General features: G+C 28.1%; 67 protein-coding genes and 1 pseudogene (1 of these 68 running past the window's edge). 57 read left to right on the top strand and 11 right to left on the bottom strand.

The genetic code is table 11. The features are described 5' to 3' along the window. The 14 genes from KGF41_RS07605 to KGF41_RS07540 form a co-directional block, all read left to right on the top strand. Positions 1-367 carry the end of a MinD/ParA family protein gene (locus KGF41_RS07605; protein WP_227827758.1) on the top strand. The gene continues 512 nt to the left of window position 1, outside the view, so 367 of the gene's 879 nt are visible here — the last part of the coding sequence; its start codon lies off the left edge, out of view; the stop codon is at positions 365-367. 13 nt (positions 368-380) lie between these two features. Next, a complete protein-coding gene (locus KGF41_RS07600) occupies positions 381-1,082 on the top strand; it encodes a sigma-70 family RNA polymerase sigma factor (RefSeq protein WP_227827757.1) in 702 nt (233 codons plus the stop codon). A gap of 12 nt (positions 1,083-1,094) precedes the next feature. Continuing rightward, entirely contained in the window at positions 1,095-1,520 is a 426-nt protein-coding gene (locus KGF41_RS07595) for a DUF6115 domain-containing protein (RefSeq protein ID WP_227827756.1), read from the top strand. A 2-nt stretch (positions 1,521-1,522) separates the two neighbouring features. After that, positions 1,523-1,690, top strand: a complete 168-nt coding sequence (locus KGF41_RS07590; protein ID WP_227842630.1) for a flagellar protein — start codon at positions 1,523-1,525, stop codon at positions 1,688-1,690. Positions 1,691-1,730: 40 nt separating this feature from the next. Next, positions 1,731-2,504: a flagellar hook-basal body complex protein gene (locus KGF41_RS21125; protein WP_227856537.1), complete on the top strand. Its 774-nt coding sequence runs from the start codon at positions 1,731-1,733 to the stop codon at positions 2,502-2,504. Between the two features lie 20 nt (positions 2,505-2,524). After that, a complete protein-coding gene (locus tag KGF41_RS07580; protein WP_227827753.1) occupies positions 2,525-3,286 on the top strand; it encodes a flagellar hook-basal body complex protein in 762 nt (253 codons plus the stop codon). Positions 3,287-3,308: 22 nt separating this feature from the next. Beyond that, complete coding sequence (locus KGF41_RS07575; protein ID WP_227842629.1) at positions 3,309-4,190, top strand: FliM/FliN family flagellar motor switch protein; 882 nt, start codon at positions 3,309-3,311, stop codon at positions 4,188-4,190. A 2-nt stretch (positions 4,191-4,192) separates the two neighbouring features. Next, entirely contained in the window at positions 4,193-4,567 is a 375-nt protein-coding gene (locus tag KGF41_RS07570) for a FliM/FliN family flagellar motor switch protein (protein ID WP_227827751.1), read from the top strand. A gap of 31 nt (positions 4,568-4,598) precedes the next feature. Next, a complete protein-coding gene (locus KGF41_RS21120; RefSeq protein ID WP_227827750.1) occupies positions 4,599-5,969 on the top strand; it encodes a tetratricopeptide repeat protein in 1,371 nt (456 codons plus the stop codon). A gap of 112 nt (positions 5,970-6,081) precedes the next feature. Further along, positions 6,082-8,022 (top strand): molecular chaperone HtpG, encoded by a 1,941-nt coding sequence (htpG, locus tag KGF41_RS07560; RefSeq protein WP_227827749.1) that lies wholly within the window; start codon positions 6,082-6,084, stop codon positions 8,020-8,022. A 307-nt stretch (positions 8,023-8,329) separates the two neighbouring features. Further along, positions 8,330-9,460 carry an iron-containing alcohol dehydrogenase gene (locus tag KGF41_RS07555; protein ID WP_227827748.1) on the top strand — a complete coding sequence of 377 codons (1,131 nt, stop codon included), beginning with the start codon at positions 8,330-8,332 and terminating at the stop codon, positions 9,458-9,460. Between the two features lie 198 nt (positions 9,461-9,658). Further along, a complete protein-coding gene (splB, locus tag KGF41_RS07550) occupies positions 9,659-10,681 on the top strand; it encodes a spore photoproduct lyase (protein ID WP_227827747.1) in 1,023 nt (340 codons plus the stop codon). 181 nt (positions 10,682-10,862) lie between these two features. Continuing rightward, entirely contained in the window at positions 10,863-11,771 is a 909-nt protein-coding gene (locus tag KGF41_RS07545) for an AraC family transcriptional regulator (protein WP_227827746.1), read from the top strand. A gap of 17 nt (positions 11,772-11,788) precedes the next feature. Next, the gene (locus tag KGF41_RS07540; protein WP_227827745.1) at positions 11,789-12,205 is read left to right on the top strand and encodes a DUF3788 domain-containing protein; all 417 of its coding nucleotides are present in this window, start codon (positions 11,789-11,791) and stop codon (positions 12,203-12,205) included. Between the two features lie 128 nt (positions 12,206-12,333). Here KGF41_RS07540 and KGF41_RS07535 read toward each other — a convergent pair whose 3' ends face one another. Beyond that, complete coding sequence (locus tag KGF41_RS07535) at positions 12,334-12,942, bottom strand: TetR/AcrR family transcriptional regulator (protein ID WP_227827744.1); 609 nt, start codon at positions 12,940-12,942, stop codon at positions 12,334-12,336. A 286-nt stretch (positions 12,943-13,228) separates the two neighbouring features. On the opposite strand from KGF41_RS07535, the gene KGF41_RS07530 reads away from it, so the two are divergent. After that, positions 13,229-14,197 carry an aldo/keto reductase gene (locus KGF41_RS07530; protein ID WP_227827743.1) on the top strand — a complete coding sequence of 323 codons (969 nt, stop codon included), beginning with the start codon at positions 13,229-13,231 and terminating at the stop codon, positions 14,195-14,197. Between the two features lie 96 nt (positions 14,198-14,293). On the opposite strand, the gene KGF41_RS07525 is transcribed toward KGF41_RS07530, so the two are convergent. Continuing rightward, positions 14,294-14,686: a winged helix-turn-helix transcriptional regulator gene (locus tag KGF41_RS07525; RefSeq protein ID WP_227827742.1), complete on the bottom strand. Its 393-nt coding sequence runs from the start codon at positions 14,684-14,686 to the stop codon at positions 14,294-14,296. A 141-nt stretch (positions 14,687-14,827) separates the two neighbouring features. On the opposite strand from KGF41_RS07525, the gene KGF41_RS07520 reads away from it, so the two are divergent. After that, a complete protein-coding gene (locus tag KGF41_RS07520) occupies positions 14,828-15,223 on the top strand; it encodes a pyridoxamine 5'-phosphate oxidase family protein (RefSeq protein WP_227842625.1) in 396 nt (131 codons plus the stop codon). A 413-nt stretch (positions 15,224-15,636) separates the two neighbouring features. Next, a complete protein-coding gene (locus KGF41_RS07515; RefSeq protein WP_227827740.1) occupies positions 15,637-15,843 on the top strand; it encodes a hypothetical protein in 207 nt (68 codons plus the stop codon). Positions 15,844-16,251: 408 nt separating this feature from the next. Here KGF41_RS07515 and KGF41_RS07510 read toward each other — a convergent pair whose 3' ends face one another. After that, positions 16,252-16,461 (bottom strand): helix-turn-helix transcriptional regulator, encoded by a 210-nt coding sequence (locus KGF41_RS07510; RefSeq protein ID WP_227827739.1) that lies wholly within the window; start codon positions 16,459-16,461, stop codon positions 16,252-16,254. A 4-nt stretch (positions 16,462-16,465) separates the two neighbouring features. Further along, positions 16,466-16,777, bottom strand: a complete 312-nt coding sequence (locus KGF41_RS07505; RefSeq protein ID WP_227827738.1) for a DUF6442 family protein — start codon at positions 16,775-16,777, stop codon at positions 16,466-16,468. A 213-nt stretch (positions 16,778-16,990) separates the two neighbouring features. On the opposite strand from KGF41_RS07505, the gene KGF41_RS07500 reads away from it, so the two are divergent. Beyond that, on the top strand, positions 16,991-17,110 hold the full coding sequence (locus KGF41_RS07500) for a helix-turn-helix transcriptional regulator (RefSeq protein WP_227827737.1): 120 nt from the start codon (positions 16,991-16,993) through the stop codon (positions 17,108-17,110). A gap of 21 nt (positions 17,111-17,131) precedes the next feature. Next, positions 17,132-17,350 (top strand): hypothetical protein, encoded by a 219-nt coding sequence (locus KGF41_RS07495; protein WP_227827736.1) that lies wholly within the window; start codon positions 17,132-17,134, stop codon positions 17,348-17,350. A gap of 524 nt (positions 17,351-17,874) precedes the next feature. Here the strand turns inward: KGF41_RS07495 and KGF41_RS07490 are convergent. Further along, positions 17,875-18,174 carry a hypothetical protein gene (locus KGF41_RS07490; RefSeq protein WP_227827735.1) on the bottom strand — a complete coding sequence of 100 codons (300 nt, stop codon included), beginning with the start codon at positions 18,172-18,174 and terminating at the stop codon, positions 17,875-17,877. Positions 18,175-18,249: 75 nt separating this feature from the next. Beyond that, on the bottom strand, positions 18,250-18,993 hold the full coding sequence (locus KGF41_RS07485) for a phosphatase (protein ID WP_227850270.1): 744 nt from the start codon (positions 18,991-18,993) through the stop codon (positions 18,250-18,252). 165 nt (positions 18,994-19,158) lie between these two features. On the opposite strand from KGF41_RS07485, the gene KGF41_RS07480 reads away from it, so the two are divergent. The 27 genes from KGF41_RS07480 (at position 19,159) to KGF41_RS07350 (ending at position 44,163) form a co-directional block, all read left to right on the top strand. Then, entirely contained in the window at positions 19,159-21,726 is a 2,568-nt protein-coding gene (locus tag KGF41_RS07480; protein ID WP_227850271.1) for a sigma-54-dependent transcriptional regulator, read from the top strand. Positions 21,727-21,908: 182 nt separating this feature from the next. Beyond that, entirely contained in the window at positions 21,909-22,361 is a 453-nt protein-coding gene (locus tag KGF41_RS07475; protein WP_227842623.1) for a PTS sugar transporter subunit IIA, read from the top strand. Between the two features lie 23 nt (positions 22,362-22,384). After that, positions 22,385-22,882, top strand: a complete 498-nt coding sequence (locus tag KGF41_RS07470) for a PTS sugar transporter subunit IIB (protein ID WP_227842622.1) — start codon at positions 22,385-22,387, stop codon at positions 22,880-22,882. Between the two features lie 2 nt (positions 22,883-22,884). After that, entirely contained in the window at positions 22,885-23,286 is a 402-nt protein-coding gene (locus tag KGF41_RS07465) for a PTS sugar transporter subunit IIA (protein ID WP_227827730.1), read from the top strand. A gap of 17 nt (positions 23,287-23,303) precedes the next feature. Then, on the top strand, positions 23,304-23,792 hold the full coding sequence (locus KGF41_RS07460) for a PTS system mannose/fructose/N-acetylgalactosamine-transporter subunit IIB (RefSeq protein WP_227827729.1): 489 nt from the start codon (positions 23,304-23,306) through the stop codon (positions 23,790-23,792). Between the two features lie 26 nt (positions 23,793-23,818). After that, positions 23,819-24,574 carry a PTS mannose/fructose/sorbose/N-acetylgalactosamine transporter subunit IIC gene (locus KGF41_RS07455; protein WP_227827728.1) on the top strand — a complete coding sequence of 252 codons (756 nt, stop codon included), beginning with the start codon at positions 23,819-23,821 and terminating at the stop codon, positions 24,572-24,574. Next, positions 24,574-25,437, top strand: a complete 864-nt coding sequence (locus KGF41_RS07450) for a PTS system mannose/fructose/sorbose family transporter subunit IID (RefSeq protein WP_227827727.1) — start codon at positions 24,574-24,576, stop codon at positions 25,435-25,437. The genes KGF41_RS07455 and KGF41_RS07450 overlap by 1 nt, the downstream gene beginning before the upstream one ends. 46 nt (positions 25,438-25,483) lie before the next feature. Next, positions 25,484-25,963: an L-2-amino-thiazoline-4-carboxylic acid hydrolase gene (locus KGF41_RS07445; protein WP_227827726.1), complete on the top strand. Its 480-nt coding sequence runs from the start codon at positions 25,484-25,486 to the stop codon at positions 25,961-25,963. A gap of 64 nt (positions 25,964-26,027) precedes the next feature. Next, a complete protein-coding gene (locus tag KGF41_RS07440; RefSeq protein ID WP_227856536.1) occupies positions 26,028-27,335 on the top strand; it encodes a M20 family metallopeptidase in 1,308 nt (435 codons plus the stop codon). A gap of 16 nt (positions 27,336-27,351) precedes the next feature. Then, positions 27,352-27,945, top strand: a complete 594-nt coding sequence (locus KGF41_RS07435) for an L-serine ammonia-lyase, iron-sulfur-dependent, subunit alpha (RefSeq protein ID WP_227842619.1) — start codon at positions 27,352-27,354, stop codon at positions 27,943-27,945. Positions 27,946-28,156: 211 nt separating this feature from the next. Continuing rightward, positions 28,157-28,303: a DUF2185 domain-containing protein gene (locus KGF41_RS07430; protein ID WP_304521394.1), complete on the top strand. Its 147-nt coding sequence runs from the start codon at positions 28,157-28,159 to the stop codon at positions 28,301-28,303. A gap of 143 nt (positions 28,304-28,446) precedes the next feature. After that, positions 28,447-28,650 carry a hypothetical protein gene (locus tag KGF41_RS07425; protein WP_227827722.1) on the top strand — a complete coding sequence of 68 codons (204 nt, stop codon included), beginning with the start codon at positions 28,447-28,449 and terminating at the stop codon, positions 28,648-28,650. Between the two features lie 240 nt (positions 28,651-28,890). After that, complete coding sequence (locus KGF41_RS07420; protein ID WP_227850274.1) at positions 28,891-29,985, top strand: helix-turn-helix domain-containing protein; 1,095 nt, start codon at positions 28,891-28,893, stop codon at positions 29,983-29,985. Positions 29,986-29,989: 4 nt separating this feature from the next. Continuing rightward, positions 29,990-30,190 carry a PLD nuclease N-terminal domain-containing protein gene (locus KGF41_RS07415; protein ID WP_227827720.1) on the top strand — a complete coding sequence of 67 codons (201 nt, stop codon included), beginning with the start codon at positions 29,990-29,992 and terminating at the stop codon, positions 30,188-30,190. Then, complete coding sequence (locus tag KGF41_RS07410) at positions 30,187-31,107, top strand: ABC transporter ATP-binding protein (RefSeq protein ID WP_413841449.1); 921 nt, start codon at positions 30,187-30,189, stop codon at positions 31,105-31,107. The genes KGF41_RS07415 and KGF41_RS07410 overlap by 4 nt, the downstream gene beginning before the upstream one ends. Then, positions 31,104-31,862, top strand: a complete 759-nt coding sequence (locus tag KGF41_RS07405) for an ABC transporter permease (RefSeq protein ID WP_227856535.1) — start codon at positions 31,104-31,106, stop codon at positions 31,860-31,862. Before KGF41_RS07410 ends, KGF41_RS07405 begins: the two co-directional genes overlap by 4 nt. A gap of 404 nt (positions 31,863-32,266) precedes the next feature. Further along, positions 32,267-33,340, top strand: coding sequence for a DUF362 domain-containing protein (locus KGF41_RS07400; protein WP_227827717.1), 1,074 nt, complete (start codon positions 32,267-32,269; stop codon positions 33,338-33,340). A gap of 68 nt (positions 33,341-33,408) precedes the next feature. Beyond that, the gene (locus KGF41_RS07395) at positions 33,409-33,672 is read left to right on the top strand and encodes a hypothetical protein (protein WP_227827716.1); all 264 of its coding nucleotides are present in this window, start codon (positions 33,409-33,411) and stop codon (positions 33,670-33,672) included. Positions 33,673-33,868: 196 nt separating this feature from the next. Next, entirely contained in the window at positions 33,869-34,846 is a 978-nt protein-coding gene (bioB, locus tag KGF41_RS07390) for a biotin synthase BioB (RefSeq protein ID WP_227850281.1), read from the top strand. Positions 34,847-35,065: 219 nt separating this feature from the next. After that, positions 35,066-36,088: a LacI family DNA-binding transcriptional regulator gene (locus tag KGF41_RS07385; protein WP_227827714.1), complete on the top strand. Its 1,023-nt coding sequence runs from the start codon at positions 35,066-35,068 to the stop codon at positions 36,086-36,088. Between the two features lie 41 nt (positions 36,089-36,129). Beyond that, the gene (rbsK, locus tag KGF41_RS07380; protein ID WP_227827713.1) at positions 36,130-37,023 is read left to right on the top strand and encodes a ribokinase; all 894 of its coding nucleotides are present in this window, start codon (positions 36,130-36,132) and stop codon (positions 37,021-37,023) included. 47 nt (positions 37,024-37,070) lie between these two features. Then, positions 37,071-38,027 carry a substrate-binding domain-containing protein gene (locus KGF41_RS07375; protein ID WP_227827712.1) on the top strand — a complete coding sequence of 319 codons (957 nt, stop codon included), beginning with the start codon at positions 37,071-37,073 and terminating at the stop codon, positions 38,025-38,027. 50 nt (positions 38,028-38,077) lie between these two features. Beyond that, the gene (locus tag KGF41_RS07370) at positions 38,078-39,589 is read left to right on the top strand and encodes a sugar ABC transporter ATP-binding protein (RefSeq protein ID WP_227840056.1); all 1,512 of its coding nucleotides are present in this window, start codon (positions 38,078-38,080) and stop codon (positions 39,587-39,589) included. After that, on the top strand, positions 39,573-40,571 hold the full coding sequence (locus KGF41_RS07365; RefSeq protein ID WP_227827710.1) for an ABC transporter permease: 999 nt from the start codon (positions 39,573-39,575) through the stop codon (positions 40,569-40,571). Before KGF41_RS07370 ends, KGF41_RS07365 begins: the two co-directional genes overlap by 17 nt. A gap of 18 nt (positions 40,572-40,589) precedes the next feature. After that, positions 40,590-41,852 carry a M20 family metallopeptidase gene (locus KGF41_RS07360; protein ID WP_227856534.1) on the top strand — a complete coding sequence of 421 codons (1,263 nt, stop codon included), beginning with the start codon at positions 40,590-40,592 and terminating at the stop codon, positions 41,850-41,852. 19 nt (positions 41,853-41,871) lie between these two features. Further along, the gene (locus KGF41_RS07355; protein ID WP_227827708.1) at positions 41,872-42,615 is read left to right on the top strand and encodes a glutamine amidotransferase; all 744 of its coding nucleotides are present in this window, start codon (positions 41,872-41,874) and stop codon (positions 42,613-42,615) included. A gap of 162 nt (positions 42,616-42,777) precedes the next feature. After that, positions 42,778-44,163 (top strand): M20 family metallopeptidase, encoded by a 1,386-nt coding sequence (locus KGF41_RS07350; RefSeq protein WP_227842614.1) that lies wholly within the window; start codon positions 42,778-42,780, stop codon positions 44,161-44,163. A 366-nt stretch (positions 44,164-44,529) separates the two neighbouring features. On the opposite strand, the gene KGF41_RS07345 is transcribed toward KGF41_RS07350, so the two are convergent. Further along, entirely contained in the window at positions 44,530-45,174 is a 645-nt protein-coding gene (locus KGF41_RS07345; protein WP_227827706.1) for a nitroreductase family protein, read from the bottom strand. Between the two features lie 264 nt (positions 45,175-45,438). Here KGF41_RS07345 and KGF41_RS07340 point away from each other — a divergent pair, with 264 nt between their 5' ends. The 3 genes from KGF41_RS07340 to KGF41_RS07330 all read left to right on the top strand — a co-directional run bounded on the left by KGF41_RS07340 (position 45,439) and on the right by KGF41_RS07330 (position 46,532). Further along, positions 45,439-46,053, top strand: coding sequence for a TetR/AcrR family transcriptional regulator C-terminal domain-containing protein (locus tag KGF41_RS07340; RefSeq protein ID WP_227856533.1), 615 nt, complete (start codon positions 45,439-45,441; stop codon positions 46,051-46,053). Positions 46,054-46,076: 23 nt separating this feature from the next. After that, positions 46,077-46,229, top strand: coding sequence for a helix-turn-helix domain-containing protein (locus tag KGF41_RS21115; protein ID WP_413841441.1), 153 nt, complete (start codon positions 46,077-46,079; stop codon positions 46,227-46,229). Positions 46,230-46,391: 162 nt separating this feature from the next. Then, positions 46,392-46,532 carry a hypothetical protein gene (locus KGF41_RS07330; protein WP_227842612.1) on the top strand — a complete coding sequence of 47 codons (141 nt, stop codon included), beginning with the start codon at positions 46,392-46,394 and terminating at the stop codon, positions 46,530-46,532. 323 nt (positions 46,533-46,855) lie between these two features. On the opposite strand, the gene KGF41_RS07325 is transcribed toward KGF41_RS07330, so the two are convergent. Next, positions 46,856-46,948 carry a helix-turn-helix domain-containing protein gene (locus KGF41_RS07325; RefSeq protein ID WP_227842692.1) on the bottom strand — a complete coding sequence of 31 codons (93 nt, stop codon included), beginning with the start codon at positions 46,946-46,948 and terminating at the stop codon, positions 46,856-46,858. Positions 46,949-47,075: 127 nt separating this feature from the next. On the opposite strand from KGF41_RS07325, the gene KGF41_RS21110 reads away from it, so the two are divergent. From KGF41_RS21110 to KGF41_RS07305, 4 genes are all read left to right on the top strand, one after another. After that, the gene (locus tag KGF41_RS21110; RefSeq protein WP_227842691.1) at positions 47,076-47,147 is read left to right on the top strand and encodes a helix-turn-helix domain-containing protein; all 72 of its coding nucleotides are present in this window, start codon (positions 47,076-47,078) and stop codon (positions 47,145-47,147) included. A 392-nt stretch (positions 47,148-47,539) separates the two neighbouring features. After that, on the top strand, positions 47,540-48,379 hold the full coding sequence (locus KGF41_RS07315) for a DUF5685 family protein (RefSeq protein ID WP_227842611.1): 840 nt from the start codon (positions 47,540-47,542) through the stop codon (positions 48,377-48,379). Continuing rightward, the gene (locus KGF41_RS07310; protein ID WP_227827700.1) at positions 48,369-48,809 is read left to right on the top strand and encodes a hypothetical protein; all 441 of its coding nucleotides are present in this window, start codon (positions 48,369-48,371) and stop codon (positions 48,807-48,809) included. The genes KGF41_RS07315 and KGF41_RS07310 overlap by 11 nt, the downstream gene beginning before the upstream one ends. A 10-nt stretch (positions 48,810-48,819) precedes the next feature. Then, positions 48,820-49,317, top strand: coding sequence for a hypothetical protein (locus KGF41_RS07305; protein WP_227854677.1), 498 nt, complete (start codon positions 48,820-48,822; stop codon positions 49,315-49,317). Positions 49,318-49,774: 457 nt separating this feature from the next. Here the strand turns inward: KGF41_RS07305 and KGF41_RS07300 are convergent, their stop codons facing one another. After that, entirely contained in the window at positions 49,775-50,503 is a 729-nt protein-coding gene (locus tag KGF41_RS07300) for an HAD family hydrolase (protein WP_227827698.1), read from the bottom strand. Positions 50,504-50,628: 125 nt separating this feature from the next. Between KGF41_RS07300 and KGF41_RS07295 the strand changes: the two genes are divergently transcribed. After that, positions 50,629-51,717 carry a hypothetical protein gene (locus tag KGF41_RS07295; RefSeq protein WP_227842610.1) on the top strand — a complete coding sequence of 363 codons (1,089 nt, stop codon included), beginning with the start codon at positions 50,629-50,631 and terminating at the stop codon, positions 51,715-51,717. Between the two features lie 323 nt (positions 51,718-52,040). Here the strand turns inward: KGF41_RS07295 and KGF41_RS07290 are convergent, their stop codons facing one another. Further along, a complete protein-coding gene (locus KGF41_RS07290; RefSeq protein ID WP_227842609.1) occupies positions 52,041-52,826 on the bottom strand; it encodes an EFR1 family ferrodoxin in 786 nt (261 codons plus the stop codon). 95 nt (positions 52,827-52,921) lie between these two features. Between KGF41_RS07290 and KGF41_RS21105 the strand changes: the two are divergent. After that, a pseudogene (locus KGF41_RS21105) lies at positions 52,922-52,999 on the top strand (DUF6485 family protein); the annotation flags it as partial. Positions 53,000-53,327: 328 nt separating this feature from the next. Here the strand turns inward: KGF41_RS21105 and KGF41_RS07280 are convergent. Continuing rightward, positions 53,328-54,176: a hypothetical protein gene (locus KGF41_RS07280; RefSeq protein WP_227856532.1), complete on the bottom strand. Its 849-nt coding sequence runs from the start codon at positions 54,174-54,176 to the stop codon at positions 53,328-53,330. Positions 54,177-54,378: 202 nt separating this feature from the next. Here KGF41_RS07280 and KGF41_RS07275 point away from each other — a divergent pair, with 202 nt between their 5' ends. Then, positions 54,379-54,744 carry an ArsR/SmtB family transcription factor gene (locus KGF41_RS07275; RefSeq protein WP_227827694.1) on the top strand — a complete coding sequence of 122 codons (366 nt, stop codon included), beginning with the start codon at positions 54,379-54,381 and terminating at the stop codon, positions 54,742-54,744. 22 nt (positions 54,745-54,766) lie between these two features. Next, entirely contained in the window at positions 54,767-57,157 is a 2,391-nt protein-coding gene (locus KGF41_RS07270) for a heavy metal translocating P-type ATPase (protein ID WP_227827693.1), read from the top strand. The last annotated feature ends 514 nt before the right edge of the window (positions 57,158-57,671 follow it).

Raw genomic sequence — 57,671 nt, 5'->3', positions numbered from 1 at the left:
GCCAACATCATTGACTGATGCATATAGCTTACTAAAGGCTATAAGTAATTTCGGTATAAAGAGAAGTGCAAACATAATAATCAACAGGGTAATAAATTTAGAAGAGGCAAAATCTACATACAACAGAATAAAGATGGTTGTAGACAAATTTTTAAATCTTAATTTAGAGCTATATGGATATATAATAGATGATAAAAAAGTAGGAATATCTGTAAAAAAGCAGATACCATTTATTCTGGAATATCCTACAAGTAGCGCTTCAAAGTGTATTATATCTATAGCAAAGAGAATGGTAAGTCAGTCAAGAGAAGATATTGATGAGAGTAAGGGTCTACTAAGAAAAATGTTTAGTATATTTAAAAGCTAAGGAGGCGTAGTTAATGAATAGAGAAGAATTAATAAAAGAGAATATGCCTCTTGTAAAGAGTATAGCAAGAAAATTTTTTATACCTGGGAAAGGCTTTGAATATCAAGATTTAGTAAATAGTGGAGTTATTGGATTGATTGATGCAATAAATAAATTTGATGTTGAAAAAGGAGCAAAATTTTCTAGTTACTCTTATATAAAAATAAAATCAGCTATATTAGATGAAATTAGAAATCAAAGTCCAATCTCTAAGCACAATTTAACTAAAGTAAATAAATATAATAGAGTAGTAGAAAAATTACAGGCTGAGTTATTAAGAGAGCCAACTTCATATGAAATTGCAAATGAATTAAATATTTCAGAAAAGGAACTTTATGATATTGAAAATAATATAGATATGCTAAATATTGTGTCATTAAACCATGTAATCTTTGAAGATACAAATGAAACTGTACAAGATACAATAAGTGACAGAGAGGAAGATATTCCAGCAAATGTAATAGAGGAAGAAGAAAAACTAGAAATTTTATCTCAAGCAATTTGTAATTTAAGGGAAAAGGAAAAATTGATACTTTCACTGTACTATTATGAAGATTTAAATCTAAAGGAAATAGGGAAAGTGCTGGGTGTTTCAGAATCAAGAGTTTCACAACTCCACAGAAAATCAATAAGAAACCTAAGAAACAAAATAAAAGAACTTAAATATTCTATATAGATGGTGATTGATGTGAGGATACAAATTATATTAATAGTAGTGTCTATTTTGATAATAGTAACTATAATTGCAAATTTACATAAGGAATCAAAAAATAAAGATAACAGATATTTTGACAAAATATTTGAACAGGAATATGAGGCAAATGATAGATTGATAGTTGCAGAAAAAAGAAGATTCTTTTTAGATAAAGTACTTGCTGAAATAAGAAGTAATAATCATATAAAAATTTATGAAAATTATAGCTTAATGAAAACCAATGAAGAAAAAAAAGAAGATATATTTATAGAATCAAAACAGGAAATAAAACAAGAAAATGAGCTATCTCTTAAAGTGAAACATCTTATAAATTCTGGTTATGATGATGTGGAAATATGCAAGATGCTAGATATTGGAAAGGGTGAACTGTCATTAATAAGGAGTTGTTACAAAATATAAGAATGTTATTATTTGATAAAAAAGTACTTTTAGGAATAGGGATTGGTATATTAATATCAACTTTATGTATAATGCTTTTTAGTAATAATGATATGAGTAAAGCAGAGATAGAAAAAAAGGCCAGAACACTAGGTATGAAATATGCAAGTGAGATGAAAGTTTTAGAATAAATAGTCTTGTTGAACAATTTACAAAAAAGGAGGTCATAATGTGATAAGAGGATTATATACAGCAGTTTCTGCTATGATAACAAATCAACAAAAGCAAAATGTTGTTGTCAATAACCTAGCCAACATGGATACTAATGGATATAAAAGTAAACAGCTTTTAACCAAAAGTTTTGATGAATTGAAATTAGAAGGTTACAATAACTATGCAAATGGAACTAAACAAAAGCAAGAGATAGGAAAAATAAGTCCAGGTGTTTCTATGGATGAAACTATTACAGATTTTAACCAAGGTCCTATAAAACAGACTGATAATAAAATGGATGTAGCTATTCAAGGTAAGGGGTTCTTTTTGGTTAGTGATGCAGCTGGGAATCAGTTTTATACTAGAAATGGGAATTTTAGGACAGATAATCAAGGAGACCTTATAACTAGTGAAGGATACTATGTTCTTGGAACAAATACTGTTACTGGTGCTGTGGGTCATATAAATGTAGGAAATAAAAAATTTGAAGTAGCAAAGGATAATACAATATTACTGGACGGAAATGCTATGTACAAATTTAATATGGTAGATTTTAATGACTATAATAAGCTAAAAAAAGAAGGCGATAACCTATATTCTGGAGAAGGAGCTATAAAAGCAAATAATGCATATACAATACAAAATGCTATAGAGTCATCTAATGTGGATATGGTATCTGAAATCAACAATATGATGACAATTTCAAGAGAATATGAAGCAAATCAAAAGATAATTCAAGCTATGGATTCTAAATTAGCAAAAATAGCAAGCGAGATTGGTTCAGTAAGATAAATAATAGGAGGTGAATTTTTATGTACACAATGTTTTATACTAGTAAAACAGCTTTATCAGCAAATCAAAGTAAACTAGATATAATATCTAATAACATAGCAAATAATGATTCCACAGGATATAAAAAGCTAAATATAGAATATTCTGATTTAGTAGATGAAGTATTAAATAGACCATCATATCCCACAAATGGTAAAGATATATCAACTGGAACTGGTTCTAAAGTCTCAGCTCCTATGAGAAATTATGAACAAGGAGCATTAGCTCCAACAAATAGTAAAAGCGACTTGGCAATAGATGGAGAAGGGTTTTTTAGAGTAATAAGAAATGATGGTACATATGCATATACAAGAAATGGTGGATTTAATGTAGATGCTTTAGGTAAGATTGTAGATGATAATGGAAATATATTAGACGTTCAATTTGATGCAGGTTATAACTACAATAATACAAATATAAATAATACAAACTTAACAGTTTCAAGAAATGGAGATTTATCTGTAGATAATAAGAAAATAGGAAAGATAAACTTATATGAACCTATAGGAACTCAAAATTTTATATCTGAAGGAGATAGCCTATTTGTTGCAACTGATGCAGGACAAGTCAAACAAGTTGGAAAAGTGGATATAGTTCAGGGCTACAGAGAAAGGTCAAATGTTTCTTTACAAGACGAATTTGTTGACTTGATAGCTACTCAAAGGGCATTTCAAATGAATTCAAAAGGCATAAAGACAGCAGATGAAATGTGGCAAATAGCTAATAATTTAAGAGCTAAATAATTATGTAAGGTGAGGAATATTCATGTATGATATGAAAGATTATGATTTCGGCAAACCTCAGAGTTATTCAAGAGAAAATTTAACTTGTTTAAATTTTTTATTAGCTGAATTCTGTAAAAAATATAAAAACTATATAGTTTATGAACTTAAGTGTAATTCTAGTATGGTGGTTGAGAATATAGACCAAGTAAATTATCAAACCTTTTTAGATAGGGTAACATCTTCATGTTTAGTAGTACAAAATTCGATGGAACCTATTATGAAAAACTTTTCTTTTAGAATAGATAGAAGTGTAGCTGATATGTGGATTGATATAACATCTGGAGGAAATGGAGTTATAATAGATACTAAAAGAGAACTTACAGAACTTGATAAGAAATTACTTTTACATCTTATGGAGGATTTAGTAAGAAATATGCATTTATTTGAAGGCTTTGAAAACATACAAGTATTAGATACACACACACATATTAATTTACCACAATTGTGTTCACCAACTGCACCTGTATGTGTTGTAGATTTAAAAGTGCTAAATGATAATGAGTATATTGGTACGGTTTCACTTTGTTTCCCATACAATGGTTTAGAGGCCATGTTGGAAAATATTTCTGTAGTAGAATTTTTAGATATGGATGCAGGAGATAATTCAGAAGAATTCACTAAGAAAATCTATGATAGTGTATCTAATATAGAATTATCAGTTATTGCAGAGATAGGTAAAGTATCAATTAATGTTGAGGATTTACTTAAACTAGAAGTTGGAGATGTAATAGTAACAAATAAAAAGATAAATGATTATATAGATGTATATGTAGAAAATTCAAAATCATACACAGCAACACCAGGATTTATATCAAGTAAAAAGGGTGTGAAAATAAATGATGCTGTCAAAAAAGAGGTGTAATTATGGATAATAGCAATCTTATTTCAGATGAAGAAGCAAAAATGTTATTGAATGATAAAAGTGAAAAAGAAATTGGTGGAGATGATGAATTAGCTTTAGAAATTTCTGAAACTAATAGAAATAATATAGAGAGAATACTTGACCTTAAGTTAGAGTTATCTGTAGTTATAGGAAGAACTAAGATGAGTTTGAGAGATATTTTAAATTTAAATAAAGGTTCTCTTATTGAACTTGATACTTTAGCAGACCAAGATGTAGAAATACTAATAGACAATAAAGTACTGGCTTATGGAAAAGTGGTAGTGGTAGACTTAAACTTTGGTGTAAAAGTAACAAGTATAGTAAGTGAAGAGGACATGGTAAAATCTCTTGTTTAGAAACAAAATCAATTAATACTTATGGCATGAGGTGGTATTTATTTTAAACTTAAATGATGTAAAGAAAGATATATTAAAACTCAATAAAAAAGACTCATGTGCTCTATATAATGAATCTATTGATAATATAAATAATAATTGTATATCAAGTGGATTAAAATTTTTAAAAGAAGCAAGAGATTTAAGCCCAAATGATGTAGATATTTTAAATCTTATAGGTCTTATAAACCTACTAAAATGTAATTTTGATGAGGCTGTAGAAAGTTTCTATAAGAGTTCCATTTGTGAAAAAACTGCTCTGTGTGAAAAGTATATAAATATGCTTACATCTGAGGAGTTTTTAATTTTCTTTGAAAAATATAATCAGCTTATAAGATTCATAAACAAAGGAATGTACAAAGAAGCTATACAAGGTTTTAAATTTATAACTGAACAATACAGCGATTTAATAGAGCCTTATGAGTTGCTTGCTTTGATTTATGATAAAGAAGAAGAGTACATAAAATTTGATGAATGTTTAGAAGTGTTAAAAAGGATTGATAAAGAAAATCATTTATTAAACCAAGAGAATAATATATTAGATACATATAATAAACAAATCAAAAGTAATGCAGATGTAGATATTGATGAGAGTGAATTTTTACATAGAAATATTAAACACTCTAAATTTGATGAAACTAAAGATGTAGTTAAGAAAGATAATAGAACTGAAAAACAGAAAAATTTAACTTCTAATAAGAAAAAAAGTATTAAAAAAAATAAATATCTACATTTAGCAATAATATTAGGTATATTATTAATAGGACAAAATATATATAGTTCTTATAAGATGAATAATTTAAAAAAGCAGATGTCTGAAAATACTAGTGTTAAAAATGAAGAAAAACTAAATTCTAGCTTAAATGATAAAGAAAATAAGGATAACACTTCTAATTCAAATAATAATGATAGAAGTGATGATAAAGAAGATGTAAACTCTGAAAAAAGTACTGTAGATAATGAAAATGATAAAAATACTGATTTATTTACAGAAGATGAATTGATGTCTAAAGCGAATAATTTAAAGAAGGAAAAGAAAACAAAGTCTTCTATACAGTTATATAAAAAGGTAGTAGATACTGGTGGAAATAAAGGGAACACATCAGAAGCAACTTATCAAGTAGCTACTCTTAGTGAAAAATTAAAAGACTATAATACTGCTGAAGAATATTATAAAATGTATGTAGAAAATTACTCAGAAGAAGATGCCTATTTTGATGAATCATATTATAATTTAGGTATGATGTATTATAATAAAGGTGATTTAAAAAATTCTAAATTGACATTAAAAAAACTAGTTAATAAGGTTCCTAATAGTATGTATAATAACTCAAAGGTAAAGGAAATTTTAAAAGAAGAATAAAAAATAAATAAGAAAAATAAACTATTTCATTTTAAAATAATTTATTTATAATATATTGACATACTATTTTAAAAAATTTAAAATAATAATTATAAAATGAGGAGGGATAAAAATGGAGTTTGAAAAAGGAAGTATTTCAATTCATACAGAAAATATTTTTCCTATAATTAAAAAATGGTTATATTCTGATAAGGACATATTTATAAGAGAGCTTATCAGTAATGCATGTGATGCAGTAAGTAAATACAAAAGACTTGTATCATTAGGAGAAATATCAGAAAATAATCCATCAGAGTATAAAATTACTGTATCTGTAAACAAGGGTGAGGGTACACTTAAATTTATTGATAATGGAATAGGTATGACTGAGGAAGAAATAAAAAAATACATAAACCAAGTTGCCTTTTCAGGTGCAGAAGATTTCTTTAATAAATATAAGGATAAAATGGAAGAGTCAAATGACATAATAGGTCATTTTGGGTTAGGGTTTTATTCTGCATTTATGGTGTCTAAAAAAGTACAAATAGATACACTTTCATATGTGGAAGGAGCAACTCCTGTAAGATGGATATCTGAAGGTGGTACAGAATATGAAATATCTGAATCAGATAGTAGACATGACAGAGGAACTACTATAACACTATTTATTGATGATGATAGTAAGGAATTTTTAGATGAATTTACTGTAAGAGGAGTAATAAACAAATACTGTTCTTTCCTACCAGTAGAGATATATTTAGAAGATGTTGAAAGATTAGAAAGAGAAGCTAAGGAAGCTGAAGAAAAAGCTAAAAAGCAAAAAGAAGATGGAAAAGAAGAAGAAGTTATAGATTCAAAGGTAATTGAACCCTTGAATGATACTAATCCTTTATGGCTTAAATCTCCAAAGGATTGTACTGATGATGAGTATAAAGAGTTTTATAGAAAAGTATTCAATGTATTTGATGAACCTTTATTTTGGATACATCTAAATGTTGATTATCCTTTCAATTTAAAGGGTATACTTTATTTCCCTAAATTAAAAAATGAATTTGAATTGACAGAAGGAAAAGTAAAATTATATAACAATCAGGTCTTTGTAGCTGACAACATAAAAGAAGTTATACCAGAGTTTTTACTTTTATTAAAAGGTGTAATAGACTGCCCAGATTTACCACTAAATGTATCAAGAAGCTTTTTACAAAATGATAGAGATGTAAGTAAAATTTCTAAACATATAATTAAAAAAGTAGCAGATAAGTTAAAATCTCTTTGTAAAAATCAAAGGGAAGAATATAACAAGTTCTGGGATGATATACAAATATTTATTAAATATGGTTGTTTAAAAGATGAGAGCTTCTATGAAAAGGTGAAAGAATGTATATTATTTAAAACTATTGATGACGAGTATATAACACTTCAAGATTACTTAGAAAAATGTAAAGAAAAACATGAAAATAAAGTATTCTATGTAAGTGATAAAGAGCAACAATCACAATATATTAAACTATTTAAGGAATATGACCTAAATGCTGTGGTATTAAATTCATCAATAGACACTCATTTTATTTCATTTATGGAATACAAAGAAAATGGTGTTAAATTTAACAGGATAGATGCAGACCTTTCTGATGTATTAAAAGACAAAAATGAAAATAAAGATAGTGAAGAAAATAAAGAAGAGATAGCCAAGATAGAAGGATTATTTAAAGAAGCTGTTGGAGAAAGAGTAAAAAATTATTCTGTAGAAGGATTAAAAAACGAAGAAACTCCAGCTATGATTTTAGTATCTGAACAATCTATTAGAATGGCAGAAATGCAGTCAAGATTTGCTGGAATGGATTTAGGAATGAGTTTTGAGGAAGAAAAGACTCTTGTAATAAATGAAAACAGCCTGATTATCAAAAAATTAGTTTCTCTTAAAGATGATGAAGAAAAGAAAGATAAAGTAGCACTTATATGTAATCAAATAGCTGATTTAGCTTTACTTTCTAATAAAGAATTAAATCCAGGAGAATTAGATTCATTTGTACAAAGAAGTAATAAACTTATGAATATGTTAATAGAACTATAGACTTAAAATATAGAAAAATAAAGTTTTAAAAATGTGTAAAATAGAACAATGAGAAGAGTTATCTTAAGATGATTGAAATTATCTTTAGGTAACTCTTTTTTGTTTTTATAATTTTTAGTTAAGTTTTAAACAGTTAACTGTACTTCAACAAGAAATATATTTGATTAAATAGAGTTAACTTGATATGAAAGAAGATAATACATATAATTAAGTAAAAGATTATTTTATAAATTATGTTTCAATACATAATTACACTTTTATTAAAAAATAAAGTTATTACTAAAGTAGAAAAATAGGAGGTTTTAGCATGAATTTTAATTATAATTTGCCAGTAAATATTTTATTTGGAAGAGGGAGAATTAATGATGTAGGTATAGAAGTATCCAAATATGGTAAAAAAGTATTAATTGTAACTGGGAAAAACAGTACAAAGAAAACAGGGTTACTTGATAAGACAATAGATTTGCTAAAAGGTGCTAAAGTAGAATATGAAGTTTTTGATAGAGTAGAGCAAAATCCTCTTATAACTACTATATATGCAGGAGTAGAAGCTATAAAAGAAACTGGTTGTGATTGTGTTTTAGGCCTTGGTGGTGGAAGTATAATGGATGCAGCTAAAAGTATAGCTTTTTCTTATAAAAATCCAGGAGATTTGAATGATTACATATTTGGAATTAAACAAGGTGAAGAGGCCCTACCTATAGTTTTAGTCCCAACAACATCAGGCACAGGTAGTGAAGGGAATTGTTTTGCAGTGCTTACAAATTCAGATACTAAAGATAAAAAATCTATAAAAAAGAATAGCATGTATGCAAAAGCCTCAATAATTGACCCAGAGCTTATGGTAACAATGCCAAAACATATAATTGCATCAGTTGGATTTGATGCACTTGCTCACAACATAGAAGCATATCTTTCGAATGGAAGAAATCCTCTTGCAGATGTACAAGCTATCTATGGGATTGAACTTATATCAGAAAGCTTAGTAAATGTATACAATAATTCTGATGATTTAGAAGCTTGGGAGAGAATAACACTTGCAAGTACTATTGGTGGGATGACAATTGGTACAGCTGGAACAACTCTTCAACATGGCATGGAGCACCCTGTAAGTGGTCTTAGAGATGTAATGCATGGAAAAGGACTTGCAGCTTTAACTCCAACTATTATAGAAAGTTCATGGGATAGTGATATTGAAAGGTTTGAAAATATATCAAAAATATTGGGCGGAACTTGTGCAGAAGACTGTTCAGATGCAATCAAAAATTTCCTTAAAAAGATAGATTTAGATATAAAACTAAGTGACCTAGGTATTGTAAAATCAGATATTGATTGGTTAACTGATAATTGTATGAAAATATCTGCTGCAAATATTAAGAGACATCCAAAGACTTTTAATAAGGAACAAATAAGAGAAATATACTATAAATCTTTATAGATTAAATTTTAGATAAAAATTGGTTGTGTTGGTTGTTATAAGTAAATAAACTTATAATTAGTTAATGCAAAAAAATAAATTTATCTCAAATGTTTATTTTACTTTCTGATAAATAAAGGAACTTAAAAAAGGGAAGATTAACTAAGTAATATTTTATAAAAATCTTCATTTTAAAAACTTTAAGTAGAGGTGAAATAAATGTTTAATCCTAAAAGAATAATATTTGAAAAAGGCACCCTAGATACAAATATTGGGAAAAACATATACGATAAATTTAAGGATAAAAAAGATGTAGAAATAATTAATATATCATCAAATAGGATTAAGGAACATATTCCAGGTGAAAATCTATATGAACAATATAGGAGTGGAAAACAAACTATGGTAGTTGGGATTAGAAAAAGTCTAAAGTTTCAAACATGTAAACCTTCTGCTAACTATCAATTGCCACTTGTCAGTGGATGTATGGGAAGATGTGAATATTGTTATCTAAATACACAGTTAGGTGATAAGCCATTTATAAGAGTGTTTGTAAATCTAGATGAAATACTTGAACAAACAAAGAAATATATTGAAGATAGAAAACCACAGGTAACTATATTTGAAGGAGCAGCTACATCAGACCCTGTTCCAGTAGAACCATATACTAATTCACTGAAAAAGACAATAGAGTTTTTTGGAAAAGAAGAAAAGGGAAGATTTAGATTTGTTACTAAATACAGTGATATAGATAGCTTGTTGGATGCTGAGCATAATAATCATACAGAGATAAGATTTAGTATAAATACACCTAGAATTATAGATGGGCATGAACATTATACGGCTTCTGCAAATAAAAGAATAGAATCAGCCGTAAAACTTGCAAAAGCTGGATATCAGATTGGATTTATAATAGCTCCTGTATTTTTATATGAAGGTTGGAAAGAGGAATATAGAAGTCTGATTAGAAGCATAAAAGAAGCTCTTCCAAAAGATTTTGATAGAAAAATTATATTTGAAGTTATATCACATAGATATACAACTAAAGCAAAGAATAGAATATTAGAAATTTATCCAGACACATTATTGCCAATGGAAAATGATAATAGAAAGTTTAAATATGGTCAATTTGGATATGGAAAATATGTATATACTAAAGAGCAATTAGATGATATGAAAGAGTTCTTTCATAAGGAAATCAATGAAGTATTTAAAAATAGCTTAATAAAATATATAATATAGCAAATCTTATCTAAAGATTTGCTATATTTTATTTTTATATATTCTATGTTTATAATAAAGTGATAGGATTTAGTACTGTCATATGAGAAAATAAAAAAGGCACTGTCTATCAAGACTATTTTTTTAAGTTTTGATAATATAAAAATATAGGATTAATAAAAATATCAGGAGGAGTTATGATATGCATGCATGGGAATCTATTCAAATTACATTAGATTTAATAGAAGCAAACTTATCAGAAGAAATATCAATCAATGAATTAGCAAATAAAGCAAATTTATCACCATTTTACTATCAAAGACTATTTAAAAGATTAGTAAATAAGACTGTAATGGAGTATATAAAACTTCGTCGTCTTGCAAAAGCTTCTGAATACTTAGCAGAACATAAGAATCGTATACTTGATGTAGCTTTAAATTTTGGATTTGATAGCCATGAAACATTTACACGTTCCTTTAAAAAAGCATATGGATTAACTCCAGAAAAATATAGAGAAAATCCAGTAAAACTCAATCAATTTGTTAAGCCAGAGTTAATTTTAAATTATGTCATGGTGGATGAAGGTGTACCATTGATTACAGATGGTATAGTAATTGAAGTAAATCGTAAAAAATTAAGTAAACCAAGAACTTTTGTTGGTCTTGAAGGAGAAATACCTATTTGCCAACTAATGGGTGGCGAAACAACAGGTATTGCAATAGCAAAGGAATTATGGATGAAATTTGGTAGCCAAAAACATAATATACCAAATCAAATTCCAGGTGGAAATGATTTTGGTGCTCTTTATATGGGTAATGCAAAAGAAGGAAATTGTATTTATATGGCAGGAGTAGAGGTAGAGCCAGGTACATCAGTAGAAGGATATAGTTCTTTTGAGTTACCTGCTAGAGAGTATTTAGTATGTGGGTTTGAAGCAGAAAATTTTGATGAGTTAGTTGACTCAGCTGTTTTTAAAGCTGACAAGTTTATGGAGAGATGGATGAAGAAACATAATCTAACAACAACTGATTTTGCAATTGAAATGTATTATCCATCTACATCTGAAGTAGCATATCTGGAACATTGGATTGTTCCAGTTCCTATTAAATAGGGGAAAGGGTGGTAAATATGGATTGGCAAGATACATTTTTCCAAGATAATAAACCAACACTTGAACAAATTAAAGAATTTATTAATAGCCCATTATGGGACAAGTTAAATAGTGTATTAAGTTCAACATATAATGTGGAACCAAAACTTGAGTATAGTAAATGTTCAATGCAAAGAGGTTGGAATGTAAAATACAAAAAAAGAGGAAAGTCATTATGTACTTTATATCCTCAAGAAGGTTCTTTCAAAGCTTTAGTCATTGTAAATGAAAGTAATAGAGTAGAAGTTGACTTATTTATTAATACTTGTTGTGATTATATAAAACAATTGTACAATGAGATAAAATTTTTTAATGGAAGTAAGTGGTTAATGATTCAAATAGATAGTATGTCGACATTAAATGACACACTTGAGCTTATTAAATTTAGAGTTTAATATATAAAACAGGGTGACTTATATACTCATCCTGTTTTTATATATTAACTTTTAATAGCTTGTATGAATTTGAGAAGCTTTTGTATTTCAATTTTTAATGATATTATATAACTTATGTTTATCAATTATTATTGAAATTGATTTGAGATAGAGTTTAAATATATACTTTTTCCTTTATCAGTAAGAAACATAAAAATAATGCTCCATAAACAGTTTAGAGTGTTTTTTATACTATCATGTTCATCAAGTTCTTTAGTGCCAACTGGTTTATATATAAGTATTGTTAAAATACATTCAATAATATTTTCTATCTGATTAGGAATTGTACATTCTTGAATTAAATTAGAATTTTGTAAATTAAGAAAACTTTCTTTCAAGAATTCTTTAAGTTCTTTTATGAAGTCAAGTTGAAATTTATATATTTTAGGGCTTATTTGAGATAGTTGGTCATAGTGCTTAAAATAATATGCATTTTCATTTTGAATACTCAATGAATTTAAAAATAGCTCATTTAAATCCTGTAATGACTCAGGGATATCTATTTTCTTATAATTTTTATGTTTGTATGCAACTACTTCCTCAATTAAATCTTCCTTTTTTTTAAAATAATATGTTAAGTTCCCAACACTCATTCCTAAAGCATCAGCAACATTTCTCATAGATACATTATTATAGCCATATTCATTAAATAAATCACGAGCTTTAATTAAAATATCCACTTTTGTTTGTTTTGCCATATTGAATCCTCCAATAAAAATTTATAATAACTTTTATTTGACATTTTAGTACATTAGTACTACAATGTCAAATATAGTACAAATGTACTAAAAAATATTTAAGTCATTCTAGGATAGATAAATTAAAGATTTTGGTTTTATATTATAAATCTAAAATCTATAAAGACTAAGATATTATTTACATAAAAGTTGATGAAGAGGAAAAAGTATTTTATATTATCCTATGTTTTGATTAATCTTGTATTACTTTAAAAGTACATTAAATTTAATATTGGGAGGTTATAAAATGAAATATAAAAATAATAATTTGGAACTTTATAAACTTGGACTAGGTTGTGGAGGAATGATAAAGCTTGATAATAAATCTGAAAATATAGCTACAATTCATGAAGCTTTAGATAGTGGTATAAATATGTTAAATACAGCTGACTTTTATGGTGCAGGGCAAAGTGAAATGATAATAGGTGAAGCTCTTAAAGGCAGAAAAAGAGATGATGCTTTTGTATCTGTAAAAACTGGAGCTCTTGTTGCACCTAATGGTCAAATGTATGGTCTTGATGTTAATCCTTTTAACATAAAAAGTCATGTAGCTCAAACTCTTAAGAGATTAAATTTAGATTACATAGACCTTTATCAACCAGCTAGAATAGATTTAGCTATACCTGTAGAGGAAACTATTGGAGCTATTTCTGACCTAGTAAAAGAAGGGTATATAAAGTATATAGGTATCACTCAAGTTGATGCTGAAACTTTAAGAAGAGCTAATAAAGTTCATCCGATAAGCCTTATAGAAGCTGAATATTCTCTTTTCAATAGAGAAATAGAAAAAAATATATTACCAACTGCTAGAGAATTAGAGATAGGGGTTGTTGCTTTTGGTGCTCTTGCTCATGGACTTTTAAGTGGAGTTTGGTCAAAAGCTAATGGTCAAAGATATAACTCTATGATACCTTTGTTTTTTGATGAAAATATAGACAAAAACCTTGGACTCGTAGAAAATCTAAGAGAAATAGCAAATGAAAAAAAAGCTACTATTCCACAAATAGCTCTTGCATGGGTATTATCAAAAGGAGATGATATCATAACTTTAGTTGGGGCATCAAGAAGAGTGACGCTAAGGGATTCCTTAAAAGCCAAAAATATTAAACTAAGTGATGAAGATATTAGAAGAATAGAAAATGCTATAAATGAGAATGAAATTTTAGGTGCAAGTTTTCCTAACATGAAATTTAAGAATGGTAAAGTAGTTAAATAAGTTCTCATAAGCCACCCTTTAAAAGAGTGGCTTTTTACATTCCATTAAATAATCTAATAAACAAACTATAGTATAAGTTATTCAACAAATATCAATTTAAGTTATTTTTCTGCATTCCCTACAGTTAAGTCCACATGTGTTTTTTTCCTGCATATTGATAGCACCCCAATTAGCAAATTGTCGCAAAATAGGTACGATACTTTTACCCTTATCCGTTAATGTATATTCAACTTTTGGAGGAATTTCATTGTATTGTTTGCGATGAACAATACCATCAGACTCTAAATCTTTTAATGATTGAGCTAGCATAGTATTTGTAATTCCATCTAGTTTTCTTTTTATACTACTATACCTAATTGGATTATCAACTGCTAACATACATATAATAGGTAATTTCCATTTTCCACCAACAATATCTAATGCATAACGTATTGGACAAGTTAATTCTTCATCATTTTCAGTTATATTATTTTTATTATCTAAACTCATTTTAATTCACTCCTCAATTCCAATAGTATCTTTTTTATACTTTATCAGAAAAAACTGCATACTTGTTTTTTTCTTATTTTATATTAAAATTATATCAAAGGATAATCCTTAATACAACTATTTAAAAGGGGTGTAATAATTATGAAAGCATTAGATTTTTTAAACAAAGCAGGAGTTTATTATTTAGCAACAACTGATGAAAGTAATCAAGCACATGTACGTCCTCTTGGATTCGTTATGGAGTACGATGGAAAACTGACATTTTGTACATCTAACCAAAAAAATATGTTTAAGCAACTTATTTTTAATCCAAAGGTTGAAATTTGCTGTATCGACCAAAAATTTAATACCTTACGTATTTTAGGTGAAGCAGTATTTGTTACATCAAAAGAAACACAAGCTAAAGCACTTGAAATAATGCCAAGCCTAAGTAAAATGTACTCTGTAGGAGATGGTAAATTTGAAATATTCTCTATTGATAATGCAAAAATTAGTTGCTGTTCAATGAGTGGTAAAAAAGTTGATATAGAACTTTAATTATAGCTGAATCAACATTTATGACGAAAGTTAAGAAAACGTTACTACTAAGATATTAGAAATTTAAACCTAAAGACAATAAAAAGATTTTTAAGCAGTAAATGTGTAAAAATTTTTAGTTATTAGATTTATATTCCAACAATTACATATTGTTTTGAATAATTTCATAACAAAAATAAGAATAATTAAAGTTTATTTTATTATGGAGTGTAATTCCTTTTAAAAATATTTTAACTGTAAATGATTGCAAGTAATTTTTATTTAATATGAAGAAAATATTATGATTATAAAAAATTACTACTTATTATTTATATATTTTTGTATATAAATAATAAGTAGCATGACTTTATAAATTAATAGTGATAGAATATAAATTAATAGATAAGATATAATTTTAAAAGGAGTGATATAAAGTGAGTAAATATAGTTCTTTGTGGGAATATGTTGAGAAAAATGGTACTTCACCATTTAAATTAACTTTTGAAGAAATAAAAAATATTGCTGGAATAGAGATAGATCATTCTTTTTTGAAATATAAAAAAGAATTAAATGAATATGGATATCAAGTTGGAAAAATTTCTTTAAAAGAGAAGACGGTTATTTTTAATAAAATTGATTAAGGTGTTAATAATTACATAGAATAAGATAGTTTGTATTGACTATCATATATAACTAAAAATAAAGTAAGTCTTATAATAAGACTTACTTTATTTTTAGTTGATGCTTTTTTAGTTTTATACCATAAGGTATAAAATTGTAACTATTAAAAAAGTTATAATTTCTATTACTATCGTTCTAAGTATGTTATATATTTCAATTTGGCTATTTATTTTGATTTTATATAATGCAAAAATCCTCTAAGGTTTTCACTTTTAACATTTAAATAATAAATATATAAACACTGGATGCAATATTAAGTGTAATTAAAGAATAGTTTGTTTTATTTATTGAAATCTTTTTATTTTAAGTTATATAAATAAAATATAGAGTTCTATACATTCTCTAATATTTTATGATTACATGAAGATTTACTCAAAGTAAAATAAATCTTCAAATTTTTTATCTAGAGCAATACATAAAATAAGTGCTAACTTTGCTGTTGGATTAAACTGACCTGTTTCTATTGAACTAATTGTATTTCTTGATACTCCAACCATTTCTGCCAGTTGGCTTTGGGATAATTTTTTCTCTGTTCTTGCTATTTTTAAGCGATTTTTTAATATCAATTCTTCATTCATATGCTTACCTCAATGATGATAAAATAAAATTAGTCAATGAGAAGATTGTCAGAATTAAGAAACCAAAAGCAAAAACTAAATTCTTTTTCTCATGTGTAAATTGGTATTTTGCTATATTTTCAGCAAATCCGAATGTCCAAAATAAAGCAGATACTGCATCACTTTTTTGTCCAATAAAGGCGTTAAATATTACAATAAAGCAGAATACACATATGAAAATTGAATATCCTACTTTTATACCCTTATTTTCAATATACTCTAATCCTTCATCTTTATTAGATTGACGACTTTTACTTAAAATTTCTTCTTTATTCATATAAGACACCTCCTATTTATATGACAAGTTTACTTGGTATTTTCATTATATCATACCAAGTTTACTTGTCAATAGATTTGACAATAAAACTTGGCATAAATTCACCAGATTTATCTCTTTAAAATATATTTCAAACTCCGCTTTATAGAACAGCTGAGTTTAATACTTTATAATTGAAATACAATTATTTTTAACTTGAAAGGAGTTTAATATATGAATTTAGGAGACAAGATTATAAAACTAAGAAAGAAATATAATTATTATCAAGAATTGTTGGCTGAAAGACTAAATGTATCTAGGCAAACTATTAGTAAATGGGAATTAGGAGTATAACCTAGTTAAAGATAAAAAACAATGTATGCATACCTGCTTGCTAAACCAATAATGAAATTAAACAAACAAGTAGAAGAACTTTATAAGAAGTACATATGGTTAAGAAATCAATATGATGAATTTCAGTATGAGCACCAACAGCAAAGTAATGTACTTGAATCTAAATTTAAAAATGTAAGATTCTCTAAAAAACTATCAAAGAATATTAATTATGAATTGCGCATTCTAATGTATCAATAGTGAGGTAAAATAGTAGTGGGACTAATAAATTATGATTTAATCTTATCTAATGAAGATATTGAAATATCAGATAGAGATATGGAAAAAGTTATTAAACAAATGAGTATATGAAATATAATATTAATCTTTTATTTGAGGGAAATGAATCATTTGATGCTATAAAAGATAATCCAAGATTTAAAGAACTTATAAAGAGAATAAAAGAATTCAAATTAATTTAGAGTAAAGTCTATACAATAGATTTGTAATAGTAAATAATTACTTGTGATATAGATGAAGAATTTTAATTTACACTATAAACATTCACTTAAGGTACTATACTAAAACATTGATAATATAGTACCTTTTTTGTAAATACATAAAAAGTAGACAAATACGTAAATTATAGTCTATTTGTAGTTAATATGAGATTGGCATTTTCAATAGGATAATATTCCAAGGTATATTTTTCTTCAGCGGGGAAGTACCTATTTTTCTATTTACATTTTATATCTTCTAAATTACCTATATATCTATCATTTTCTTTATAATATTTTATCTCCATTTTTTATAGGAACTAAAATTTCATTTAGTAAATAATCATATCTCCATTGGATATTGTAATAACAATCCCACTCTTCTTTAGAATTATTATACCTAATAAACTTAGGATGTATAAAATAATAAATGTGTAAGATGTAAGAAGGATAATTCAAATTTTGCAATTGTAATTTTAGTGAATTAGCAAGTGTACTTTTACCTGACCCTCCTAAACCGTCAATACCAATAATATATATTTTATTAGAAATATCCTCATTTATTAGTTTATTAAATAGCCTCTTCATTATAATATCCTCATTTCATATAATATAAATAGTATTAAGATTTTTATAAGAGTTAAAGCAAGCATGTATTATTACTCAAATATTTGTATAATCAACATCTAGTAATTTACCTTTTTGGTGAAAATGATTAATAAGTTTTTTAGGATAATTCATTATTAATTCATCTGGAAAATTAATTTCTTTTAAGATATTCTCAGAATACTCATAGTTACCTATATCAAAACAAATGTGAGCATCTGAAGTTAGTATGATTTTAGCACCATATTTTTTGCAAAGTGTAGCAATATACTTACAATTATCCGAGCTACCATTTCTTGACACGCCTTTGATAGAACAATTATTTATTTCTATTAAGATATTCTTTTCCATGGCTAATTTAATGATTAATTCATAGTCGATTGGGTAGTTTGGGTTTCCAAGGTGGCCTAATATTTCAATATTATCATGCTTATTTATTGCATTTATTAAGGCTTTAGTATTATTCTCTAATGTATTTGGTGAAAAAACGGCTTCGTGAAATGACAAGATAAGATAATCTAATCGAGGAATGACAAAAGGGTCTAGATCTATGTTTCCTTCAGTGTCTAGTATATTTGCTTCACATCCTCTTAAGATTATAATGTTATTTATGGTTCTTGGGATATTTTGAATGTTGTGAAAGTACCATTTGTGGGGAGAACCAGGCATCTTAGGACCATGTTCAGATGTACCTAGTATCTTAATTCCATTTTCTTTACAATAATTAATATTTTCTAACAAAGTGCTATAGCCATGACCACTGACTATAGAGTGGGTGTGTAAATCTGATAAAAAATTCATATAAATTCCTCCTCTATAAAAGATGAGGGTAACGTAATTTATATTATAAAACGAACAGGAAAGAAAATCAATAGTTACACAATTAGACAAAAATATTAAAATATTGTAGAATTAAGCTTAATAATAAATATTTAACAGTATTACTGCTTATATGGGAGGTTAACTATGATACAAAAGAAGCTATCAAGGAAAGAAAAAGTTTTAATTTGCTTGAAAAGGTTAACAGAAGAACACTTGAATCTTAATAACGGCATTAGATTTGGATTTGATGCAGAGTATATTGCTACTGAAGTAGGTATAAATAGAAGTAATGCTAGTAAGGAATTAAATCAATTAATAAAGGAAAGTATTATTATAAAGATAAAGGGAAAACCTGTTCAGTACTTATATAAAGAAAGTGTTGAGAGTATTTTAGGAAAGAAACTAAATAAAGGGATATTTGATAATATTAACTCTGTAAACGAATATAGTGAAAATGATGCTATCAAAGATGAGTATATTGTAGAGGGTATAAAAAAAGAGAACAATATTTTTAATTTAGTAGGATGTGATGGAAGTTTAAAGTCTCAAATAGAGCAAGCTAAAGCAGCAGTAATATATCCACCTAAGGGGTTGAGTACATTAATAATAGGACCTACAGGAGTTGGTAAATCTATATTTGCAGAATATATGTATAAGTATAGTTTAACTATAAAAGAAGATAGTGATAATGCACCATTTATCATATTTAACTGTGCTGATTATTCTGATAATCAGCAATTATTATTAGCACAGCTTTTTGGATATGTAAAAGGAGCATTTACTGGAGCTGATAAAGATAAGTATGGTATTGTACATGAAGCTAATAATGGAATATTGTTTTTAGATGAAGTTCATAGGTTATCTGCAGAGGGACAAGAAATGCTATTTCTACTTATGGATAAAGGTATATATAGAAGGTTAGGAGAGGCTAATAAGGTACATGAGTGTAGGATTATGATAATTGCAGCTACTACAGAAGATCCAGAGGTAGCAATGTTGGAAACGTTTTTAAGAAGAATACCTGTAACTATAAAGATTCCGTCTTTAGAGGAAAGAGGCTTTCAAGAGAGAATGAAGCTTATATGTTATTTTTTTAAAGAAGAAAGTATTAGGATTGGTGTTAAGTTAAAGGTTTCAAAAGAAGTTATTAAGGCATTTATTTTATATAAGTGTAAGGGAAATATAGGACAATTAAAAAGCGACATACAATTAATTTGTGCAAGAGCTTTTTTAGATTATATGACCTATAAAAGGGAATGTGTATATGTAAGACTCTCTCTTCTACCAAACAATATTAGAGAATCATTATATGGAAATAATAGAAAAGAGGAGTTTGTACAAAACTTCAGTTTTATTGGGAAAGAAGATATTATTTTTTTACCAGAAGGAAAGAATTTTGAAAGTGAAAATTTATTAATAGAAAATAAAAAATATGATTTAGATTTCTATGGAATGATAAAAGAAACTTGGAATAAACTTCAACAAGAAGGTATTAAAGAGTCACAAATTAGAAGCGTTATAGATGAAGATATACAGAAGTATTCCTATAATTTAATGAATACTTTTATATATAATAGTAGTAATCAAACAGCTTATAACAATATTGTTAATGATTCAATTGCAACTACTGTGAAGTATATTTTACAAAAGCATGATAAATGGAGCAAAAGAGAAGGATTAGATAAATTAATAAAAGCTATAGCCTTACATATTCAGAATTTAATTGAAAGAATAAAGATTGGGAACATAGTAAAGCATCCTAATAAAGATGAAATTATGAAGGAAAGAGCATATGAATATAACATAGCAAAAGAAATATTATCTAACATGTCATTAATGTATGGAGTTGAGTTTCCAGAAGATGAAGCAATTTTTTTAGCAACGTTTCTTTATTTATCTTATGTGGGATTAAATGAGGAGAGTATAGCAATATTAGTTATAATGCATGGTGAATCTACGGCATCTAGCATGGTGAATGTAGCTAATACTTTACTGGATTGTAACCATGCAGTGGCAATCAATATGGGATTAGAGGATAGAGTTCAGGATATTTTAGTCCAAGCTGTAGAAATAGCCAATGAAATTGACAAAGGAAAGGGAATTTTAATTCTAACTGATATGGGATCTATTTTAACATTTGCTAAAGTTATTCATGATGCTACTGGAAAAGAAGTAAAAGCAATAGATATGGTAAGTACACCTATTGTAATAGAAGCAACTAGAAAGGCCCTAACTCCGGAAATGACATTAGAGAAATTATATTTTAATATTATAGAATCTATAAAGAAACATTATGGAGATATGGAAATTACATATGCTGAAAAAGATAATGGTGGTAGATATTTTGATAGATTACTAATTGATAATATTAGTAAAACTTTGACTTTTTTAAATGGGGAAAAGGCTTATTTTATATTAAAAGAAGTAATTAATAGAATTAGCGAACATTATTCTTTAGTAATTCAAGATGAACTTTTAGTAAAGTTTATATTTCATTGTTCATGTATGATTGAAAGAGTAATAATAAAAGAGTCTTTAGTTTATAAATCATATGAAGAAAGAATTAGTAGAAGTAAAGCATTATATTTAGTTATAAAAGAAAGTTTTAAGCTTGTAGAAGAGACATTCGATATAATCATTTCAGATATGGAATATGCAAATATATTAGATATATTTGAATCACAGTATGATACAGATAAATTCAAAAGTTGATACAAAACTTAAATATAGCCAAAAGGCTATCTTTTTTTTACTTCTTTTTGATACAGATTTGATACAGGTTTGAAAAAGATTTTGATACATATTGAAAGAGTAAGCTTTTTTTATAAATTAAGTAAAAAGATTTGATTAAATCCTGTAAAATAGCCATTTGTTATTGATACACATAAGTTGGCATGGCAATTGCTTATATAAAAAGTGACAAGAAAAGTGAGGTGAGATTGGTGATTGGGATAATAGTTATGACTCATGGGAGTTTTAGTGAAGAAATTATAAAAAGCTGTGAACTTATTGCAGGACCAGCAGAAAGAACAGCAGCAATTAAACTAAATAGGAATGATAATATTGAAGACTTAAATAGAAATTTTGTAGAAAAGTTAAATGAATTAGATGAAGGTGACGGAGTTTTAGTATTAGCTGACCTATTAGGAGGTTCACCAAGTAATGTAGCAAGTTTAAACCTTAAAAAAGGTGGAAAGTTTCATGCACTTACTGGAGTAAATCTTCCAATGCTACTTGAAGCTTTAATTAATAGAGAGGGAAAAAGTTTAGAAGAGTTAGCAGAGACATGCATTGAAGCGGGGAAAACTGGTATAAACCATATTAATAAAGTTCTTAGCTCAATGTAATAGAAAAAGGAGTTCGATTAAAAATGTCTTTAGTAAAATATTGCAGATGTGATGATAGATTAATACATGGTCAAGTGATATATAAATGGGTTAAGCATCTAGGTGTTAAAAAAATAGTAGTAGTAGATGATGAAACAACCAATGATGTTATTGCCAAAGGTTTGATAAAAATGGCAGCACCAAAGAATATTGATTTATCAATATTAACTGTAAGTGAATCAAGGAGGTATTTTTATAATAACCAAGCTGATGATAACGTTTTTGTATTAATTAAAAACTTAGATACTGCAAATAGAATGAGAGAAGAAGGAATTGATATTAAAAAACTTATTATTGGAAGAATACCTACAGGGATAGGAAAAAAGAAAATATCTCAAAATGTATACATTAATAAAAAAGAGTTTCTTTTAATAGATGAATTTATTAAAAAAAATATTAATGTATCAATTCAAATGGTACCTGATGAGGAAGAAGTAGAATTAAATCAAAGTATTAATCGCTATAAAGGAGAGTTTGTTTAGCAATGAATAAATATAAGGTAATCATACTCTGCCATGGAACGTGGGGAAAGGTATTAGTAGAAGAAGCAAATAAAAATTTTGGATTGTCAAATCAATACGAAGTTTTATCACTAAGCTCTGAAAAAGATATTTCTGTATTCATGAAAGAGGTTGAAGAAGTAGTAGATAAAGAGGATGTGAAAATTATAATATCAGATCTGTATGGGGGATCTACGTCAAGTGTTGCAATAGCTGTTGCTATAAGAAGAGGGATAGATGCAATAAATGGACTTAGCTTACAGACAATTTTAATCGTAGATGAAGAATTAAGCAAAGAAGATAAAGTACATACATTACCAGAAAGAATCGTCAAAAAAAATAATAACCTTTGTGTGGATTTAATTAAAGAATTTAAAAAAATATAAATTATGAGGTGGATATAATGGCAAAAATAACATTAGTAAGAGTAGATCACAGATTAATTCATGGACAAGTTATAACAAAATGGGTGAAAATCGCTCAAGCTCAAAAAATAGTAATAGTTGATGACTTCTTAGGTCAAGATGAATTTATGGCTGATGTATATAGAATGGCAGCGCCATCAGGAGTAGAAGTAGCTATTTTAACAGCAGAAGATGCAGGACAAGCATTCCAAAACAATATTTTAGGAGATAAAAATATATTTATTCTATTTAAGAACGTTGATATGGCAAATAAGGCGTATAAGGCTGGACTTAAATATGAAAAGATTCAATTAGGAGGTATTCCAAATGAAGCAGGAAAGAAGATGGTATTTACAGCTGTTTCATTAGGAAATGAAGATGTAGAACAACTAAATGAACTTAATGAAGATGGGGTTGAAATAGTTCTACAAGTTATACCAGAGGAATCATCTATGACATATGAAAATGCCTTAAAGAAGTTTAAATAAAAATTATAAATTAGGAGGAATTATAAATGGAATCTGTTTTGATGTTGGCAATTGTAACAGGATTATGGTATTGGTTTGCAGCAGGTCTTGCAGGGTATACCCTTTTCTCAACACTAAAGTCCCCTTTATTTATAGGTTTTAGCCTTGGATTACTTTGGGGCGATGTAACAACTGGTATGATTGTTGGTGCAAGTATAGAAATGGTTTATCTAGGAATGGTAGCAGCAGGAGGAAATATTCCATCAGATAAATGTTTAGCTGCTCTTATTGCAATACCAGTAGCACTTCAAACTGGTGTTAATGCAGAAGTTGCAGTATCTATTGCGGTACCTTTAGGTGTCATAGGAGTATTAGTTAATAACTTAAGAAGAACTGGTAATGCTGTATTAGTTCATAAGGCAGATAAGTATGCCGAAGAAGGTAATACAAAAGGTATCTGGAGATGTGCAACACTTTATTCTTTAATATTTGGGTTTGTTTTAAGATTTCCAATAGTTTTTGTATGTAACTTTTTTGGAGCAGATTTAGTTCAATCATTATTAGATGTTATACCACAATGGTTAATGAATGGATTAACAGTAATGGGTGGTATATTACCTGCATTAGGTTTTGCAACAACAATATTTACTATAGGTAAAAATAAATTCTTACCAATGTTTATTATAGGATTTTTTATGGTTCAATATTTTGAAATATCAATTACTGCAGCTGCAATATTTGGTGTTTGTATAGCTCTTTTAGTTACATTTATGAAAGAAGATAAAAGGGTGGGTGAAGTATAATGCAAGAAATAAAAAATAAAGAAGCTAAAGATGAGCAAGGTACAACTGAAGTTAATAAGATAAGAGTACTTACGAAGAAAGATGTAACAAAAACATATCTAAGATGGTGGTGGACAGCAGAATTATCTAACTCTTTTGAAAGAATGCAAGCATTAGCAGTTTGTGCAAGTTTCACTCCGGCTTTAGAAAAGTTATATAAGAAAAAAGAAGATTTAATAGATGCGTTAAAGAGGCACTTACAATTTTTTAATACTCAAGCTATATGGGGAGGGTTAATTCATGGTACAGTTTTAGCTATGGAAGAAGAGAAAGCTACTGAAGGAAAAATCCCAGGAGAAGTTATTTCAGGTGTTAAGAATGGGCTTATGGGACCTTTGGCTGGAATTGGAGATACTTTAGATTTTGGTACATTTCAAACAATATTCTTAGCTTTAGGTGCTTCGTTTGGAGCAGAAGGAAGTGTTATAGGTGCATTTTTCCCAATAATGTTTAGTATATTACTATTTTGCGAAGGTTATTACTTATTCCATTTAGGATATTCTTTAGGTAGAGATTCAATTAAGAAAATTCTATCAGGTGGTATTGTCAATAAGATAATTGATGGTGCTTCAATTCTAGGAATGTTTATGATGGGAGCATTATCTGCAACTACAGTTAAGCTTTCAACTCCATTATCATTTGATATTGGTGGTAAAGCAATTGTTGTTCAAGATACATTAAACATGATTGCTCCAGGTTTATTACCACTTGGTGTTGTATTCTTCGTGTATTGGGGAATGAAATACAAGAAGTGGACAATAACTAAGTTATTAGTAATTTTAGTTGTAGTAGCATTAGTAGGATCATTCATTGGAATATTCTAATTTACAATGGTTAAAATATAGAAATTAATTTTAGGAGGAGAAAGAAATGTCAGAAAAAATGTATACAGAAAAGGAATATTTAGAAGGAATTAGAGGAGCAACAGGAGAAAGAGCAGTATGGTTCTATCTTCTTATGAAAGAAGCTGAAAAATTAGGAGTTAATCGAGATGATATATGTAAAGAAGCAATATATGGATTTGGTAAAATGAGAGGTCAAAAATATAGCGTAGCAGATACTCCAGGAAAAATGGCAGAAATGTTATATAACAGTAAAGGACAAAAAGTGTTTGAAATGGAATTAGTAGAAAATACAGATGAGAATGGAGTTTTAAAATTCCATCACTGTCCATTAGATGCTGCTTGGAAAGAATATGGATTAACTAAAGAAGAAAGAAAAGAAATTTGTAGATTAGCTTGCTACGGTGATTATGGAAGAGTTGATTGTGCACAAGGTGTTAGATTAGAGTTTGCTCAAAAATGTGCTCATGATGATGAAGTTTGCGAATTAGTATTCACAAGAAAATAGTTTTTAATGCTAAAAGCCTGTTCTTTAAGGACAGGCTTTAAAAAAACAGAAGGTAGGTTGATTTATGGATATAAGCAGAAGCATAGATAATAGTTTAAATAGAACAGTAGAATTCCTAAAAGAATTAATAAAAATTGATACACAACAAGGTGAACCTATTTCACAATGTCCTTTTGGTATAGGACCTAAAAAATCTTTAGAGAAAACTTTAGATTACTGCGCTAGTTTGGGTTTTAGCGTTAAAAATATTGATAATTATATTGGATATGCAGAAATTGGGGAAGGAGAAGAATTAATAGGAATTCCAATGCATTTAGATGTAGTTCCACCAGGAGATGGGTGGAGTGTAGAACCATTTTCGGGAGCAGTAATTGACAATATTATTTATGGAAGAGGTGCCATAGATAATAAGGGGGCTGTATCTATGCTTATACATGTATTGAAAAACATAGAGGATACGTACCCTACAATTAATAAAAGAATAAGATTAATTTTTGGGACAAATGAGGAAACAGGTATGGAGTGTATCAAATATTATTTAGATAAAGATGAAGAAATTCCAAGTATGGGCTTTACTCCAGATGCGATGTATCCAGTGGTTAATGGAGAAAAAGGAAGAGTTCATATAAGGATAGAAAAAGAGATTAAAATTGATAAAAGCAAACCTTACATAATAGTAAGGGGAGGAACTAAAGAAAATGTTGTTCCGTCTCATTGTACTGCAAAAATTATTAATGGAATTATTTCAGAGTTAACTACTAAAGGAGTAGCTGCGCATGCAAGTAATCCTGAAAAGGGAGAAAATGCTATATCTAAAATGATAATAAAGATAGTTGAAGATAATATGGATTTTCAGTATAGAGAAGATATAGAATTAGTTTCAAAATACCTTTGTAGTGACTATTATGGAGATGCATTGGGAATTAATCAATATGATGAGGTATTCAAAAGCACTACTTTAAATTTAGGAATATTAAAAATGAATGAGGAAAAAATCATATGTGAACTAGATATAAGGTATGGTAAAAATATAGTTTTAAACAATATAATAGATAGATTCAAAAAGTTTTTTTGTAATGGTTGGAAAGTAAAAGTTATTGCTCATAAAGACTTACATTATGTGGATGAGAGTAATTTAGTACTTAAAAAGTTATTAGAAGCCTATGAAGAAGTAACAGATGAAAATGGATATACAATTGCTATGGGTGGTGGCACATATGCAAGTTGGTTTAAAGATATGGTGGCGTTTGGACCTAAGTTCTTAGCGTATAAAACTGGCGGTCATGGAGCAGATGAAAGAGTACCAATAGAGCATATACGAAAGAATATGGAGATATATACCTTGGCTTTAATAAAACTATTAGAATTGTAAAAGGAGAAGAGATCTTATGTGCAAATATATAGATATCTTAAAAAGAGAGATAAAACAAATTCAACTTTATTTAAGTGCAAACATAATTAAGAATGCATTAGGGATAGGTATACCTGGAACTGGGAAAATAGGAATAGAAATAGCAGCTGCACTTGGGGGAGTTATTAAAAAATCAGAAAAAAAGTTAGAGATATTATATAATTTTACTAAAGATGAATTAGAAAAGGCTAATGAAATAGTTGATTTTAATGAAATAAAATTACATTTAAAAGAATATATGGGAAGATTATCACCACTTTGTGGAGCAGGTATTGCAGGGGCTACAGGAGCTTGTTGTGGAATGACATATCTACAAGGGGAGACGTTAGAAAATATAAAGAGAGCAATTAATAACATGTTAGCTGATTTATCAGGATTAATTTGTGATGGAGCAAAAACAAGCTGTGTATTAAAGATAGCTACTGCAACTAATCCAGCTATACAATGTTCAACATCATCAAATACTATTCCATCATCTAAAGATGGAATAGTATTTGATGATGTTGAAGAGACAATAAAGAGTATAGCAAAGTTAGTAAAAGAAGGACTTGCAAATACTGATAACAAGTAGGCAAAAGGTACATAGAAAATTGTTAATAAAGTAAGAAATCTCTTGTATTTATACAGGGTACAGCGATTTTTATAGGTGTGACATGACATTTCACATAAATTAGAAGTTATAGAGGAAATAAGTATGAAATTATTAAAAAAAGATGATTTTATAAAAGTTAAGGTCGAAAAGTTAATTGAGTGGAATGAGCCAAATGGAGAAGGTTGTATATGTGTTCGCAATCAATACAATTTTTAACTATGATAAAGATATTATTCCATACTTACATGCAGATGTTGGAAGTGCATATATAAGAATAGATAGCAATAACTTTGAAATTGATGATGGTTTAAAAGAAATCTTTATCCATGAACAATAATAAAAATTATAGTTTATACAATTTAATATGATGTATGTACAAGCAGTTAGTTTAAATGATTGACTGTTTTTCTTTTATAGATTTTTATATAACAGGTAATTATCAATACATGATAGTTGCCTGTTATGATTGGAGGAATAAATATGAATAATAACTTTATAAAAGAATTAAATGAAAAAATTGAAAAGTATTGTGTTTCACAGACAAGGCTTGCTGTTGCTGTTGGCATAAAAGATATTTTACACATCAATCCTAAATATATGTTGCAATGTGAATATGGAAAATATGGATATGAAAACAAATATATTATTGGTTATATTAAAAGATATTTTATACAAGACGTTTAAAAAACATGATAAATAAAAACTATATTTGGATATATTCATCTGTGATTTTGTATAATAATGCGGATAAAATTGGAATAATAAACAAATTATGTAAATTATGTTTAAAAATATATTTAAGCAGGTATCTAAGATACCTGCTTATTTGTTTCTCTATGGTTGATTTTTTCATCAAAAGTCAACTTTAAATCGCTTGTTAGGTTTATGGATTTAAGGATATAATTATACAAAGGAGGCGTTGATATGAATGAATTAAACATTGCAAAAACACTGATTTTAAAGCGTAAAGAAAAAGGAATTACACAAGATGAACTTGCAAATTATATAGGTATCTCTAAAGCTTCTGTGTCTAAATGGGAAACTGGGCAAAGCTATCCTGATATCACTTTTTTGCCACAACTCGCGACATATTTCAACATTACAGTTGATGAATTAATTTGCTACGAACCACAAATGATTAAGGAAGATATTAATAAACTATATCAGCGATTGTGTAAAGATTTTACTGTTAAATCATTTGACGAAGTTATGGATGAAATAAGAGAAACCATAAAAAAATATTATTCATGCTTTCCTTTGATTTATCAGATGGGTATTTTGATAATTAATCATTATGACATTGTAGATGAAGAAAAACGTGAACTATTAATTAGTGAAGCATTAGAAATTTTTATTCGAATACGAGAAACAAGTGATGATATAGAAATTTGTCGTCAGTCAAAAGGTATGGAGGCAACTTGTTATATATTGTTAAATCAACCTATAGAAGTTATTGATTTATTTCAAGATAGCAATTTTCCCATGGTAAATGAAAGCATACTTCTTGCACAGGGACAAATGATGAATGGTCAAACTAATGAAGCTAATGAAACGTTACAGATAGGAGCATATCAGAATCTTACGTTGTTAGTTCAAGATTTAGTGGGACTTCTGCAAAACTCAGATAAATCACAAATTGAAGAAATAGAAAGACGTATTTTAACAATTTCAGATACTTTTGACCTTAATGCATTATCTCCTGGTGTTATGTTTTCTGTATATTTGACCCAGATACAAATGAATTTAATACATGGAAATACTAAAGGAGCTATTAAGTCGTTACAAAGATATGTAGATTTGGCAATAAGTGATATATATCCAATTATGTTACATAGTGATGACTTTTTTAATCATATCGATGGCTGGATTTCTGAGATTGGAGCAGGTATTACACGTGATGATACAATTGTAAAGGCAGGTATTGTTGCGGCTATTAAGAATAATCCTATGTTCTCTGTATTAAATGAGAACAAAGAATACAGATTTCTTATAGAAAAATTATCTTTATTGGAGGAATAAAATTATGGAAAATTTAATGGAATATCTACCGCTTTTGCTTCCTGTTATTATTTTAAATTTAATACTTGTAATTACTGCACTTATTCATATAATAAAACATCCAAATTATAAAATTGGTAATAAGGCAATATGGATTCTTTTAGTATTATTTATAAGTATAATAGGCCCAATTTTATATTTCACTATAGGAAGAGGTGATGAATGATGAATATTGTTTCAATAAATGGGTTATCAAAAAGTTTTGGTAATCGAAAGATAATAGATAATCTAAATCTTACTGTACCAGAAGGGTCAGTTTTTGGATTTGTAGGTAAGAATGGTGCAGGCAAGACTACAACAATGAAAATGGTGCTTGGGTTACTTGAAACAGATAGTGGAACTATAAATGTTTGTGGTGAGAAAGTGATCTATGGAAGAATAAGTTCTAACCGCCATGTAGGTTATCTACCCGATGTTCCAGAGTTTTATAACTATATGAGACCACTTGAATATCTTTCTCTTTGTGGAGAAATTACAGGGCTTTCAAAACAAGAAATAAAGTTAAGAAGTGAAGAGTTGTTGTCACTTGTAGGACTTGGAAATGAAAAGAAACGAATAGGTGGATTTTCTCGTGGAATGAAGCAACGTCTTGGGATAGCTCAAGCATTACTTTCACGCCCTAAATTACTTATTTGTGATGAACCAACAAGCGCACTTGACCCTGTTGGTAGAAAAGAAATATTAGATATTATGCTTAAAATCAAAGACTCAACAACCGTAATATTTTCAACACATATACTGTCTGATGTTGAAAGAATTTGTGACCATGTTGCCATATTAAATAAAGGAAGCATTGCTCTTAGTGGTACACTTTCAGAAATAAAAAGTATGCACGGAAAAGATAGACTTTTATTGGAGTTTTCAAGTAATGATGAAATCCAAGCATTTAAATCTAGTAGTAGTATTAAATCCTTACTTAAAGATTCAGAAGAGACTAATATGGAAATTATTTTCCATGGTAAAGATATAAAATCAATACAACAAACAGTCATATCTACACTTGCAGAAATGAATCTTTGTCCAATAAAGATGGAATTAATAGAATTGTCACTTGAAAATTTATTTTTGGAGGTAGTAAAGTGAGAGAATACATAGCATTTACAAAAAAAGAATTTGTAGAGAACATAAGAAATTATAAATTATTTAGTCTGATTACTTTATTTTTAATATTAGGTATAAGTAGCCCTCTTTCTGCAAAATTTATGCCAGACTTGATTGCCCATTTTGCGCCAACTTTAAAAGTTACTGCTGAACCAACTGCTTTAGATTCTTGGACACAATTTTCTAGCAATATCTCTGGTCTTGGCATGAGTTTAACTCTAATTATTTTTTGTAATATTTTATCGAACGAATATTCCAAAGGAACACTTGTTATTATGCTGACTAAAGGATTGTCACGTTCGTCTGTAGTATTGTCTAAATTTTCTATTGCAGTAATTATTATGACCATTGGTTTCTGGCTGAGCTTTTTATGTACTTATGGTTATACAATGTATTTTTGGCCAACTGCAAATCTTAATCATGTTGTATTTTCAGCATTTAACTTATGGATAATTGGTATTATGTATATTACTATATTAATTCTTGGATGTGTACTATTTAGACCAGCATTTGCAAGTGTATTACTTGTATTAGTAGCAACTATTGTTTTGAGTTTAATTTCTATTCCTAAACAGGTTGCACCTTATACGCCTAATTTTATATTATCAAAAAATATAGATTTGATTTCAGGTAAAGTGACAGCTCCAGAATTTATTATTCCAATCATTGTAACAATCATTATTTCAATAGTGTGTCTGTTATCAGCTGTTATTTTATTTAATAAAAAACCAGTTTAATGATATCTTTATTATAAATATAAATAGCACTGTATTGTGTGAAAATATACTTAGTAATGTATAAGAATATATCTAAGTAAAAAAGATTTGAACTTAAGTTTCAAGTCTTTTTTTGTTTTAGTCGTACTCATTATGTTTTATAATAATTAAATTATTACCTTAAGGAACTGTTTAAAAATAAAAAAGGAGATAGATTATAATCTAGTGATTATCAGTTATTTAAGATATGCTATAAGTATATAGAGCCTAAATTAGTAAAGAGTTAAAACAATGTAGTAAGGAGTTAAAATAATATTGTTTTTATTAAATAAAGATAAGAATCTTTAATTGTGGTAAAATATACTAAAAAATTACTTTAAAAGTGATAAAATTAATTCAAGTAAATATTTTAAAGGGGTGTAGATATGGAAAAGTCAAAAGTATATTTTTGTGACTTATACTCAAATTCGCAAAATAAAAATGTGCCAAACAATGTAAGAAGATTATTTGATACAGCAGGATTCAAAGATTTAATAGAAAAGAATGACCAAGTAGCAATCAAACTTCACTTTGGAGAAAAAGGAAATACTACATATATGAGTCCTGTAGCAGTTAGACAAGTGGTTGATAAGATTAAAGATTGCGAAGGAAAGCCATTTTTAACAGATACAAATACATTATATACAGGGAGTAGAACAAATTCTGTAGACCATCTTACAACAGCTATAGAAAATGGTTTTGCCTATGCAGTGGTAAATGCGCCAGTAATAATTGCAGATGGATTGTACAGTAGAAATTATGAAAATGTACAAATAGATAAAAAACATTTTGAAAGTGTAAAAATAGGTGGCGAAATTTATAATTCTTCTGCAATGATAGTAATGAGCCATTTTAAAGGTCATGAAGCAGCAGGTTTTGGAGGAGCATTAAAAAATTTAGCTATGGGGTGCGCAAGTGCAGCAGGAAAGCAAATGCAACATTCTGATGTTACTCCTGGAGTAAATGAAAAGAAGTGTATAGGATGTGGAAAATGTGTTAATTCTTGCCCAACAAAAGCTATAAGTATAGTAGATAAGAAGGCAGTAATAGACTCTGATGTATGCTATGGTTGTGGGGAATGTCCGACTGTCTGTCCAACTAGGGCAGTAACTATACAGTGGGAAAGTGACTCAGATGTATTTGTTGAAAAAATGGCAGAATACGCTTATGGAGCAGTATCAAATAAAAAAGATAAGGTTGGGTATATAACTTTTGTTATGAATGTGACTCCACTTTGTGATTGTGTACCTTGGTCAGGTAGACCGATTGCACATGATATAGGAATATTAGCATCAACAGACCCTGTAGCCATTGAGCAAGCATGCTATGATTTGGTTTGTAAGGAAATGGGTCATGATGTGTTCAAACATGAGCATCCTCATGTAAATGGAACTAGAATAATAGACTATGCATGTGAAATGGGAATGGGAAGTAAAGAATATGAATTAATAAAATTATAAGAATAGATAGACTTAAATGCATATAATGATGTAAGAGGAATTTAAAAGTATCAAAGGAGTATGCATTTATGAAAATTTACTATGAAAAGGAAAATAGCAAGAAAGCAAATGTAAACAATATTCCAAGTGTATTTGCATTTAATTTTCTAAGAAATTTTTTAACAAGTAAAGAATATGAAGAAACTAGAAAAGAATATTTTATAAATAATCTAACAAAGAGTCAAGTTAATCAAGCTATGAAAGATTTAAAGTGGCTTTTTAGAGAGTATGAAGGCTTAGAGATTATTACAATGGAAAGCTTGGATGGAGTAAAAACAAGGATAGTTTTGTAAATTATTAAAAATACTGCTTTAATAATGATATGTATAATATAATTTGTTATACTAATGTCATTTTAAAGCAGTATTTTTTATTTTTAAATAGTAAACCTATATCTAAAATAAAGTTGACCATTAAATAGGAAATATGTAATACTATATATAATAAGTAAACTATGAAAGTTAAAAAGGTTGACTAATAGGAGGGCATATGAAAGAATACATAATCAAATTAAAAAATAAAGTTTTAAATGGAAAAGAAATAAGTTATAAAGAAGCTTTTAGTTTAATAAATATTGATACAAATAATAAACATGATTTTGATATTTTATTAGAAGCAGCAAATGAAATAAGAGAATTTTTTATGGGTAACAAGGCAGATTTATGTACAATAGTAAATGCAAAATCTGGGAAATGCAGTGAAGATTGTAAGTTTTGTGCTCAGTCATCTCATTATAAAACTGGTATTGATGAATATTCATTACTCAATTATGACGTGATTTTAAATAGGGCTAAAGAAATGGAAAGTAAAGGAGTCCATAGATTTTCTTTAGTTACAAGTGGGAAAGGAATGACAGGGGATGAGTTTAATAATATTTTACATATTTATGAAGGTTTAAGAGAGAATACCAGTCTAAAATTGTGTGCATCTTTGGGGATTATAGATTATAATCAAGCTGAAAAATTAAAAGAAGTAGGAGTATCTACATATCATCATAATGTTGAGACATCTAAGGATAATTTTGAAAGCATATGTACAACACATACATATGAAGAAAGAATAAAAACCATCAAAGAAGCTAAAAGAGCAGGTCTAGATGTATGTGTTGGTGGAATAATTGGAATGAATGAGAGTAAAGAACAAAGACTGAAGATGGCATTTGAAATAAAAGAGTTAAATGTGAAGTCATTTCCAATAAATATTTTAAATCCAATTGAGAATACTCCAATGGAAAATTATGATGTATTAGAACCAATGGAAATATTGAAAACAACAGCAGTATTTAGATTTATAATTCCTAATATATATATAAGATATGCTGGTGGAAGATTGTCCTTAAAAGGATATGATAAGGTAGGATTTAATGGGGGCGTAAATTCTGCAATTGTCGGTGATTATTTAACAACTGTAGGAAATAGTATTGAAAATGATAAAAAAATGATTGAAGAACAAGGCTTTAAAATTTAATAGAAATTGCTTAAATTAATTAATCTACTTTTTAAGAATTAAAAAAGTAGATTAATTTTTTTTGGAAATCAGCTAATGTGCTAAATTTAAATTAATAGTTAGAAATATTTTGAAAAATAAGAAAAATATCAAAATTTGTATAAAGTAGTTGCAAAGCGAAAAAAGATGTGATAGTATCTAGGTAACCGGTTAAGTAAAACGGTTTCCTAAATTGTGGGGGTGAACTTCTTGAGTATAACTATAAAAGAGATTGGCGAATTGGCTGGTGTTTCCAAAACAACTGTGTCAAAAGTCATTAACAATAAAGATGAAAATATAAGTCAAGCAACAAGAGAAAAGATTTTAAAAATAATGAAGGAAAAAAATTATGTTCCAAATAAATTGGCACAAAGTTTAGTGACTAAAAGAACAAATACAATAGGACTTCTTATACCAGATATACGAAATCCATTTTTCACAGACGTATCAAGAGGTGTTGAAGATAAAGCTAATGAGGAAGGCTATAATATAATTTTATGTAATACAGATGAAGATGCCAAAAAGGAATATGAAGGGATAAGAACATTATCAGAAAGAATGATAGATGGAATTATCTTTGCAGCATCGTCAAATACAAACTGGAAAGAGGCAAATTACAAAGATATAAAAATACCAACAGTATTAATCGATAAGAAAATAAGTATGAATAAAGAAACCTTAAAAGGGATAGTCAAAATAAATAACTTTGAGGGTGCATATATAGCTACAAAACATTTATTGGATATTGGACATAAGAAAATAATATATTTAAGTGGTCCACTTCAAAATGAAATAGCAATAGATAGATTAGAAGGATATAAAAAAGCTTTAACTGAGTATAATTTAGATTACAATTCTAATTATGTATTTGAAGGAAAATATAAGATTGAATGGGGGCAAGAATTTATAAAAACTTTAGAAGAGATAGCTTTTAATGCGATATTTTGTGCAAATGATTTGATTGCAATAGGTGTTATCAGAGGTCTTCAAGAAAGAGGATTAAATATACCAAACGATGTAAGTGTTGTGGGATTTGATGATATTCAAACTTCTAGTTTAATAAGTCCTCCACTTACAACAGTACGACAACCATCTTATGATATAGGATATAAAGCCAGTGAAATATTAATAAATTGTCTAAGAGGAGATAAGAAAGAATCCTTTGATGAATTAATTTTCAAACCAGAACTAGTGATAAGAGCTTCAACGAAAGAAAGTAATTAACAGTAAGAAAGGCATAAATAGATATGTAAAGGAGTAATGTAATGGGAAACATAGTTGTCATAGGAAGTGTAAATATGGACATGGTATGTTCTGTAGATAAAAGACCAGAAAAAGGAGAAACAATACTAGGTAATAGTTTTTTTACATCACCTGGGGGAAAAGGTGCTAACCAAGCAGTTTCAGCATCTAAGTTAGGTGCAAATGTAAAAATGATATCTTGTATAGGGGAAGATAGCTTAGGCGAAGAATTGATACGAAATTTTAAAGAGAATAAAGTTGATTATAATTTGATAGCTAGAAATAATCAAAAAAGTTCTGGTGTTGCTGTCATAACACTATGTGAAAATGATAATAGTATTGTTGTTGTGCCAGGAACAAATGAGCTAGTAGATATAAATTTAATTAAAAAGAATGAAGAAGAGATAAAGAATGCAGATATAGTATTACTACAGTTAGAGATTCCAATAGAAACAATAAATTATGTGGTAAATTTCTGTTTTGAAAATAAGATAAAGATTTTATTAAATCCAGCACCAGCAATAAGATTAGATGAAGATATAATAGAAAAAGTAACTTATTTAACACCAAATGAACATGAATATAAGATAGTTTTTGACACAGAGGAAAGTATAGAAGAAGTATTAAAAAAACATCCAAATAAACTTGTAATAACAGAAGGAAAAAATGGAGCTAGATTTTATGATGGCAAAGAAGTAAAACATGTGTCTTGTATAAATGTTGATGTTCAAGATACTACAGGGGCAGGAGATACTTTTAATGGAGCATTGTCAGTAGCTATAACAGAAGGCAAAGACTTATATACAGCGGTAGGGTATGCTGTAGTAGTGTCAGGACTCTCTGTAACAAAATTAGGTGCTCAATCTGGAATGCCTTATAGGGAAGATGTTGAAAAATATTTAGATATTAATAAATAAAAATTAAAATTGTTCAAATCTAAAACTATTAAAAATGGAGGGTAATTATGAGAAAAATTTTATCTTTAGGAATTGTTGCAACACTAGCAGTAGGAATGTTAACAGGATGTTCAATGGATGGACCAAGTAAATCAGAAAAGAAGGATAGTTCAGCTAAGAAAGATTTAACTATAGGAGTATCTACAATAACTCTTCAACATCAATTTTTTATAGACATTGACGAAGGGATAAAAGAAAAAGCTAAAGAACTAGGTGTAAAAGTCATAGTAAATGACCCAGACCAAGATGTAGCTAAGCAAACATCAGCTATAGAAGATTTTATACAACAAGATGTAGATGGAATGATAGTACTTGGAACAGACAACTCAGCTATAGTACCAGCTGTAGAAGGAGCATTTGAAAAAATGCCTGTAGTTACAGTAGATGCTGTATTAAATACTGAAAATATTACAAGTTATGTTGGAACAGTTAGTTATGATGCTGGTAAAAAATTAGGCGAATACACTAAAAAGTACATAGATGAAAACTTAGGTGGGAAATCAGAAATTGCAATAGTAACAGATTTAAAATCTCAAATACAAATGCAAAGAATAGATGGATTTAAAGAAGCATTAAAAGGTTCAGCTAATGTTAAAATATTAAACTCACAACCAGGATATGATAGAGAAGAATCTCTTAATACTGTAGAAAACTTAGTTCAATCTAATCCAAATGTAGACATAATATATGCAACAGCTGAAAATAGTGTATTAGGAGCTAAAGCTGCACTTGAATCTGCAAAAAATAAGGATGTTAAGATTGTAGGATTTGATTTAACTGATGAAGCAGCAACTGGAATAACAGATGGAACTGTTCTTGCTATGATTCAGCAACAACCTAAAGAAATGGGACGTTTGGCAGTAGAAGCAGTAGTAAAGGCTATAAAAGGTGAAAAGGTAGAGAAAAATATACCAGTACCAGCTTTACTTTATGATAAAGAAAATATAAAAGACTTTAAGAATTAATAAAAAATAAGATTATTTAAAAGAAATCCTATCTAAAAAGGAGTGTCATTATGAGTAATATAATTCTAAAGTTAAGTAATATTGCTAAGGAATTTCCTGGAGTTAGGGCGTTAGATAATGTTAATTTTGAGTTATTTCATGGCGAAATTCATGCACTACTGGGTGAAAATGGTGCTGGTAAATCAACAATGATAAAGATTTTAACTGGTGCACATGCAAAGACTTCTGGTAAATTTATTTTTGAGGGAAAAGAAATAGAAAATATATCACCGGATATTTCTAAAAAAATAGGTATAAATGCCATATATCAAGAATTAACAGTATTTGATGAATTGACAGTAGCACAAAATATTTTTATGGGAAAAGAAATAAGTGGCAAGGTCTTAACTAATGATAAAAAAATGAATGAAGAATCTAAAAAGATTTTTGACAATATGGGAATAGATATAAATCCAAGTAGCTTAGTCAAAGAACTTAGTATAGCTCAAAAGCAAATGGTTGAAATCGCAAGAGTTTTATCATCAGAAACTAAGGTCTTAATAATGGATGAGCCGACATCTTCAATAAGTAAAAAAGAAACTGAGATACTTTTTAGACTTATAAATGATTTAAAGAGTAGTGGAGTTAGTATAATATATATTTCTCATAGAATGGAAGAGCTTTTTGAGATTTGTGACAGAATAACTATAATGCGAGATGGGAAAACGATTTCGACTTTGAATACCAAAGAAGTATCATCTGAGGAAGAATTAGTTAATTTAATGATAGATAGAAAATTAGACCAATTTTTCCCTAAAAGAAAAGTAGAAATCAAAGAAGAAATTATGAGGGTAGAAAATCTAACTAAAAACAATGTTTTTAATAATGTCAGTTTTAACATAAGAAAAGGCGAAATTTTAGGAATAGGTGGACTAGTTGGAAGCAAGAGAAGTGAAATCGTAGAAGCTATATTTGGACTTAGAACATATAACTCTGGGAAAATATATTTAAATAATAAAGAAATTAAATTCAAAACACCATCAGATGCAATTGAAAATGGTTTAGGGTTGATAACAGAAGATAGAAAAGGTACTGGATTATTTTTACAGATGAGTGTCAAAGAAAATACAACTATGGCGGGATTAAAGAAAGTATCTAAATTTAAATCAGTTATAGACAGAAAAAAAGAAAAAGAAGTTTTAGAAAAATACATAGAAGCTTTAAAAATAAAGACTCCACATATGAATCAGGTTATACAGAGTTTAAGTGGTGGTAACCAACAAAAAGCTATAATAGCCAGATGGCTTTTATTACAACCAGACATATTAATTATGGATGAACCAACTAGAGGTATAGATGTAAATGCTAAAGCAGAGATATACAATCTAATGGGTGACTTGGTAGAGGATGGTGTAAGTATCATAATGATATCTTCAGAGATACCAGAATTGATATCAATGAGTGACAGAATAATGGTTATGAGAGAGGGTCATATAAGTGGCTTTTTAGAAGGTGAAGAAATGGTTGAAAATAATGTATTAAAATTGGCTTTTGGAGGTAAAATTAATGAGTTCAATAACTAAGCATAAAGAGAATACTTCATCTCCATTATTATCAAAATTAACAAGTGTATTTAAAGACCAGGGGAGTGCAGCTATAGGACTTGTAATAATTTTTATAATAATGAGTGTAGCTTCATCTAATTTTTTAACTTTAGATAATTTAATTAATGTTGGAAGACAAATATCAATAAATGCAATTCTTGCAGTAGGGATGACTTTTGTAATAATTACAGGAGGAATAGACTTAAGTGTAGGAGCAGTAATTGCTTTAGTAGGTACATTCTGGGCTACAACAGTAGTAAATTATAATGCACCCATATGGGTAGGCATGTTACTTGCATTAGCAATTGGAACAATACTAGGTGTCATAAAAGGTGCAATTATTTCAACACAAAAACTACCACCATTTATCGTAACTTTAGCTATGTTGACGATAATAAGTGGAGCAAGTTTTGTGTTTACAGGAGGGAGACCTATATCAGTAAACACAGATGCATTTAAGATGCTGGGTAGAGGATATGTTGGACCAATACCAATACCAGTTATAATTATGATTATAGTTGTAATAGCAGGACATTTTCTCTTAAAAAGAACTGATTTTGGACGCCATGTACATGCTGTAGGTGGGAATGAAGAAGCAGCTAGACTATGTGGAGTAAAGGTAAATAAAGTTATAGTTAAAGTGTATGCCTTAGCTGGACTATTAACAGCCTTAGCTGGAATAATATTATCTTCACGTTTAGCGTCAGGTTCACCAACTGTTGGAGATGGAGCAGAATTGGATGCTATAGCAGCAGTTGTGCTTGGAGGTACTAATATGATGGGTGGTTCTGGTTCTATAGTAGGTACATGTATAGGTGTTGGAATAATAGGAATATTGGGAAATGGATTAAACCTATTGAGTGTATCTTCATATAATCAGATGATTATAAAAGGTTTGGTAATGTTATTTGCTATATGGATAAATAACATAAAATTAAAAAAGTCAGCTAAAGCAAAATAATAAATCTTGGGAGGAAATATGAAAAAAATTCTCTTAGATACATTAAATAGTAACAAACAAGAATATATAGATTATTTAAAAGAGCTTGTAAGTATCAAAACCGAAGATGCAGGTCATGGAATACTAGGTGGATTTGAAAAGGAAGGTCAAGAATATATTGAAAAACTTGCAAATTCCATAGGGTTTAGTGTAAATAGACAAGAAATGAGCGAAGATTTAATTAAAAAGGCAAAATACATATATAAAGAAGGTAATCTAGGTCACAATTATGATGATAGATATAATTTAATATGTAAGTACAGTGATAATTTGCCTGGTAAGACAATAGTTTTTAATGGTCATGTAGATACTATGCCACCTGGTGATATAAAAAAGTGGAGATATAATCCATATTGTGCTACAGAAGATAAAGGGAAGCTTTATGGACTTGGAACTGCAGATATGAAATCTGGTCTAATAGCCTCAATATTAGCTGTAAAACTTATAAAAGATAGTGGCTTAAATATACCTGGCAATATAAAGGTAATGTCAGTGGTAGATGAAGAAGGCGGAGGAAATGGAACTATAAATGCAGTTATGAATGGCATTGATGGAGACTATTGTGTAATTTGTGAACCATCAGAAAAGGACATAATAATTGCACATATGGGATTTGTATTCTTTGAGGTTGAAGTTAAAGGTGTATCTCTCCACTGTGGAAGCAAGTGGGAAGGTGTAAACGCTATAGAAAAAGCGATGTTATTACTTCAAGATATAAAAGAGTTAGAACATAATTGGCTTATGAAATATAAGCATGCTTTATTACCTCCACCTACAATAAATTTAGGTGTAATAAATGGTGGAACAGCAGGCTCTACTGTACCAGATAAGTGTGTATTTAATTTATGTGTACATTTCTTGCCAAATACAATGAGTTATGAGCAAGTTGTAGACGATATAACTAAGGTTATAATGACAAGAGCTGATGGAGATTTATGGCTTAAAGATAATAAACCAGAGATAAACATATATCAATCAGGATTAGGTTTTGAGATGGAAAAGCAATCTGAATTTATAGTTAATACTCAAAAGATATTAGAAGAAACCTTAGAAAGAAAGTTAAATATAAAAGGGTCAACGGCTGGAAATGATGCGAGACTGATGAAAAACTTAGCTAAAATTCCAACATTAATATTAGGTCCAGGTTCAATAGAACAATGTCATGCGATAGATGAGTATGTTGAAATTCAAGAGTATTTAGACAGTATACTTATGTATGCCAGTCTAATATTAAACTTATAAAAGTAGGAGGAATATATAGATGAAAAAAGTATTAATAGTAGGGGAATCATGGGTAAAAAATATAACTCATATAAAGGGATTTGACACATTTGTTACAACACATTATGAAGAAGCAGTAAAATGGTTAAAAGAAGCAGTGGAGTCTGGAGGCTATGAAGTAGTTTATATGCCTGCACATGTAGCAGCAGACAGCTTCCCATATAAATTGGAAGAGTTAAATGAGTATGATTGTATAATATTATCTGATATAGGTTCTAATACATTCTTATTATCTAATAGTACATTTATAGATTGTAATAGTAATCCAGATAGACTTGAATTAATTAAAGAGTATGTAAATAGTGGTGGAGCATTAATCATGGTAGGTGGATATATGTCATTTACAGGTATAGATGCAAAAGCTAGATTTGGAGAAACTGCTATCAAAGATGTATTGCCAATAACAATGATAGATAAAGATGATAGAGTTGAAAAACCAGCAGGAATAACTCCAGTTGTTGTTGATTCTGAACATCCAGTTTTAAAAGATATACCAAAGGAATGGCCACAGTTCTTAGGATATAATAAGACAATAGCTAAAGATAATTGTCCTGTACTAGCGACTATTGGAGGAGACCCATTTGTAGCTATTGGTGAATTTGGAAAAGGAAAATCTGCTATCTTTAGTTCTGATTGTGCACCTCATTGGGGTCCAAGAGAATTTACTGATTGGAAATATTATAATAAATTATGGGTTAATATGCTTGATTGGTTAACATGCTAAAAATTTTATAAATTTAAAAGACCTCTTACTTGATAAAATGAAACTTACAAGTCAAGAGGTTTTATTGTATAAAGTAGCTGTACAATAGAAAATATTTTTAAATCAGTTATTTTGGTTAGTAATTGATAAGTTATTAGAAATAAGGAGGTTTATACGATTAATATGAGTGATTTAAATAAAAAGTTTTTAGTTGAATATATAGATGAGATACAGGAAGAGTTAAGAGATATATCAGATAAAATATGGAAAAATCCAGAACTTCAATATAAAGAATATTATGCTTCAAACTTACAAAAAGAATATTTAAAAAAACATGATTTTAGTGTAGATGAATTAGAGGATATAGATACAGCATTTGTAGCTAGCTATGGAGAAGGTAAACCAGTTATAGCAGTTTTGGGAGAATATGATGCCTTAGGTGGTTTGTCTCAAAAAGTATCCATTACAAAAGAATCTATTTCAGATGGTGGTGCAGGTCATGGTTGTGGACATAATTTACTTGGTACAGGTTCAATAGGAGCTGCAATTGCAATAAAGGAATTAATCAAACTAAAAAAATTGAAAGGAACTATAAAATACTATGGATGTCCAGCAGAAGAAGATTTGTCAGGAAAAGTATTAATGATAAAAAAAGGCTTCTTTAATGGAATCGATTGTGCATTTAGTTGGCATCCATTTGATATAAACACTCCAATAAGAATTCCAACACTTGCTAATTATTCTGTAAAATTTAGATATAATGGGATTAGCGCTCATGCAGCACAAGCTCCTTATAACGGAAGAAGTGCACTTGATGCAGTGGAACTTATGAACATAGGTTGTAACTATTTAAGAGAGCATATATTTGATAGCTGTAGAGTTCATTATGTAACTACTAATGGTGGAGAAATGCCAAATATAGTTCCAGACTTTGCAGAAGTATGGTATTACATAAGAGGAGTTAAAATGGAGCATGTAAGAGATGTATTTGACAGAATTGTTGATATAGCAAAAGGAGCAGCATTGATGAGTGGTACTAGTATGGAATATAATATTATAAGTGGAGTATATGACTATATTCCAAATACAATATTAACAGATGTTTTATCACAAAACATGAAATTGATAGGGGTACAAAAGTATGATGAAGATGACTACTATTTTGCAAAAAAATTAGCTGAAACAGTGTCTATAGACAAAAGAATTAGTGTTTCTAGTGTATTGAGTGGAAACAAGGAGATTACTAAGATGAATCTACATGATGAAGTTACAGATGATACCTTTACTCATAATAACTGTATATCACTGTCATTAGATATTGGAGATGTTAGTTACATAACTCCCACAGCACAATGTTCTTGTTCAGTTTGGCCTATTGGTATTTCTGCTCATACATGGCAATCTTGTGCTAGTGCAGGTTCTGACATGGGATTTAAAGCGATGTTGTTAGCATCTAAATCTATAGCATGTTCAATAAATGATGTAATGCTTGATGAATCTATTGTAAATAAAGCAAAAAAGGAATTAAAAGATACTTTAGGCAGTTTTGAATATACTCCAATTATTTAAAAACTAATTTAATGTAAGTAAGATTGAATTGTATAAAATAGTATAAATATATATTGCGAGCCACAGGAATAATTAAATTCTAAGACACAAACAGAAGTAAAAATAATTGATTATGATGGATATACATATACTTTAAAAGAAATACAGGAAAATTATTTACCAGAGTTGAAGGAAAAGAATTTAATTTCATGCTCAATAAAAGGACTTATAATTTATAAGTCCTTTTATTATATTTATTCTTTGTTTGTAATTAATTGATTATCTTGGGTTCAGTTAAATTATAGATTCCTCTGAGAAACAACATGTCACCTATTATTAAAAATATGTAAGAATAGTTTATAAATATTTGATTTTCAATATTATTTATTATATCCATTTTATGGATGGATGAGGAACGTCTCTGCCTTCCTTAGTTACAGATGCTGTAGGGAAACCAATTGTACAGGCATCAAATCCATATTCACCTGTTGGTATTCCTAAAATATCGCAAAAATCTTTATTATTACTTAATCTTCCTATTATACTAACAAGTTCAAAACCTAATCCTAAAGCAGTTGCTTTAAGCCACATATTCTGCATAACATGAGATAATGACTTTTGTTCTATGGCTGGTATTCCACGACGTTCTGCCACAATAATAAGATAAGGTGCTGTCCCTACACCAAGAACCCCTTTTTTAACTTGCATCTTTAAAGAAGTAATGAAGGATTGTAGAGTGATGTCGTTCTCCGCCTCCTTCTCATGGGTTGATATTTGAGTTTTAATAACATCAACAAGAATAGTTTTAATTTTATCCATTTGTAAACTGTTATTTGAGATAACAAAAAAATGTCTAAAATCTGTTTGCTTTGCTACTGCAAGTATTGCATAAGGTGCAAGTCTTCCAGTTTCAATTATTTTTTCAACTAGTTCTTTTGAAGGTATTTCTTTTGTAAAACTTCTTATGGATCTTCGAGTTCTTAACAGCATATCCAAAACTTCATTAGCATTGTTTTTATCTAAATTGTTCATTTTTATCCTCCATTAATACTATTCTTAAGATATCCTATAATGCATCCATATAAAGGCGAAATTTTCGGTCATATTAAACATTTACTTCAAATTAATTCGCTATTTTTTATGAACACGTTGTTGATTAATAACCTATATGTATATTATAATATTTATATTGATTTATGCAATGAACAATAATATTTAAATTGTTAAGTAATAAACATTTACTATAAAATTGTTAATTAAAATTAAAAAAATTTATATAGAATGAGGGAATAATTCATGAAAAAAGTATCTATTGATAGAAGAACAATACGTACTAAAAAAATGATTAGGTCTGCATTAGCAGAGTTAATAGACGAGAAAGGATTTAACAATATATCAGTTACTGACTTAACTCAAAGGGCGGATATAAATAGAGGAACCTTCTATCTGCATTATGTTGATAAGTATGACTTGTTAGAGAAGATTGAAAATGAAATAATACAGGAAATTGAAGAAGAGACTAAGCACCTTGATTCAGTCAATATGATGAATATAGATGCCTCAAATGAACCCCTTCCATTTAGGGTAAAGCTTTTTGAATATTTTAGAAAAAATTCGGTAATTATTAAATCTATTTTAGGTCCCAAAGGTGACCCTACTTTTGAAAGAAAAATAAAAAGATTTATTGAAATCAATTTGTTTGAGAAACAAAAGTTAAAAAATTTTAACATAGATGAGGCAGTAATTTCAGAAGAATATTTTATACAATATATACTTTCAGCGGACTTAGGTGTAATTCAATATTGGCTTGAAAAAAACATGAAAGAATCTCCTGATGAAATGGCACTGATACTTGCTAGAATGTCGTTACTCGGTCCATTAAGGGCAGTAGGTATTCGTAAAGATTCATAAAAACAATTTTAATAGATATTATTTTGAAAAGTTTAACACAAGACACTGTTTCAGAAATGATAAAAATTACGCCTCAACACATGTCGAATTTTGAGACTGGCAATTCTAGTGTTAGCCTACCTACTTTGGTTGCGATTGATAATATTTTAGGCATATCAATCGACGAATTACAGTGAGAGACAATACTAGACTCTAAAGTTGTCCTTGAAAAAGAATTAAAATAAGTGATAAGTGATTGTAATGACTATGAGATAAGAATTTTAGCTGATATAGTCAAAGCTTCAAAAGAATCAATTAGAAAAGTTAAAATATTTCAATCAAATTTAAGGGAGTAATATATGAAAAATGAAAATATAAGTTATTTGGGATTAGGATTATGCTTTGGTGTTATTTGGGGTTCAGTATTTAAAAATTTAGCTATTGGTTTATCCCTTGGGTTACTTATTGGAGTAGCATTAGATAGGAAGAAAAATAAATAAAATTTCTGTAGTAGAGTATATCCAAAAATAAGAATTTATTTTTTTATAGTAAAATTAAAGTTCTTAGAATTCATTCAAATGTAGAAAAAACAGATGTCTGCTATTATCTAAGTATAAACTATATGTAAAATAGATTTGATAAAACGTATGTGATGATTATACTATCGTTTCCTGACCTCTTATGAGGTTTTTAAATGGTATATCAGTAAGAATTATATTGTATAAAAATATAAAACTTATTGATGTACCATATGTAAATCTATAAAATAACTACTAAAGTAGCCTTCCGATAGTTATAAATAAACCCTTTAGAATTAATATTTTTATTTATCTTGCTTCCAACCTAATAACTCATTAGGAGAACACTTGAGAGCCATGCAAATTTTTTCTAATGAATCAAATTTAATAGATATCACAAGATATGTATTGTACACAATTTAATTATTGACAACCATTGTTGCATATAATTAATATAGTAAGTGTAAAATATTGGTAGCAATTAAAAATAGAAAACATATTAAAAATATTTCATACAAATAAAAAATAACCCAAAATCAACTTAGTAAAATAACTAATATAAGTCAAAGTTATATATCAAAATTAGAGAGAGAATGATTTTATCATAGTCCAACAGCAACACTGATACTTAAATTGACAAAAGCACTCGAAGTTGATGCCTTAAAGTTAACAAGATATTTTAGTGAAAAAGATATATTAAAACCATCAGAAAAATAGTTCTAAACAATGAATTATAATTTTATTAATGATATAATAATAATTAACAAAAAATAGAAAAAGAATGAGTTCATGTTTGATGGCATACACTCATTTTTTCACTAATAAAACAATAGAGCCAATTAAGTATACATTTATGTAAGTCACAATACTTTTTATAAACCACAAAGAAGTGTTGAGAATATAAAAGAGTTAAATGTGATATTTATAGATATAGATTGTTACAATACAAATTATAATTTATATAAAAAGTAGTACAAAAAGGAGTATTTATGTTTGGATATGTTAAAATAAACAAAATGGATTTAACATTTAGAGAATATGACCATTACAAAGCTTATTATTGTGGGCTATGTAAATATTTAAAAAGAAATCATGGAGAAATTTCTAGATTTTCTCTGAATTATGATATAACCTTTTTAATTATTTTATTAACAGCAGTATATAAGCCAGAGTCTACAAATACAGAAGAAGTGTGTGTAGTTAGCCCATTTAAGAAGAAAAAGATAATTACAAATGATATTACAGAATATGCAGCAAGTATGAATGTTCTTTTAACGTATTATAAATTGGAAGATAATTTAATGGATGATAAACGCATAAAAGATAAATTAGCATATTATATATATAAAAACAAATTAAACTTAGCCTATGAGAAATATCCTGAAAAAGCTGAGTATATAAAGCAACAATTAAATGAATTAAATAAGTTGGAAAAGGACAAAAATATAAATATAGATGAAGTGTCTAATGTCTTTGGAAATATAATGGGAGAAGTATTTGCGTATAAAAAAGATGAAAATGAGAGAAATCTAAGAATGATAGGTTTTAATATAGGTAAATATATATATTTATTAGATGCATACGAAGATTTAGACGAAGATTTTAAGAAAGGAAGATATAATCCTTTTATAGAATATATAGATAAAAATGATGAGTTAAAAGAAAAAGTTAAAAAAATAATTGTAACATCATTAGGTTTTTTAGCTAGGGGAATTGATAATTTAAATCTAAATAAAAACGTTGGAATAATAGAAAATATAATTTATTCTGGGGTTTATTTAAGATACATGAATATATTAGAAAGTAGAGGTGAAAATAATGTACAGTAATACTTATAATAATGAAAATTTTATGAGAGCAAGAGCTTTTATGGAAAATAGTGAATTTAAAAAAGCCTATGATTTTTTAAAAACATTAACTGACAAATGTGCAGAGTGGTATTATCTAACTGGTTTTTCTGCGATGAATATTGGATATTATGAAGAAGGAGAAGACTTCTTAAAGAGAGCAAAATTCATGGAGCCTGAAAATCAGGAATACAATGATGCACTTAGAAGTTATACACAATATAGAAATGAATATAACAATAGAGCTGATAATTATAATAGAAGAAGACGTAATGATTTAGATGGATGTTGTTGCTGTTGTTGTGATGACTGCTGTTGTTTAGGTGATGATTGTTGTGAAAACTGCGCTAAACTTTGGTGTCTAGATTCATGTTGTGAATGTTTTGGTGGAGATTTAATATCTTGTTGTTAGGATGATAAATATGAGTATAAAAGTTGCTTATGGAGGAGTTTTATTAGCATTAAATGTAATACTGTTAACTCTTACAAATATTATTTCTGTAAATACATTGTTTATCATGGGGTTAGCATCACTTTTAGTATCAATTGTAATAATGGAATGGGGATTTAAAAGTGGCATTGCTTTTTATATAGGTTCTGTAGTATTAGGATTTATAGTAATGGCAAGTAAATCTCAATGGATTGTATATTCCCTTACTTTTGGGATATATGGTATTGTTAAATATTTTATAGAAAAAGATAGGTCAATATATATTGAGTATCTTATGAAATTAGTATTTGCAAACATAATGATATTTATATTGTATTTTATATTAAGGACAATAGTTTATATTCCAATAAATATTATTATAGTAGCCTCATTTGAGGTAGCCTTTATAATATACGATTATGTATATAGTTCCTTTATCGATTATTACAATAATAGACTAAGAAAGATGTTATTTAAAAATAACAACTGACCTAATGTTTTACTTTAGAATGATTTTAATTTGTATATGAATAATACATTTGTGAAGGTACATTGAAATATAAAAATAAAATTAACATATGTATGAGTTTGTTTAATAAAAAAGACTTTGATTTTTATGTCAGAGTCTTTTTGTGTTGTCATCTAGGATTTAAAAATTTTGATAATAGCAATTTTTTTATTTAAAATAGGGAGTCGCCACCTGAGAAACAAAATCTATAACATGTTAAAACTGTTTTTCTTAAAGATACTATCAAAAGAAAATAAGATACTGTTAAGGACAAAAACATAACTTGAATAGCAGTGATGAATGTTGTCTTATTTTAAGATAAAAAAATTATAATATAGAAAATTTATTAAAATAAAAATAAAGGATATCATTCTAATGATGACATCCTTTATTATAATAAGACTTTTGTTATATAAGTCTTTAAAATAACTAATATAAATTAAATATCCACTATATTTACATCTGTAGATAAAGAATATATAATGTCTTTTCTTTCTACTATTATTTCAACATTTTTAGAAATTTCCTTGTTAAGTGATATTTGAGCCAAAAGTTCTTTTGTAGGATTTATTGCGATTGGATTTCCAACTCTTTTTAGCATATTTATATCGCCATTAGTATCTCCATAAGCGTACGAATTTGATAGGTCTAAATCATATTTTACAACAAAGTCATTTATAGCGTTATTTTTACTTATAGAATCCCACATCGGTATGACTGTTCCTGTAAATATATTATCTTCAAACACATAATCACTTCCTAAAAAGTCAGTTACATTGTACTTCTGAGCCATTTTTTCAACTAAAAATCCAGGACTACCAGATATAAAGATAACTATATGACCCTGATTTAAATGCCAATCTATTCTTGAACGTGTATATTTATAAACTCTATCTGCCTTTAATTTAATTACCTGGTCACTTGTAAAATTAATGCAAGTTTTATCTAAGCCTTTTAAGGAGTCAACATAAAGATTACATATCTCTAATAGGTAATCATCATAGTTGCCTTGCCTTTTATCCCAATCCATAAACGTATCTCTAGCGTGTTTATACCAATTTTTTTGGTCAATTATATCATATTTAATTAATTTCTTAAAATGTTCAACCATAAGAGAGTCCCTATAAAGAGTACCATCTATATCAAAAAAAGCTGCTATATTTTTCATAAAAACCACCTCAATTAATCATTTCCTTATATTATATTATAAATTGTACCTAAGTTGTTAAAATATATGTATAATAATTTATATATTAAAAAATAAAGATTTTAAATTTTAAAGGACGTGATTGTATGAATTTTAATTTTTCAAAGGTTACAAATTCTAGACTTATGGGGAGCTTGGGTCTTATAATAAATTGGATAGACAATAAAAAAAATCACTTTTGTCAATATTTTTTATTGGATGCAGAAGGGTTAGGTTTGGCGGATTATGTGAGTTTGAAAAATCCAACACAAGAAGAAGCTTATAGAGAAGAAGAAAGATTAATGGGTGGATTTGGCTCAGATAGAATTGGATTAACAGAGGAGGAATCTCTGTTTTTAGTATCTTATTTTGGAAATAAGAATATTTGTTATAACAAGATATTACCAGGAGATAAATGTGAATACATTGACATTATAAAAAATTATAAAACAGATTTAACTATAGAAAAATTATATAATAAAATATGTAAAAGAGTTGATGAGGAAGTTGAATTCATAAACTATATGACTATGAGGTTTATAGCATGGGACAGAGAAAGTTTAAGATACTTTTCTGGAAGTGACGAGATTGCAAATATGCATATTACAAATATCAATGGTACATTGCTTAAAAATACAGTAAGCAATAAAGGACAAGGTAGGTATATTAGCGAGGCTTTATATGAAGATAATGATGGGTATTATACATGTAAAATAGCCTTTTGTATAAGTAAATGTAATGAGACTGGCTTTAAAATTAATTCTATGCTAGTAACAGATAAAGAGCCTATGTACGACTTTGAAGTTTTTGATGAAATTTCTAAGAGTGAATTTGTAAGTGTATATAGTGTAAGTTCACCTGAGGAGTTTGCAAAAGTATTTTATGAAGAAAATCCGTTCTTATTAAAAAGTAATATGAATGAAGGGATATTTTTTACTAGATTTAATTTTAATAATGACCATGTTAAAGAAAATGTATATATAATAAATAATGATATGAAAGCTATATATTACTTAATGGGAAACAAGTTTTTTATAGGGACTTATAGTGATAATGATTGTAATTGTATTAATGAAATAAGTCAGTCTAATTATAGCAAATACATTAAATTCGAGGAGAAATTTTTCTTTGAGCAAAATGCTTTATACGATTTTGCAGAGTCAGATTCAATAGACTTTTATGACTTTTTGGAATAATATATGATTTTGGACATTATTTAAGCGAGATTAACTGAATTTAATCTCGCTTAAATTTATTTCTATAATATTGGGGGAATATTATGAGGAATACATTTATTATTGTGGTCAATTATTAAAATTTTATACAATTTATATAAAAATATTTTATTTCTTTTTTTAATAATATTTGTCAATATTGGTTTTTAGCATACCGTATCTAAACATATTACTAGATATATAGGGAATAAGATATATTTTATGGTGAAGCTATGAAGATTTATAATGAAAATAAAATAATATTAAAGAGTTATGAATGATAGTTATAATAAAATTACAAGCTTTTATTTATTTGTAAATATATTAGAATCATACCAACTATCAAGACGGATGAACTTAAATGGCTGATGTATATAGACTGATTGTTCAGGACAATTATAAATACATCTCATGCACAAACAACAACTCCAATTAAATTTGACTTTATCCTTGGTAATATTTATATTATGTTTAGGACAATTATTGGCACATTTACCACAGTGAGTACAAGTATCTTTAACATAGAAGAACTTACCTAAAATACGAGCACCATACCACTCTAATCTACCAAAAAAAGCTAAAAATTTTACTGAAGTTCTACTAGTTGGTAGATGTGAGATTCGATTTATTAAATTATGTACAGTAATAGGTATTTTTTTATCTGCTTCATTAATAAGCTCTTTTGTTTTTTGGTCATCATATTTAACCATAAAATTTGAGGGCATAGCAAACAATTTATTATAAAATACTTTGAAACCTTTAGCATTCAATCTTTTGATTAGTAAATTGGATGAAGCATAATTTATATAATGTTCTTCTCCAGCTGTATGAATTATGAATGTATCCATAGAGTCTATTTTTGGTAAGTGTTTTACAAAGTCTAATACAATTTGAGGTGCGTTAAAGGAATGTACTGGATAAGCTATTCCTACTGAATCATATGATGTTAAATGAATATTAGACATCTTGATATTTTCAATTCTTCTGCAATCAACATAAGTCTGTTGATTTTCAAATTCTTGTTTTATTCTATTTACAATATATCTTGTCATACCAGTTCCAGAGAAGTAAAATACACATATTTTATTCAAAACAATACCTCCTATAAATAAGATAATAACTTGTTAGAGTCATTATAACATAGAGCTAGTAAACTTAAGTTGAGAAATATCTAAGAAATCCAAAAAACCATGAGAAAGGGTGTAGTCCATGTATCCTTGACAATCTAAACAAGAAGAAAATGCCAGCATGTTTTTTTGTATAGTTAATGAAGATATGCATGATGTAACTGACTATTCGATTGAAGGATTTGTGAGCTACTTACATAAACATCAAACAAATAGTGATATACAGTGATATTTTTTAAGTATTAAGTTAAATGTAAATAAAAAATCAGATAAAATTTTATTTTATCTGATTTTTTATTTACATTTATTTTATTAGATTATGTTAATATTTTTTGACTAAATAAAAGGATATTCAATCAAAATTTTATACCTATAATAATATTGGGGGAATATTATGAGGAATACATTTACTATTATGTTCAATTATTAAGGTCTTATACAATTTATTTAAAAAATAAAAATATTTTACATTTCTTCCTCATCAAACTCCTCAATATTAGTTTGTGGCATACCTTGTATAGACATATTACTAGAACCATAAGGAGTCGGATACATGTTAGAAGGCATATTACTAGGCATAACTACAGGCATACCATTCATTGTATTATGACATATAACACCTGGTATCATCATAAGTACATTAGGAGGCATATTTTGATTACATGATAAGTTAGGAATACCCATGTTATTCATATTATACCCCATATTATTCATGTTGCCAGACATGTTGTTAGGCATACCCATATTATTCATGTTACCAGACATATTGTTAGGAATACCCATATTGTTATTCATGTTACCAGACATGTTATTAGGCATACCCATATTATTATTCATATTACCAGACATATTATTAGGCATACCCATATTATTATTCATATTACTAGACATGTTATTAGGCATACCCATATTGTTATTCATGTTACCAGACATGTTGTTAGGCATACCCATATTGTTATTCATGTTACCAGACATATTAGTAGGTACACCCATATTATTAGATGTATTATAGTTCATGTTGTTAGGCATATTGTTTGGATTAGATGTGTTGTAGTTCATATTTCCAGATGTATTATTTGTGTTAGGCAAGTTGTTTGGAGAATTACTACTTTTAGGATAATTATTTACGCTATTAGGATAAATGTTACTTATGTTCTGATTATTAGGTATTTTTGTATAACCACTAGGGATTTGTGGGTCATTTCTCAACTCATCTTGGGGAATTTCTTCGTTAGTAATATAATCTGCATAATTAGCAGGGTCTAAGTAAGGCATGTAACTAGTATCTAAGTTCTTTTTTTTCTTATTACTCATATTAAACTTGCACCTCCTAGAAAAACTATAAAAAAGTTTACAAAAACTTATTCTAATAATATATATATTAAAAAAGTCCATAATATGTGCATTCTAATTATTATTAAATAAATAAAAAAATATTGTTGCGAAATCAGATATAATAGCATATAATGAACATATGAACAGTTATTCATATATTAAAATAACGGAGGATTATACAATGAGAGAAGAGATAAATGATTGTAGTTGTAATATAATACATGAGGAAATAGTAACAGAAGCTAAGTCAACTATGCCAGATGAAGAAATGTTATATGATTTAGCAGAATTATTTAAAGTATTTGGAGATACTACTAGAGTAAAGATATTATATGCATTATTTGCAAATGAAATGTGTGTATGTGATATAGCAAGTTTATTAAATATGACTCACTCTGCAATATCTCACCAACTTAGAGTATTAAAACAGGCTAGGTTAGTAAAATTTAGAAGAGATGGAAAGACAGTATATTACTCATTAGATGATAGCCATATAAGTCAAATATTTGACTGTGGATTAAATCATATTAGAGAGACTTATAAATGATAAATGAGAGGAGTGAATATATATGGAAGCAAATAATATAATTAAAAAGGAATTTATATTAGGAGGATTGAATTGTGCACATTGTGCAGAAGAGATTAACAACAAAGTTTCTAAGCTACAAGAGGTTAAGTCTTCTAATCTAAATTTTATAAATAAAAAACTTACAGTAAATATAGAAAATAGTTTTGATGAAGAAAATACTATAGAAAAGATAATAGAGATAATAGATTCAACAGAACCAGGACTTAATATACAAATAAGCTCTAAAGACAATACAATAGCCAACAAAACATCAACTAAAAAGGAGCTTATATTAGGAGGATTAAATTGTGCACATTGTGCAGAAGAGATTAACAACAAAGTTTCTAAACTAAAAGAGGTTGAATCTTCTAATTTGAATTTTGTAAATAAAAAACTTACAGTAAACATAATAAGTACTTTTGAAGAAGATTCTGTTATAAATAAAATAAAAGAAATAATAGACTCAACAGAACCAGGACTTGATATACAAGTAGAGTCTTCTGATAAAACAAAATCTAGAACGATTGAAAAGTCAGAAACTGTGAGCGATACAAATAAAAAAGAATTAATTCCACTTATAATAGGAGCTCTTGTATATATTTTTGGTATATATCAAACAGCAACAGGATTTGAAAGTCAATTTAGCAATATAGTATTTATAGTTGCTTATGTGATAGTAGGTGGAGATGTACTTTTAAGAGCAATAAGAAATATATCAAAAGGAAGAGTATTTGATGAAAACTTCTTAATGGCTCTAGCAACAGTAGGGGCATTATTAATAGGAGAACTATCAGAAGCAGTAGGAGTTATGCTTTTCTATAAGGTAGGAGAGTATTTACAAGGTGTTGCGGTTGGAAAGTCTAGAAAGTCTATAACTTCACTTATGCAAATAAGACCAGATTATGCAAACCTAAAAGTTAACTCTGAAGTTAAAGTAGTATCTCCAGAAGAAGTAAATATAGGTGATATAATAGTAGTAAAACCTGGTGAAAAAGTGCCATTGGATGGTGTAGTAGTAGATGGAGTATCTATGTTAGACACTTCTGCACTTACAGGAGAGTCTGTATTAAGGGAAGTTGAAAAAGGAGACGAAATTTTATCAGGTGTTATAAATAAGAATGCTTTACTTACTATTGAAGTTACAAAGAGCTTTGGAGAGTCAACAGTTTCAAAAATACTTGACCTTGTTGAAAATTCTAGCATTAAAAAATCAAAAACAGAAAATTTTATATCTAAATTTTCAAGATACTATACTCCAGTAGTAGTTATAGCTGCTTTATTGATAGCATTTGTACCACCACTTGTTATTTCAGGTGAAGTATTTAGTGATTGGCTATACAGAGGGTTGATATTCTTAGTTGTTTCTTGTCCTTGTGCATTAGTTTTATCAATACCACTTAGTTTCTTTAGTGGGATTGGATTTGCATCTAAAAATGGAATACTTATAAAGGGAAGTAATTACTTAGAGGCTTTAAGAAGTGTAGATACAGTAGTGTTTGACAAAACAGGAACCCTTACTAAAGGTGTGTTTAATGTAACTAAGTTAAATCCTGTGGGAATATCAGAAGAAGAATTATTGCAATATGCAGCTCTTGCAGAAGTAAATTCAAATCATCCAATAGCAAAATCTATATTAAGCTACTATAGTAAGAAAATTGATTTAAATACAATAGATAGTTATGAGGAAATAGCAGCCTATGGAATTAGAGTAAAATACAATGGTGAACTTATATTGGCAGGTAACGAGAAGCTTATGAAAAAGGAAAATATATTCTATTCACCAGCTAAAGAAGTTGGAACAGTAGTGTATATTGCTGTTGATAAAATGTATAGAGGTTATATAGTTATATCTGATGAGATAAAAGAAGATAGTAAAAATGCCATAAGAAGTTTAAAATCAATAGGAGTAAAAGAAGTTGTAATGTTAACTGGAGATAATGAAAAAGTAGCAAAAAATATCGCTCAAGAGTTAGGATTAGATACAGTTTACTCTAATTTACTTCCTAATGAAAAGGTAGATAGACTAGAAGAGTTGTATGAAGGTAGAACAGAAAAAGAAAAAATAGCTTTTGTAGGTGATGGAATAAATGATGCACCAGTTTTAGCTAGAGCAGATGTTGGTATAGCAATGGGAGGTCTAGGTTCAGATGCAGCTATTGAAGCAGCAGATGTAGTACTTATGACAGATGAACCAAGTAAAATATCTAAAGCCATTGAAATAGCAAATAAGACTAATAAGATAGTATGGCAAAATATAATATTTGCTCTAGGTGTAAAAGTTATAGTTATGGCACTAGGAGCTGGAGGAGTAGCTACTATGTGGGAGGCTATATTTGCTGATGTAGGGGTAGCACTTATTGCAGTACTAAATGCTATGAGAGCTATGAGATAATATGTAAGTTAAAAATAAATAGATTTTATTAAAAGATTGATTATAAAAGAAGAAGTATTGATAAGTTTATTCTAACTGTATTAATACTTCTTCTTTTATGATTGTATTTATTTACATCTATTTCTATATTCTTATTTATTGTCTGTATTTTCTACTGTATTTTTTCAATTTATATAGGGATAATTCTATTATAACTGTTGAATTTGTATATAGAAATATTTAAAATATTAATAATTAAGATAAACAATTGTGATTTTTTATAAAAAAATATAAATATATTAAAATTGATTGAAGCTATGGTATTACTACATTATAATGGAATATGTGATAATGAAAATTAAAAAATTTAAAAAAATAATTTGAAAAGTATTGACGAATTATTTTTAAGGTGATATAGTATTACTTGTCCTTAAGAAAAGGGCAAACATGGAAAATGAAAAATGAACTTTGAAAATTAAACAGTAGGTTAATTTATAAAACAAGAAACAAACCATAAAGCCAGATATTTTGATAA

Source organism: Clostridioides sp. ZZV14-6150 (assembly GCF_020657875.1).
GTDB lineage: Bacteria > Bacillota > Clostridia > Peptostreptococcales > Peptostreptococcaceae > Clostridioides.
Note: the sequence above shows the minus strand (reverse complement) of the source record. Positions and strands in the feature narration are given on the sequence as shown.

Coding starts and splice junctions, on each gene's coding strand:
- KGF41_RS07485 (WP_227850270.1), bottom strand. CDS start 18,993: ATGAATTTTTTATCAGATTTACACACCCACTCTATAGTCAGTGGTCAT.
- KGF41_RS07440 (WP_227856536.1), top strand. CDS start 26,028: ATGGATATAAGCAGAAGCATAGATAATAGTTTAAATAGAACAGTAGAA.
- KGF41_RS07540 (WP_227827745.1), top strand. CDS start 11,789: ATGGATTGGCAAGATACATTTTTCCAAGATAATAAACCAACACTTGAA.
- KGF41_RS07435 (WP_227842619.1), top strand. CDS start 27,352: ATGTGCAAATATATAGATATCTTAAAAAGAGAGATAAAACAAATTCAA.
- KGF41_RS07535 (WP_227827744.1), bottom strand. CDS start 12,942: ATGGCAAAACAAACAAAAGTGGATATTTTAATTAAAGCTCGTGATTTA.
- KGF41_RS07275 (WP_227827694.1), top strand. CDS start 54,379: ATGAGAGAAGAGATAAATGATTGTAGTTGTAATATAATACATGAGGAA.
- KGF41_RS07395 (WP_227827716.1), top strand. CDS start 33,409: ATGAAAATTTACTATGAAAAGGAAAATAGCAAGAAAGCAAATGTAAAC.
- KGF41_RS07500 (WP_227827737.1), top strand. CDS start 16,991: ATGAATTTAGGAGACAAGATTATAAAACTAAGAAAGAAATATAATTAT.
- KGF41_RS07340 (WP_227856533.1), top strand. CDS start 45,439: ATGAAAAAAGTATCTATTGATAGAAGAACAATACGTACTAAAAAAATG.
- KGF41_RS07520 (WP_227842625.1), top strand. CDS start 14,828: ATGAAAGCATTAGATTTTTTAAACAAAGCAGGAGTTTATTATTTAGCA.
- KGF41_RS07525 (WP_227827742.1), bottom strand. CDS start 14,686: ATGAGTTTAGATAATAAAAATAATATAACTGAAAATGATGAAGAATTA.
- KGF41_RS07400 (WP_227827717.1), top strand. CDS start 32,267: ATGGAAAAGTCAAAAGTATATTTTTGTGACTTATACTCAAATTCGCAA.
- KGF41_RS07480 (WP_227850271.1), top strand. CDS start 19,159: ATGATACAAAAGAAGCTATCAAGGAAAGAAAAAGTTTTAATTTGCTTG.
- KGF41_RS07580 (WP_227827753.1), top strand. CDS start 2,525: ATGTACACAATGTTTTATACTAGTAAAACAGCTTTATCAGCAAATCAA.
- rbsK (WP_227827713.1), top strand. CDS start 36,130: ATGGGAAACATAGTTGTCATAGGAAGTGTAAATATGGACATGGTATGT.
- KGF41_RS07445 (WP_227827726.1), top strand. CDS start 25,484: ATGTCAGAAAAAATGTATACAGAAAAGGAATATTTAGAAGGAATTAGA.
- htpG (WP_227827749.1), top strand. CDS start 6,082: ATGGAGTTTGAAAAAGGAAGTATTTCAATTCATACAGAAAATATTTTT.
- KGF41_RS07350 (WP_227842614.1), top strand. CDS start 42,778: ATGAGTGATTTAAATAAAAAGTTTTTAGTTGAATATATAGATGAGATA.
- KGF41_RS07495 (WP_227827736.1), top strand. CDS start 17,132: ATGTATGCATACCTGCTTGCTAAACCAATAATGAAATTAAACAAACAA.
- KGF41_RS07420 (WP_227850274.1), top strand. CDS start 28,891: ATGAATGAATTAAACATTGCAAAAACACTGATTTTAAAGCGTAAAGAA.
- KGF41_RS07330 (WP_227842612.1), top strand. CDS start 46,392: ATGAAAAATGAAAATATAAGTTATTTGGGATTAGGATTATGCTTTGGT.
- KGF41_RS07375 (WP_227827712.1), top strand. CDS start 37,071: ATGAGAAAAATTTTATCTTTAGGAATTGTTGCAACACTAGCAGTAGGA.
- KGF41_RS07530 (WP_227827743.1), top strand. CDS start 13,229: ATGAAATATAAAAATAATAATTTGGAACTTTATAAACTTGGACTAGGT.
- KGF41_RS07410 (WP_413841449.1), top strand. CDS start 30,187: ATGATGAATATTGTTTCAATAAATGGGTTATCAAAAAGTTTTGGTAAT.
- KGF41_RS07600 (WP_227827757.1), top strand. CDS start 381: ATGAATAGAGAAGAATTAATAAAAGAGAATATGCCTCTTGTAAAGAGT.
- KGF41_RS07300 (WP_227827698.1), bottom strand. CDS start 50,503: ATGAAAAATATAGCAGCTTTTTTTGATATAGATGGTACTCTTTATAGG.
- KGF41_RS07345 (WP_227827706.1), bottom strand. CDS start 45,174: ATGAACAATTTAGATAAAAACAATGCTAATGAAGTTTTGGATATGCTG.
- KGF41_RS07505 (WP_227827738.1), bottom strand. CDS start 16,777: ATGAATAAAGAAGAAATTTTAAGTAAAAGTCGTCAATCTAATAAAGAT.
- KGF41_RS07450 (WP_227827727.1), top strand. CDS start 24,574: ATGCAAGAAATAAAAAATAAAGAAGCTAAAGATGAGCAAGGTACAACT.
- KGF41_RS07545 (WP_227827746.1), top strand. CDS start 10,863: ATGCATGCATGGGAATCTATTCAAATTACATTAGATTTAATAGAAGCA.
- KGF41_RS07355 (WP_227827708.1), top strand. CDS start 41,872: ATGAAAAAAGTATTAATAGTAGGGGAATCATGGGTAAAAAATATAACT.
- KGF41_RS07370 (WP_227840056.1), top strand. CDS start 38,078: ATGAGTAATATAATTCTAAAGTTAAGTAATATTGCTAAGGAATTTCCT.
- KGF41_RS07555 (WP_227827748.1), top strand. CDS start 8,330: ATGAATTTTAATTATAATTTGCCAGTAAATATTTTATTTGGAAGAGGG.
- KGF41_RS07570 (WP_227827751.1), top strand. CDS start 4,193: ATGGATAATAGCAATCTTATTTCAGATGAAGAAGCAAAAATGTTATTG.
- KGF41_RS07315 (WP_227842611.1), top strand. CDS start 47,540: ATGTTTGGATATGTTAAAATAAACAAAATGGATTTAACATTTAGAGAA.
- KGF41_RS07590 (WP_227842630.1), top strand. CDS start 1,523: ATGTTATTATTTGATAAAAAAGTACTTTTAGGAATAGGGATTGGTATA.
- KGF41_RS07490 (WP_227827735.1), bottom strand. CDS start 18,174: ATGAAGAGGCTATTTAATAAACTAATAAATGAGGATATTTCTAATAAA.
- KGF41_RS07310 (WP_227827700.1), top strand. CDS start 48,369: ATGTACAGTAATACTTATAATAATGAAAATTTTATGAGAGCAAGAGCT.
- KGF41_RS07280 (WP_227856532.1), bottom strand. CDS start 54,176: ATGAGTAATAAGAAAAAAAAGAACTTAGATACTAGTTACATGCCTTAC.
- KGF41_RS07415 (WP_227827720.1), top strand. CDS start 29,990: ATGGAAAATTTAATGGAATATCTACCGCTTTTGCTTCCTGTTATTATT.
- splB (WP_227827747.1), top strand. CDS start 9,659: ATGTTTAATCCTAAAAGAATAATATTTGAAAAAGGCACCCTAGATACA.
- KGF41_RS07460 (WP_227827729.1), top strand. CDS start 23,304: ATGGCAAAAATAACATTAGTAAGAGTAGATCACAGATTAATTCATGGA.
- bioB (WP_227850281.1), top strand. CDS start 33,869: ATGAAAGAATACATAATCAAATTAAAAAATAAAGTTTTAAATGGAAAA.
- KGF41_RS07465 (WP_227827730.1), top strand. CDS start 22,885: ATGAATAAATATAAGGTAATCATACTCTGCCATGGAACGTGGGGAAAG.
- KGF41_RS07575 (WP_227842629.1), top strand. CDS start 3,309: ATGTATGATATGAAAGATTATGATTTCGGCAAACCTCAGAGTTATTCA.
- KGF41_RS07365 (WP_227827710.1), top strand. CDS start 39,573: ATGAGTTCAATAACTAAGCATAAAGAGAATACTTCATCTCCATTATTA.
- KGF41_RS07295 (WP_227842610.1), top strand. CDS start 50,629: ATGAATTTTAATTTTTCAAAGGTTACAAATTCTAGACTTATGGGGAGC.
- KGF41_RS07470 (WP_227842622.1), top strand. CDS start 22,385: ATGTCTTTAGTAAAATATTGCAGATGTGATGATAGATTAATACATGGT.
- KGF41_RS07425 (WP_227827722.1), top strand. CDS start 28,447: ATGAATAATAACTTTATAAAAGAATTAAATGAAAAAATTGAAAAGTAT.
- KGF41_RS07305 (WP_227854677.1), top strand. CDS start 48,820: ATGAGTATAAAAGTTGCTTATGGAGGAGTTTTATTAGCATTAAATGTA.
- KGF41_RS07455 (WP_227827728.1), top strand. CDS start 23,819: ATGGAATCTGTTTTGATGTTGGCAATTGTAACAGGATTATGGTATTGG.
- KGF41_RS07270 (WP_227827693.1), top strand. CDS start 54,767: ATGGAAGCAAATAATATAATTAAAAAGGAATTTATATTAGGAGGATTG.
- KGF41_RS07475 (WP_227842623.1), top strand. CDS start 21,909: ATGGCAATTGCTTATATAAAAAGTGACAAGAAAAGTGAGGTGAGATTG.
- KGF41_RS07360 (WP_227856534.1), top strand. CDS start 40,590: ATGAAAAAAATTCTCTTAGATACATTAAATAGTAACAAACAAGAATAT.
- KGF41_RS07510 (WP_227827739.1), bottom strand. CDS start 16,461: ATGAATGAAGAATTGATATTAAAAAATCGCTTAAAAATAGCAAGAACA.